41 protein-coding genes and 1 pseudogene are annotated in these 54,578 nt (G+C 63.6%); 18 read left to right on the forward strand and 24 right to left on the reverse strand.

Annotated elements, in window-relative coordinates; genetic code table 11:
- Positions 1 to 1,350, reverse strand: a 1,350-nt coding sequence (locus B4L76_RS00005) for a condensation domain-containing protein (RefSeq protein ID WP_296229661.1), incomplete at its 3' end; no start/stop codon positions are given.
- Entirely contained in the window at positions 1,347 to 2,333 is a 987-nt protein-coding gene (locus B4L76_RS00010) for a TauD/TfdA family dioxygenase (RefSeq protein ID WP_296229662.1), read from the reverse strand. The genes B4L76_RS00005 and B4L76_RS00010, both read right to left, overlap by 4 nt.
- A 198-nt stretch (positions 2,334 to 2,531) precedes the next feature.
- Here B4L76_RS00010 and B4L76_RS00015 point away from each other — a divergent pair, with 198 nt between their 5' ends.
- Positions 2,532 to 2,747 carry an MbtH family protein gene (locus B4L76_RS00015; RefSeq protein ID WP_296229663.1) on the forward strand — a complete coding sequence of 72 codons (216 nt, stop codon included), beginning with the start codon at positions 2,532 to 2,534 and terminating at the stop codon, positions 2,745 to 2,747.
- 25 nt (positions 2,748 to 2,772) lie between these two features.
- Positions 2,773 to 4,230, forward strand: a complete 1,458-nt coding sequence (locus B4L76_RS00020) for a diaminobutyrate--2-oxoglutarate transaminase (protein WP_296229664.1) — start codon at positions 2,773 to 2,775, stop codon at positions 4,228 to 4,230.
- Between the two features lie 19 nt (positions 4,231 to 4,249).
- On the opposite strand, the gene B4L76_RS00025 is transcribed toward B4L76_RS00020, so the two are convergent.
- The 4 genes from B4L76_RS00025 to B4L76_RS00040 all read right to left on the reverse strand — a co-directional run bounded on the left by B4L76_RS00025 (position 4,250) and on the right by B4L76_RS00040 (position 8,236).
- Complete coding sequence (locus B4L76_RS00025; RefSeq protein ID WP_296229665.1) at positions 4,250 to 5,248, reverse strand: transketolase family protein; 999 nt, start codon at positions 5,246 to 5,248, stop codon at positions 4,250 to 4,252.
- On the reverse strand, positions 5,245 to 6,093 hold the full coding sequence (locus B4L76_RS00030; RefSeq protein WP_289133286.1) for a transketolase: 849 nt from the start codon (positions 6,091 to 6,093) through the stop codon (positions 5,245 to 5,247). The genes B4L76_RS00025 and B4L76_RS00030 overlap by 4 nt, the downstream gene beginning before the upstream one ends.
- Before the next feature lie 18 nt (positions 6,094 to 6,111).
- A complete protein-coding gene (locus B4L76_RS00035; protein ID WP_296229670.1) occupies positions 6,112 to 7,410 on the reverse strand; it encodes an MFS transporter in 1,299 nt (432 codons plus the stop codon).
- 76 nt (positions 7,411 to 7,486) lie between these two features.
- Positions 7,487 to 8,236, reverse strand: coding sequence for an SDR family NAD(P)-dependent oxidoreductase (locus B4L76_RS00040; protein ID WP_296229671.1), 750 nt, complete (start codon positions 8,234 to 8,236; stop codon positions 7,487 to 7,489).
- A 197-nt stretch (positions 8,237 to 8,433) separates the two neighbouring features.
- Here B4L76_RS00040 and B4L76_RS00045 point away from each other — a divergent pair, with 197 nt between their 5' ends.
- Positions 8,434 to 9,354: a LysR substrate-binding domain-containing protein gene (locus B4L76_RS00045; RefSeq protein WP_296229672.1), complete on the forward strand. Its 921-nt coding sequence runs from the start codon at positions 8,434 to 8,436 to the stop codon at positions 9,352 to 9,354.
- 245 nt (positions 9,355 to 9,599) lie between these two features.
- A complete protein-coding gene (locus B4L76_RS00050) occupies positions 9,600 to 10,790 on the forward strand; it encodes a Bcr/CflA family efflux MFS transporter (protein ID WP_296229673.1) in 1,191 nt (396 codons plus the stop codon).
- Here B4L76_RS00050 and B4L76_RS00055 read toward each other — a convergent pair whose 3' ends face one another.
- Both B4L76_RS00055 and B4L76_RS00060 read right to left on the reverse strand, forming a co-directional pair.
- Entirely contained in the window at positions 10,791 to 11,306 is a 516-nt protein-coding gene (locus B4L76_RS00055) for a DUF4880 domain-containing protein (protein WP_296229674.1), read from the reverse strand.
- A 432-nt stretch (positions 11,307 to 11,738) separates the two neighbouring features.
- Complete coding sequence (locus B4L76_RS00060; protein ID WP_296229675.1) at positions 11,739 to 12,050, reverse strand: DUF6124 family protein; 312 nt, start codon at positions 12,048 to 12,050, stop codon at positions 11,739 to 11,741.
- A 130-nt stretch (positions 12,051 to 12,180) separates the two neighbouring features.
- Between B4L76_RS00060 and B4L76_RS00065 the strand changes: the two genes are divergently transcribed.
- On the forward strand, positions 12,181 to 12,834 hold the full coding sequence (locus tag B4L76_RS00065) for a LexA family protein (RefSeq protein WP_296229677.1): 654 nt from the start codon (positions 12,181 to 12,183) through the stop codon (positions 12,832 to 12,834).
- Positions 12,835 to 12,982: 148 nt separating this feature from the next.
- Here B4L76_RS00065 and B4L76_RS00070 read toward each other — a convergent pair whose 3' ends face one another.
- The 4 genes from B4L76_RS00070 to B4L76_RS00085 are packed head-to-tail and all read right to left on the reverse strand — an operon-like array spanning position 12,983 to position 18,541.
- A complete protein-coding gene (locus B4L76_RS00070) occupies positions 12,983 to 14,935 on the reverse strand; it encodes an acetyl/propionyl/methylcrotonyl-CoA carboxylase subunit alpha (RefSeq protein ID WP_296229678.1) in 1,953 nt (650 codons plus the stop codon).
- Positions 14,932 to 15,747, reverse strand: a complete 816-nt coding sequence (locus tag B4L76_RS00075) for a gamma-carboxygeranoyl-CoA hydratase (protein WP_296229679.1) — start codon at positions 15,745 to 15,747, stop codon at positions 14,932 to 14,934. Before B4L76_RS00075 ends, B4L76_RS00070 begins: the two co-directional genes overlap by 4 nt.
- A gap of 3 nt (positions 15,748 to 15,750) precedes the next feature.
- Entirely contained in the window at positions 15,751 to 17,358 is a 1,608-nt protein-coding gene (locus B4L76_RS00080; protein WP_296229680.1) for a carboxyl transferase domain-containing protein, read from the reverse strand.
- A gap of 19 nt (positions 17,359 to 17,377) precedes the next feature.
- The gene (locus B4L76_RS00085; RefSeq protein WP_296229681.1) at positions 17,378 to 18,541 is read right to left on the reverse strand and encodes an isovaleryl-CoA dehydrogenase; all 1,164 of its coding nucleotides are present in this window, start codon (positions 18,539 to 18,541) and stop codon (positions 17,378 to 17,380) included.
- 223 nt (positions 18,542 to 18,764) lie between these two features.
- On the opposite strand from B4L76_RS00085, the gene B4L76_RS00090 reads away from it, so the two are divergent.
- Positions 18,765 to 20,447: an AMP-binding protein gene (locus B4L76_RS00090; RefSeq protein ID WP_296229682.1), complete on the forward strand. Its 1,683-nt coding sequence runs from the start codon at positions 18,765 to 18,767 to the stop codon at positions 20,445 to 20,447.
- Between the two features lie 15 nt (positions 20,448 to 20,462).
- Here the strand turns inward: B4L76_RS00090 and B4L76_RS00095 are convergent, their stop codons facing one another.
- A complete protein-coding gene (locus tag B4L76_RS00095; RefSeq protein WP_296229683.1) occupies positions 20,463 to 20,624 on the reverse strand; it encodes a hypothetical protein in 162 nt (53 codons plus the stop codon).
- Positions 20,625 to 20,765: 141 nt separating this feature from the next.
- Between B4L76_RS00095 and B4L76_RS00100 the strand changes: the two genes are divergently transcribed.
- The 3 genes from B4L76_RS00100 to glgB all read left to right on the forward strand — a co-directional run bounded on the left by B4L76_RS00100 (position 20,766) and on the right by glgB (position 28,387).
- Positions 20,766 to 22,784, forward strand: a complete 2,019-nt coding sequence (locus B4L76_RS00100) for an alpha-1,4-glucan--maltose-1-phosphate maltosyltransferase (protein ID WP_296229684.1) — start codon at positions 20,766 to 20,768, stop codon at positions 22,782 to 22,784.
- A gap of 75 nt (positions 22,785 to 22,859) precedes the next feature.
- Positions 22,860 to 26,180 (forward strand): maltose alpha-D-glucosyltransferase, encoded by a 3,321-nt coding sequence (treS, locus tag B4L76_RS00105; RefSeq protein ID WP_296229685.1) that lies wholly within the window; start codon positions 22,860 to 22,862, stop codon positions 26,178 to 26,180.
- Positions 26,177 to 28,387, forward strand: coding sequence for a 1,4-alpha-glucan branching protein GlgB (gene glgB / locus B4L76_RS00110; RefSeq protein ID WP_296229686.1), 2,211 nt, complete (start codon positions 26,177 to 26,179; stop codon positions 28,385 to 28,387). Before treS ends, glgB begins: the two co-directional genes overlap by 4 nt.
- Positions 28,388 to 28,442: 55 nt before the next feature.
- On the opposite strand, the gene B4L76_RS00115 is transcribed toward glgB, so the two are convergent.
- The 8 genes from B4L76_RS00115 to glgA all read right to left on the reverse strand — a co-directional run bounded on the left by B4L76_RS00115 (position 28,443) and on the right by glgA (position 41,572).
- Positions 28,443 to 29,516 carry an autotransporter outer membrane beta-barrel domain-containing protein gene (locus B4L76_RS00115; RefSeq protein WP_296229687.1) on the reverse strand — a complete coding sequence of 358 codons (1,074 nt, stop codon included), beginning with the start codon at positions 29,514 to 29,516 and terminating at the stop codon, positions 28,443 to 28,445.
- Positions 29,517 to 29,830: 314 nt separating this feature from the next.
- The gene (locus tag B4L76_RS00120; protein WP_296229688.1) at positions 29,831 to 30,625 is read right to left on the reverse strand and encodes an endonuclease/exonuclease/phosphatase family protein; all 795 of its coding nucleotides are present in this window, start codon (positions 30,623 to 30,625) and stop codon (positions 29,831 to 29,833) included.
- Between the two features lie 174 nt (positions 30,626 to 30,799).
- Complete coding sequence (gene glgX / locus B4L76_RS00125; protein WP_296229689.1) at positions 30,800 to 32,953, reverse strand: glycogen debranching protein GlgX; 2,154 nt, start codon at positions 32,951 to 32,953, stop codon at positions 30,800 to 30,802.
- Between the two features lie 151 nt (positions 32,954 to 33,104).
- A complete protein-coding gene (locus B4L76_RS00130) occupies positions 33,105 to 33,401 on the reverse strand; it encodes a DUF2934 domain-containing protein (RefSeq protein ID WP_296229690.1) in 297 nt (98 codons plus the stop codon).
- 14 nt (positions 33,402 to 33,415) lie between these two features.
- Complete coding sequence (locus B4L76_RS00135; protein WP_296229691.1) at positions 33,416 to 36,190, reverse strand: malto-oligosyltrehalose synthase; 2,775 nt, start codon at positions 36,188 to 36,190, stop codon at positions 33,416 to 33,418.
- Positions 36,187 to 38,256, reverse strand: coding sequence for a 4-alpha-glucanotransferase (malQ, locus tag B4L76_RS00140; protein WP_296229692.1), 2,070 nt, complete (start codon positions 38,254 to 38,256; stop codon positions 36,187 to 36,189). The genes B4L76_RS00135 and malQ overlap by 4 nt, the downstream gene beginning before the upstream one ends.
- Positions 38,253 to 39,995 carry a malto-oligosyltrehalose trehalohydrolase gene (treZ, locus tag B4L76_RS00145; RefSeq protein WP_296229693.1) on the reverse strand — a complete coding sequence of 581 codons (1,743 nt, stop codon included), beginning with the start codon at positions 39,993 to 39,995 and terminating at the stop codon, positions 38,253 to 38,255. The genes malQ and treZ overlap by 4 nt, the downstream gene beginning before the upstream one ends.
- Positions 39,996 to 40,009: 14 nt before the next feature.
- Positions 40,010 to 41,572, reverse strand: a complete 1,563-nt coding sequence (glgA, locus tag B4L76_RS00150; protein WP_296229694.1) for a glycogen synthase GlgA — start codon at positions 41,570 to 41,572, stop codon at positions 40,010 to 40,012.
- Positions 41,573 to 42,427: 855 nt separating this feature from the next.
- Here glgA and vgrG point away from each other — a divergent pair.
- The 5 genes and pseudogenes from vgrG to B4L76_RS00175 all read left to right on the forward strand — a co-directional run.
- Positions 42,428 to 43,335 (forward strand): annotated as a pseudogene (vgrG, locus tag B4L76_RS00155) (type VI secretion system tip protein VgrG); the annotation flags it as partial.
- Between the two features lie 114 nt (positions 43,336 to 43,449).
- Entirely contained in the window at positions 43,450 to 44,406 is a 957-nt protein-coding gene (locus B4L76_RS00160; protein ID WP_296229695.1) for a PoNi-like cognate immunity protein, read from the forward strand.
- 68 nt (positions 44,407 to 44,474) lie between these two features.
- Positions 44,475 to 45,248: a PoNi-like cognate immunity protein gene (locus tag B4L76_RS00165; RefSeq protein ID WP_296229696.1), complete on the forward strand. Its 774-nt coding sequence runs from the start codon at positions 44,475 to 44,477 to the stop codon at positions 45,246 to 45,248.
- Between the two features lie 15 nt (positions 45,249 to 45,263).
- Positions 45,264 to 46,226 carry a PoNi-like cognate immunity protein gene (locus tag B4L76_RS00170; protein WP_296229697.1) on the forward strand — a complete coding sequence of 321 codons (963 nt, stop codon included), beginning with the start codon at positions 45,264 to 45,266 and terminating at the stop codon, positions 46,224 to 46,226.
- Between the two features lie 18 nt (positions 46,227 to 46,244).
- Complete coding sequence (locus B4L76_RS00175) at positions 46,245 to 46,538, forward strand: PAAR domain-containing protein (protein ID WP_296229703.1); 294 nt, start codon at positions 46,245 to 46,247, stop codon at positions 46,536 to 46,538.
- Positions 46,539 to 46,580: 42 nt separating this feature from the next.
- On the opposite strand, the gene B4L76_RS00180 is transcribed toward B4L76_RS00175, so the two are convergent.
- Positions 46,581 to 46,748 (reverse strand): DUF6026 family protein, encoded by a 168-nt coding sequence (locus tag B4L76_RS00180; RefSeq protein WP_186674681.1) that lies wholly within the window; start codon positions 46,746 to 46,748, stop codon positions 46,581 to 46,583.
- A 203-nt stretch (positions 46,749 to 46,951) separates the two neighbouring features.
- Between B4L76_RS00180 and gnd the strand changes: the two genes are divergently transcribed.
- The 3 genes from gnd (at position 46,952) to B4L76_RS00195 (ending at position 51,378) form a co-directional block, all read left to right on the forward strand.
- Complete coding sequence (gnd, locus tag B4L76_RS00185; protein WP_296229698.1) at positions 46,952 to 47,935, forward strand: phosphogluconate dehydrogenase (NAD(+)-dependent, decarboxylating); 984 nt, start codon at positions 46,952 to 46,954, stop codon at positions 47,933 to 47,935.
- A complete protein-coding gene (gene zwf / locus B4L76_RS00190; protein ID WP_296229699.1) occupies positions 47,932 to 49,437 on the forward strand; it encodes a glucose-6-phosphate dehydrogenase in 1,506 nt (501 codons plus the stop codon). The genes gnd and zwf overlap by 4 nt, the downstream gene beginning before the upstream one ends.
- Positions 49,438 to 49,581: 144 nt before the next feature.
- Complete coding sequence (locus B4L76_RS00195; RefSeq protein ID WP_296229700.1) at positions 49,582 to 51,378, forward strand: glycoside hydrolase family 15 protein; 1,797 nt, start codon at positions 49,582 to 49,584, stop codon at positions 51,376 to 51,378.
- Positions 51,379 to 51,413: 35 nt separating this feature from the next.
- On the opposite strand, the gene B4L76_RS00200 is transcribed toward B4L76_RS00195, so the two are convergent.
- Both B4L76_RS00200 and B4L76_RS00205 read right to left on the reverse strand, forming a co-directional pair.
- Positions 51,414 to 52,256 carry a hypothetical protein gene (locus B4L76_RS00200; protein ID WP_296229701.1) on the reverse strand — a complete coding sequence of 281 codons (843 nt, stop codon included), beginning with the start codon at positions 52,254 to 52,256 and terminating at the stop codon, positions 51,414 to 51,416.
- Positions 52,253 to 53,581, reverse strand: coding sequence for an AAA family ATPase (locus B4L76_RS00205; protein ID WP_296229702.1), 1,329 nt, complete (start codon positions 53,579 to 53,581; stop codon positions 52,253 to 52,255). The genes B4L76_RS00200 and B4L76_RS00205 overlap by 4 nt, the downstream gene beginning before the upstream one ends.
- 309 nt (positions 53,582 to 53,890) lie before the next feature.
- Between B4L76_RS00205 and B4L76_RS00210 the strand changes: the two genes are divergently transcribed.
- Positions 53,891 to 54,511, forward strand: coding sequence for a TetR/AcrR family transcriptional regulator (locus B4L76_RS00210; RefSeq protein WP_170030615.1), 621 nt, complete (start codon positions 53,891 to 53,893; stop codon positions 54,509 to 54,511).
- Positions 54,512 to 54,578 lie beyond the last annotated feature (67 nt).

The following is a 54,578-nucleotide window of genomic DNA, read 5'->3' on the forward strand; positions in this document are numbered from 1 at the left end:
CAGGGCCGTGGCGAAGGCGGGCGGCTGGTTGGCCCCGGCGCGGCGCGCGCAGTTGCTCGGTGGCGTGGCCGGCAGCTGGTGGACAGGCGTGTCGACCTGCGTCACGGCGATGCCGGCGAACCAGGCGAAATCCTCGGCCAGGCGGGCGATACGTGCGGCGTCGAACAGGTCGCTGCGATAACGCCACTGCGCCAGCAGTTGCACGCCGTCGTCCTGCCAGCGCAGGTTGAGTTCGTTGGCGGCGCCGCGCTGGGTGAACAGGTGCTCGCGCACGCTGTAATCAGCGAAGGCGTCGTCACGCTGGCTGGGCATGTAGGTCATCATGCACTGGAACAGCGGGCCGCCGACCTCCTGCTGCAGGCGCGCTGCCGGGTAGCGGCGATGGCGCAGGCCCTCGCGCATCTGCTGGGCGGTGTCGCGCAGGCATTCGGCCAGGCTCGGGGCGTGCGCGAAGCGGGCGCGCAGCGGCAGGCTGTTGAGGGTGAAACCGATCAATTGCTTGTAGCGCGCCCTGTGCCGGTCCATGGTCGGCGTGCCGACAAGGAAATCATCCTGGCCGGTGTAACGGTGCATGAACATCTGGAACAACGTGGCCAGCACGACGTACAGGCTGACGCCCTGGGCCTCGGCGAGCTGGCGCAGCTGGCTGCTGAGGGCCGGGTCGAGCAGGTACTCGATTTCTTCACCGGCGAAGCCGGGCGTGCGCGGGCGTGGTCGGTCGGCGGGCAGCACCAGTGCCGTCGGGCCGCCACTGAGCTGGTTGCGCCAGTAGCTGGCTGCCGCCTCGAGCTTGTCTTCGGCCAGCAGTGTGCGCTGTTCGTCCAGCCAGTCGAAATACAGGCCGGCCGGTGGCAGAACCAGAGGCTCGCCGCTGAGCGTTGCATGATAGGCGGCGAAGGTCAGCTTGAGCATCCATTCGACGCTGAGGAAATCCCCGCTGATATGGTGGGCCGCCATGCACAGGTACAGGCGGCCCTGGCTTTGCAACAGGTCAAGCCGGCAGATGTTCGCCGCAGCCAGGTCGAACGGTTGGTCGGCGTGTTGCGCGATCCAGGCGGCGACGCCGGCGCTGTCCAGGTCGTCGATACGCTCGATGTGGGTGTTTACCTGGATGTGCTCCGGGCGGTACATCCACAACTTGCCGTCCTGCTCACGGTAGCCGCAGTGCAGGGTCTCGCAGTGCCTGACCACCTGGGCGAAGGCCTGGCACAGGGTGGCCGGGTCGAGGTCGGCGCGCAGCTCGCGTGCGGCGACCATGTTGTAGGCCGGGCTGGCCGGGTTGAGCTGATGGTGCTGCCACAGCGCCTGCTGGCCGGCGCTGGCCTCACGCAACGGCTGGGAAGTGGTCATTGGCGGCGCTCCTGGGCGGGTTCGGCCATGGCCACGATCACTTGCCGCGGCCCTTTGAAACTGGCGCGGCCATGGGCCACCAGCATGTTGTCGAGCATCAGCACGTCGCCCTGTTGCCAGGGGAAGCGCACGGTGCATTGATCGAGCACGCCGCGGATCTCCGCCAGCGCGCTTTCTTCCAGTTCACTGCCGTCGCCGTAATAGACGTTGCGCGGCAGGTCGAGCGGGTCGTCGACCACGGCCAGCAGGCTTTCCCGCACGGCAGATGGCAGATTGGAAACGTGGAACAGATGCGCCTGGTTGAACCAGACCCAGTCCTGCGTGACCGGGTGGCGAGCGCTGGCCTGGCAGACCTGGCGGGTGCGCAGTTCGCCGTCGTCCTTCCATTCGAAGGCAATCTGGTTGGCCCGGCAGTAAGCCTCGGCCACGGCGCGGTCCGCCGTGTTGAAGGCCTGTTCCCAGGGCAGGTCGAGACCGTTGCCGTAGTTGCGTACGTACATCAGCCGTTTGGCTTCGAAGCGTTGGCGCAAGGCAGGGTCGAGTTGCTGGAAGATGCGTCGGCTGTCGGCGATCGGGGTTTCGCCACCTTCAGCGCTGGGCTGTACGCAGTGGAACCAGATCTTCATCGGCCACTGCAGGGTGTAGGACTGCTCGTTGTGCAACGGGATGATCTGGTGCGCGGGGTATTCGGTGGAGGTGTACACCCCCTGTTCGATCGCCTTGCGCGGGGTGGAACCGAATTCGTAATTGAGCAGCGGGTAACCGAAGCTGCGCACCAAGGCCTGGAACGCCTGTTCGCCTAGCACTTCGAACCCTCGAAACAGCAGGGCGCCGCTTTCGTGCAGGCAGTCGTTGGCCAGCGCATGCAGCGCCGCGAAGTTCCCCGCACCGGGTTGTGCCGGCTCGACCAGCAGCGGCAGGCCGCTGTCCGGCAAAAGTGCTTGCACCGACAGGCCATTGCCCGGCCCGACACCTCGTCCCATGAGTTGCTCCTTTTTTATCGTGTAAGTCACAGCAAAAGGCCATCGTCGATCCGCCGCTGGGCCCGGGGGAATATATACGAAAGAGATGGTAAGTGTTAATGCAATTTATTAGCATTCACACTGTTTGTGAGCGCCTCGACTGCAGCCTTGTTACGGGCAGCCGGGATTCTGTGAAAACGTTTGTCCAAGGAGTCGACAATGAGTTGGGAAAAGGCCGAGTGCGGGTTCGTGGTGGTGGTCAATCATGAGGAGCAGTATTCCATCTGGCCGGATTACAAGGCCCTGCCCGATGGCTGGCGCGCGGTTGGCCAGCAGGGTGACAAGGCGCAGTGCCTGGCCTGGATCGAACAGCACTGGACGGACATGCGCCCGCTGAGCCTGCGCCACGCCCTTGAAACCGCCGAGCAACGCTGAGCGCCAGCCGCAGAAGGATCGACCCATGGAAGAGATTCAGCTTGCCCCGTACAACCTGGCGAATTTTCGCCGCCAACCGCCGCGCCAGTTCGAGGCTGACCCGCTGCTGCAGCGCCAGGCTGCGCGTGAGTCGAACGCGCGCTCCTACCCTCGGCGTATCCCACTTGCGCTGAAGGCAGCGCAGGGTCTCTACGTACAGGACACCCGTGAGCAGCTGTTCATGGACTGCCTGGCGGGCGCAGGGACATTGGCGCTTGGCCACAACCATCCGTGCACCCTGGCGGCAATGCGCGCGACCCTGGACAGCGGCGTGCCCTTGCATACCCTCGACCTGACCACGCCGGTCAAGGACCTGTTCGTCGAGACCTTGTTCGAGGCCTTGCCGCCAGCCTTCGCTGCCCGGGCGCGTATCCAGTTCTGCGGGCCGACCGGGGCCGACGGGATCGAGGCGGCGATCAAGCTGGCGAAGATCGCCACGGGGCGCAAAGGCGTGTTCTGCTTCTCCGGCGGCTACCACGGCATGACCCACGGCGCGCTCAGCCTCATGGGCAACCTGGGGCCCAAGCAGCTGCCGGGTTCGCTCATGCCCGATGTGCAGGTGCTGCCGTACCCCTATGACTACCGTTGCCCGTTTGCCCTGGGCGGCGAGGCCGGTATCGACGCAGGGCTGAGCTACATCGGCCAGTTGCTGAGCGACCCAGAGTCCGGGGTGCCGCTGCCGGCGGCGGTGGTGGTCGAGGTGGTGCAGGGCGAGGGCGGTGTCATTCCGGCGCCGGTGCGCTGGCTGCAGGGCCTGCGCAAGCTGACCCGCGACCACGGTGTGGTGCTGATCATCGACGAGGTACAAAGCGGCATCGGCCGCACCGGGCGCATGTTCGCCTTCGAGCACGCCGCTATCGAGCCGGACGTACTGGTGTTGTCCAAGGCCATCGGCGGCGGCCTGCCGCTGGCAGTGGTGGTCTACCGGGAGGCGCTCGATGTATGGGCCCCGGGTGCGCATGCGGGCACGTTCCGCGGCAATCAGCTGGCCATGGCGGCTGGCACCGCGACCCTGCGGTATATCCGCGACGAGGGCGTGGTGGCCAACGCCGAGCGCATGGGCGATTACCTGATTAGCCGGCTGCGCCAGTTGCAGCGCGATTACCCGTGCATCGGCGATGTGCGTGGGCGTGGATTGATGGTCGGGGTGGAGATCGTTTCCACCGACGCAGGTCCAGGCCGGGTACCGGCAGGGGACGGCGTGCTGGCCAGGGCCGTGCAGCAGGGTTGCCTGCGTGAAGGGGTGATTCTCGAACTGGGCGGGCGGCATGGCGCGGTGCTGCGCTTCCTGCCGCCGCTGACCATCGGCCGTGAGGAGATCGACACACTGGTCGAGAAGCTGGAGATCGCCTTGGCTGCGCAGGTTGTACGCAAGCGCTGCGTACAACCTGCGCCAGCGGGTACAGCGGCGAATACTGGCGAAGCCGGTGCCATCCCAGCCTGACCCGCAACGACTGGCTGCGCTACAACCAGGCCTTGATCTGTCTCGACACCGCATCGGTGGAAATCCCGTAGCGGTCATGCAGTGTCGGTAGCGCACCCGCATCGAGAAACGCATCCGGCAGTGCGATCTGGCGGAAGGTGGGCGTGACCCCGTTGCGCAGCAACACGCCCGCCACCGCCTCGCCAAGGCCACCGATGATCGAGTGGTTTTCCGCCGTGACCACCAGGCGCCCAGGCTTGCGCGCCTCGGCGAGGAGGGTCTGTTCATCCAGCGGCTTGATGGTCGGCACATGCAGTACCGACACATCCACGCCATCCTTGTACAACTGCTCTGCAGCTTCCAGGGCGCGCATGGTCATCAGGCCGCTGGCGATCAGCAACACGTCGCGGCCACCGCGCAGCACCTGGGCCTTGCCCAGCTGGAAGCGGTAGTCGTAGCGATCCAGTACCAACGGTACGTTGCCGCGCAGCAGGCGCATGTACACCGGCCCCTGGTGGGCGGCGATCGCCGGCACGGCCTGTTCGATTTCCAACGCATCACAGGGGTCGACGATCATCAGGTTGGGCATCGCCCGGAAGATCGCCAGGTCATCCGTGGCCTGGTGGCTCGGGCCGTAACCGGTAGTCAGGCCAGGCAAACCGCAGACGATCTTGACATTGAGGTTTTCTTCGGCAATCGCCATGCAGATGAAGTCATAAGCCCGACGCGATGCGAATACCGCATAGGTGGTGGCGAACGGGGTCATGCCTTCGCGGGCCATGCCAGCGGCAGCGCTCATCAATAACTGCTCGGCCATGCCCATCTGGTAGAACCGCTCGGGGTGGGCTTTGGCGAAGATGTGCAAGTCGGTGTACCTGGACAGGTCGGCGCTGAGCCCGACGATATCCTGGCGTTGCTCGGCCAGGCTGGCCAGGGCGTGGCCGAACGGGGCAGGGCGGGTTGGCTGACCCTCGGCGGCAATCGAGGCGATCATGGCCGAGGTGGTCAGGCGTTTCTTCGGTGCATTCACGGTGCTCATGCTTGGCTCCCGGCGTCCAGCGCCTCCAGGGCGAGATCCCATTCGTTTTCATCGACGCGAATGAAGTGCGTCTTGTCGCGGTTTTCCAGGAACGGCACACCTTTGCCCATGCGCGTGTCACAGATGATCACCCGCGGTTGTGCCGCCGGGTGGGCGCGGGCCTGGTCGAAGGCGCTGACCAGCGCATCCAGGTCGTTGCCATCCACGCGTTGCACGAACCAGCCAAACGCTTGCCAACGCTCGACAATCGGCTCGAAGGCCAGCACTTCGCTGGAGTGGCCATCGGCTTGTTGATTGTTCACATCGATGATCGCGATCAGGTTGTCCAGGCGCCAATGGCTGGCCGACATCGCCGCCTCCCAGGTCGAACCCTCGTTCAGCTCGCCATCGGACAGCAGGTTGTACACCCAGCTGTCCGAACCTTTGCGCTTGAGCCCGAGGCAGGCGCCGACCGCGATGCCCAGCCCGTGGCCCAGCGAACCGCCGGTGATTTCCATGCCGGGGGTATAGGCCGCCATGCCCGACATGGGCAGGCGGCTATCGTCACTGCCGTAGGTTTCCAGCTCCTCCTCGGGAATCACGCCGGCCTCGATCAGTGCGGCGTAGAGGGCGATCGCGTAATGCCCGATGGACAGGTAGAAGCGGTCGCGCCGCTCCCACTCAGGGTTGCCGGGGTCGATACGCAGCGCGTGGAAGTACGCGACGGCCAGCAGGTCGGCAGCACCCAGGGCCTGGCCGACATAGCCCTGGCCCTGGACCTGGCCCATGCGCAAGGCATGGCGGCGGATGTTGCGGGCGCGCACAGCCAGTGGCAGCGCCTCGTTGGTGGAAGGCACAGCAGTCATGGGGGACTCCTTTTCGAATCAGCGATTAACCAGATGAGCCGGTACCCGCGACACCAGGAAGGCGCCAAGGATGAGCACGGCGGTGATGAGATACATACCGATGGCGTTGCTGCCCAAGGTGGTGGTAACCCAGCCGATCAGGTACGGCGAGCAGAACCCGGCAAGGTTGGCAAAACTGTTCACTGCGGCGATGCCGGCTGCTGCCGAAACCCCGCCGAGCAGCGTGGTAGGCAACATCCAGAACAGCGAGGAAGCGGACAGCACCCCGGCCGCAGCCAGGCACAGGCTGAGGATCGACAGGGTCAGGCTGCTACCCAGCGCGGCGGCGAGGCTCAAGCCCAGGGCGCCGATCAGCATGGGGATCGCCAGGTGCCAGCGGCGCTCACGGTGGCGGTCGCCACTGCGTCCGGCCAGCAGCATCGCGACGATGGCGCACAGGTACGGCAGGCTGGTCAGCAGGCCGATGTGCAAGGGCTCGCTGACACCGGCATTGCGCACCAGCGTAGGCAGCCAGAAGGTGATCGCGTACTGGCCCATCACCACACAGAAGTAGATGCCGGCCAGCAACCACAGGCGACGGTCGCGGATGAAATCGGACACCGAACCATGCGTGACCTTGTGTTGCTCGTCTTCGGCCAGTTCCTTGCGCACCAGGGCCTTTTCTTCGTCGCTCAGCCAGTGTGCCTGGTCGACTCCATCCTTCAGGTAGCTCAGCACCAGGATCCCCACCAGCACCGTGGGTATGGCTTCGAGCAGGAACATCCACTGCCAGCCCGCCCAGCCGTGCACCCCGGCGAAACGATCCATGATCCAGCCTGACAGCGGGCCGCCGATCATCCCCGAGAGCGGAATGGCGATGAACCACAGCGCAGTCATCTTCGCCCGGCGATAGGAGGGGAACCAGTAGGTCAGGTACAGCAGCAGCCCAGGTGCCAGTCCCGCCTCGGCGATACCCAGCAGGAAGCGCAGGGCATAGAACTGCCAGGCTGTCTCCACCAGGGCGAACATTGCCGAGATGATGCCCCAGGTGATCATGATGCGGGCGATCCAGCGCCGGGCGCCGACCTTGTGCAGGATGATGTTGCTGGGCACCTCGCAGAGGAAGTAGCCGATGAAGAACATGCCCGCACCCAGGCCATAGACCGCTTCGGACAGGGCCAGGTCGTCCATCATCTGCAGCTTGGCGAAGCCGACATTGACCCGGTCGAGGTAGGCACACAAATAGCAGAGCATGAGGAAGGGCATCAGTCGCCAGGCCGTCTTGCGGTAGGCACTGCTGCGTGCGGCGGATACCGCATCGAGCGCTAGTGTGGTCATTTCGTTCTGATCTCTTGTTGTTATCGAACGCGTGACCTGCGCCGGGCTCGGGCGCCGGTCACGATGCGGCGGATGCTCAGTGGATCAGCATGCCGCCGTTGACATCCAGGGTGATACCCGTGAGGTAGCTGGACAGGTCACTGGCAAGGAACAATGCCGCATTGGCAACATCGCGGGCCTCGCCCAGGCGCCCCAGCGGGATGCCTTCGATGATGGCGTGACGGCGCTCGTCGTGCATCAGGCCGCCCGTGATGTCGGTGTGAATCAGGCCAGGGGTGATCGAATTGACGCGGATGTTATCCGGCCCCAGCTCCCGGGCCATGGCCTTGCCTAGGCCGAGTACGCCAGCCTTCGCGGCGCTGTAATGGGGGCCGCCGAAGATGCCGCCACCGCGTTGTGCAGACACCGACGACAGGCAGATGATGCTGCCGGCCTGCTGCGCACGCATGGTCGGGATGACCGCCTGGGACATCAGCAGCGTGCCACGCAGGTTCACGTTCAGAATGCGGTCATAGTCCGCGCCAGTGATGTCGAGGGTCTTCACTGGCTGGGTGATACCGGCGTTGTTGACCAGTACGTCGATCCGTCCGAACTGCGCCAGGACCTGGGCGATGGCATCGCGTACTTGCGCTTCATCGGCAACATTGGCGGCCAGGCCGATGTGGCCTTCGCCGAGGGAGGCTGCGGCTTCGGCGGCGGCCGTTGGATCAAGGTCGAGAATCGCGACCCTGGCGCCCTGTTCGGCGAACGCCTGGGCAGTGGCGCGGCCGATTCCGCGGGGCGAGGCGGCGCCAGTGATGACGGCAAATTTTCCTGTTAACAGCATCGGGAGTGCTCCGGGTGATTATTGTTGTGAGCGGCGGTTCAGGCAGAACCGAGTAGGCACAGCTTCGTCTCGCTGGGCGGGCCGAGCAACGCTGCCGCTTTCACCCGATGCTGAAAAAAATTCAGCCCTTGGCTTGTACCTGGGTTCGATGGACGGGTAAAACCCTAGGTACCGCCGCGAACCATGCAGGAATGCCCATGAGCCTGGACCTTCTCAGAAAGTCTCCGCAGATCCCTTCGCTGAAAGCAATTCAGGCCTTTGAACAAGTCGCCCGCTTCGCTAACGTTGCGCGCGCCGCCGAGCAGTTGAACCTCACGCCCTCTGCGGTCAGCCATCAGATCGCCAACCTGGAGGCCTTGATTGGTCGACCATTGTTCATTCGCGAGGCGCGTGGGGTGGCGCTGACCCCGGCGGGTGAGCAGTACCTGCGCGAGATATCGGGCATCCTGCAGAGCCTGGCCATGGCCACCGAGCGCGCCGGTAACGCCGTGGGCTTCGATTGCCTGCGGCTGCATTCTGCACCAAGCTTCGGGCTGCTCTGGTTGCTGCCGCGCCTGGACCACTTCCGCAACAGCCACCCGCAAATCCAGATCAATCTGTCCTGCTCGTACGAGTCACTGCACTTCGGCCGTCACCAGATCGACCTGGATATCCGCCATGGCTATCCCAACTGGCCCAGCCTGGAAGTGCGCACCATCCGCCATGAACGCGCCACCGTGCTGGCTTCGCCGCGGCTGCTCGAACGCACACCGGTCAAGCAGCCCAGCGACCTGCTGGGGCAGAACCTGATCCTGTCGGAAGCCGCATTGGTGCAATGGCCGCAATGGTTCGCCCAGCAAGGCTTGGCGTTGCCGCAATCCCCGTATGCGCTGAGTTTCGATCGCTCGTACATGAGCCTGGAAGCCGCCAGCCACGGGTACGGGCTGGCGTTGGAGAGTTCCTTGCTGGCGCAGGACTATATAGCCCGTGGCGAGCTGGTAGCGGTATTCGCGCAGGACTTGGCGACCCCGGTCAGCGCCCACCATCTGGTGTTTCCGCGGGGCCATGCCGAAACCCACAGGGTGCGGCAGTTTCTCGAATGGATGCAGGGCCAGCTGGGCCATGATTTCAGTTATTGAGCGGGGCGGGTTGTTCCGCTGTGTCGAAGGCTCAGCGCTACTCGCGAAAAGCCCGGCTAGGGGCAGCGCCGAGGCATGTTGTATTGCCTCAGATGGGAGCAAAATCCTACATCTTTATCGGAAGTATCGCTGACCGCTTCACCTTGTACATCTTTGAGCCGTCGCTATCATCGGGCAACAAACTGGCGGACTTCCGGAGACTCAGGTGATGCTCTTTTGCAACGTGAAGCGGCAAGGTTAACAGCGTGCCTCGGCCCTGCGAACCGGTCAGCAATCCTCTGTACTCGGCCCTGTTGATCCTGCTGTGTCTGCTAGGCGTGTTCCCCCTCGATGTGATCCTCCCGTCATTCCCTGCGCTTGCAGATGAATTTCATGTCGGGCCCCAGCAAATAGCCTACTCGGTGAGTTTCTTCGCTTTTGGTGTGGCCCTGGCGCAACTGGTGATCGGGCCATTGTCCGATGCCATGGGACGCAAGCGGCTGTTGCTCGCTGGGCTGGGCCTATCCATTACCGGGGCAGTGGGTTGCGCATTCTCGACCCGCTACGAGATGTTCATGGCGTTCCGTTTGCTGCAGGCCTTGGGTTGCGGGAGTTTCGTCCTGGGCCAGGCGTTGGTCCAGGACCTGTATAGCGGCAAACAGCGCAATGCCATGCGTATCCTGCTGACCAGCGCGAGTGGGCTGTTCATCTCGTTGTCACCGGTCGCAGGCGCTTTTCTCCAACAATCCTTTGGCTGGAAGGGCAGCTTTACGGTATTCGCTTTCATAGCCGTGATCGTTTCATCCCTGTCATATGCATTGCTGCAGGACACGCCTGCATTGAGAGGCCGTAGATCGGGCATGCGCAGCTACTGGGTCATGCTGCGTGATACGACCTATCTTGCGCACTCCCTGCTGTCCAGTCTCGCTTTTGCCTGCCATTTTTCTTTCATCGTTGTCGCGCCATTGGCGTTGATGGACAGCCTGGGGCTGACGCCATATCAATTCTCGGTGGTATTTATCGCCTATGGGCTTGCATATATCGCTGGCGGAGCAGCCGCGACCTATTTGAACAATCGAGTAACTCCGCAGGTTCAGATCAAGACGGGATTCCTGCTCATAGCTGCCGGGGGCATCACACTTGCGGTTTGGGAGCAGCTAGCGGGACTGACGGTGACAGGCCTAGTTCTACCGATGATCATCTGCACGACGGGGACAACGCTGGTACGTCCTGCTGCGACGACCCAAGCCTTGGCGCGTTACCCACACCAGGCCGGTGCGGCAGCGTCGCTCAATACGACATTGCTGTTCGCAGGTGGTGGTTTGGCTGGCAGTCTTGTGGCCGGTGTCGAAAGCGCGCTGCCGATGAGCCTGGGGCTTTTTTTCCTGGGCGCCAGTCTGTGCGGGTGGCTACTGCTTGCATGCATGGCGGAAACTGACCGCATAGCTGAGGGTTGATCAGGCGCAAATACCGAGCAGCAGCAGCGCCGCCACGCTCAGGCCTAGCGCGACCGAGCAGCCGCCCAGCGACAGCGCGGCTCGTCCTTGCCGGTACCAGCCGTCATGTCCCAGTTGCCGTGCCGGTGCCAGCAGGCTGCGCCAGTGCAGTTCGGTGTCATGAAACGCTTGCAGGTTCGCCGGGTCTGCGTCCAGCCAGCGACGGAAGTCGATGCGCTCGCAGGCGGTCACCTCAGGGCTCTGCAAGCGTACGTACCATTGCCCGGCGACGCTCGCCAGCTCATCGCGGCGTGAGTGGCCGGCTCGCAAAGCCTGGCCCATGTGCCGTTCGATGCTCGCCAGGGGCAGGTCGAGGCGGGCGGCGATGGCGGCAAAGCTCAGCTGGTCCAGGCGGCTGAGCAGGAACACCTGCTGTACGCGGCGTGGCAGATGCTTCAACGCGTGCAGCAGAGACGCTTCGGTATCGTCCCCCGCAGCCGGGGTTGTATGTTCGAGCGGCAGTAGCAGGCGGCTCATGGTCAGCTCCTTGCTGGATGGGAGAGGGGGCATCTTCCGTGACGCAATGTCAGCGTAAGCCAAACGATATTGATTCTCAAGTGCTGTTTTTGGCAATGTTCTGCAATGAACGTTCACGCTGAGAAACACTTTTGCTACCATGCGCGCCATCACGATCTTCATTAGCCTGAAGAGCCAAAAAAAAGACCCGGCGAAAAGCCGGGTCCAAAACCGTGATTAGCCTGATGAGGAGATAATCCGAGAGCGACCTAAGCTCCGGGTTATCCAGCTGATCTCGCGATCAGTTGAGTGCAATAATAATCGTTATCATTTGCCAGTCAAATGATTTTTTCGCTTATCCGGTAAAAAAGTTTTACCGGTGCGCTTCCTGGTCCCGGCAATCGGGGCCTTTGCCGTTACCCGGCCATCACGTTCTCTCCCTACTTTGCTCGCCTATGTATCCGGTTCCACAGCGCGTTTGTGCTCCAGCAGTGCGCGGGCCATGTCCATCATGTGCATCAGGGCGAAGGTCAGTTCGCGCTGGCTGCCGTGCTGGTGGCTGGCGGTTTCCTGAGCGGTAGCGGCAGCGCAACGCAGCAGGGCGATGGCGTGGTCCTGGGCCTGATCACCGGTGACACCCTCGTGCAGCGTCCAGATCCTGTTGTCGAGGGTGGGGCGCGGCGGGTTGGGGTTGAGGTAGTAGTCGAGGGCGCGGCGGGCGGCTTCGCTGTCGAGATCTGTTTCGTCGTTTTTCGGTGGTTTCATCGCGATACCTTCTGATTTCCCTTCAAGCACACTGGAATTACAGGATAGGTCAATCTGTACTATCAATCTCCAAATAAATAATTCAGATTGTGTATTGCTGCGGGTAATACAGTCCGTATTGTTGCCGCTCATGGAAAACTGGAACGCATTTCTGAAGCGCTACAAGCGCGAACACAATCTCAGCCAGCTCAAGCTGGCCGAACGCTTGGGCATGACTCAGGGCGGCGTAGGTCATTGGCTGCGTGGCACGCGGCAGCCGACACTGGAGACCATCAATGAAAAGCTCGAAAAACTCGGGCTGGTGTTTCTGGAGGCCCAAGTCATGGTGGTGGAGCGCGATATGGTGCGCGAATCACCTGGTCGCTATGCGGCCGCCCAACCGGATTCAGGCAAAGCGCTGCTCTATGCAAGCTTTCGCTTCCCAGTCCTGAGCTGGGCGGACTTGCAGGGGCCCTTGCCAGAGACGGGCAAAAGCCACGAGCAGAGCGACTACATGCCTGCGGGTAATGCGTTCTGGCTGGTGGTAGAGAACGATTCGATGAATGCCGCCAGTGGCAAGAGCGTGCCTGAGGGTATGCGGGTGCTGGTGGATACCGGCCTGCCGGCAGAGCCAGGTAGGCTGGTCATTGCCCGGCAGCCGGGGCGGTCGGCGGTGTTGCGGCAGTTGATCGAGGAGGGCGGAGACAAGATGCTCAAGCCGCTGAATACGCGCTATCCCACTGTTCTCTGTGAAGAGGGTTGCGAGTTTCTGGGTGTGGTCGTGCGGGGGCACGAGGCCTTTTAGGGTTTGAGGTTTTGTTGAGGCTGCCAGCTGCCTGGCGTGGTTGTTACGGGGCGTTGGCGATCGAGCGCCGCCCGCGCGGCGCATCGCGAGCTGCGCGGGCGGCGCTCGATCTCCCAGGCTCCACAAAACTCAAGCCAAACGGCCTCGGTCACTCCGCCAATTCGACCAGCACCGTCCCTTCGCTGACCATGTCGCCTTCCTGGCAGAACAACGCCTGCACCGTGCCGCCATGTGGCGCACGAATGCTGTGCTCCATCTTCATCGCCTCCAGCACCACCAGCGCCGTTCCCGCTTCCACCAGCTGTCCCGGCGCTACCAGCACCCGCACGATGCTGCCATTCATTGGCGCGCCCAAACCGCCCTGATGGCTGTGGCTGGCCTCGGCCTCGGCGATTGGGTCGAAAGCTTCCACCGCATGCATCTCGCCGTCCCATTGCAGGTACAACGTGCCACCACGGCGGATCGCCAGATGCTGGCGGCGTACCCCTGCGTGGTCATGCACCAGGTGCTCGCTCAGCAGCTGCCAGGAGGTCGCGGCGCTGCGTTCCAGGGCAACCGCCTGATCCTGCCCGTTACTGGCCAGATGCAGGCTGCTGCGTGCCGGCAGGCCCAGGCGCAGGCCACTGCGCTCGCCCCACGGCGAGCTGCGGTCGTCATCCCGTTGCTGCCCGGCCAGGCCTTGCAGCCAGGCCTCGGCTGCGGCTTCCCAGAAACTGGCCGGCAACGGCTGTGGCGCGGGCAGCAGAATGTCCTGGTGACGCGGAATGAAGCCAGTGTCCAGCTCGGCTGCGGCAAACGCCGGGTGTGCAAGAATGCGCCGCAGGAAGGCAATGTTGGTCTTCAGCCCGCCAATGGCGAATTCATCGAGCATGGCCAGCAAGCGCAGGCGTGCCTGCTCGCGGTCGTCACCCCAGGCAATCAGCTTGCCCAGCATCGGGTCGTAGAATGGCGATACCGCATCGCCCTCGCTGACGCCGCTGTCCACCCGCCGGCCTGCACCAGGCGCTGACTCACGGTACAGCGCCAGCGTGCCGGTGGCGGGCAGGAATTCGTTGGCCGGGTCCTCGGCATACAGGCGCACTTCGATGGCATGGCCGATCAGCGGCACCTGTTCCTGGGTAATCGGCAGGGGCTCGCCGCAGGCCACGCGGATCTGCCAGGCCACCAGGTCGAGCCCGGTGATGGCCTCGGTAACCGGGTGCTCCACCTGCAGGCGGGTGTTCATCTCCATGAAGAAGAACTCGCCACGGGCGTCGAGCAGGAACTCGACCGTGCCTGCGCCGACGTAGCCGATGGCCTGCGCCGCGCGGACCGCCGCCTCGCCCATGGCCCGGCGCAGTTCAGGCGACAGGCCAGGCGCAGGGGCTTCTTCAACCACCTTCTGGTGACGGCGCTGGATCGAACAGTCACGTTCATTGAGGTACAGGCAGTTGCCGTGCTGGTCGGCGAATACCTGGATTTCCACGTGGCGCGGCTTGAGCACGTACTTTTCCACCAGCATGCGCGCGTCGCCGAACGCCGATTGCGCTTCGCGCTGGGCCGAGGCCAGGGCGTCGGCCAGCTGGCTTTCCTCTTCGACCACTTTCATGCCCTTGCCACCACCGCCGGCACTGGCCTTGAGCAGCACCGGGTAACCGATGCGTTCGGCGGCGGCGCGGAAGGTGTCGAGGTCCTGGGCTTCGCCATGGTAACCCGGCACCAGCGGCACGCCAGCGGCTTCCATCAGCGCCTTGGCTGCCGACTTGCTGCCCATCGCATCGATGGCGCTGGCCGGTGGGCCGAGGAAGATCAGCCCGGCCTGTTCGATGGCACGGGCAAAGCCTGCGTTCTCCGACAGGAAGCCATAGCCGGGGTGAATGGCCTGGGCGCCGCTGGCCTTGGCGGCGGCGAGAATCTTGTCGACCACCAGGTAGCTGTCGGCCGCCTTGCTGCCGCCGAGGTCGACGCGGATATCGGCTTCGCGGCTGTGCCGGGCGTCACGGTCGGTGGCGCTGTGCACGGCGACGGTGGTCAGGCCCATGGCCTTGGCGGTGCGCATCACCCGGCAGGCGATTTCGCCACGGTTGGCGACCAACAGGGTGGTCAAAGCGGGGCGGCTCATGGGCGCGACTCCTTCTTGTCGTCGGTTTGCCAGGCGGGACGGCGCTTTTCCAGGAAGGCGCGCAGGCCCTCCTGGCCTTCGGCGCTGACGCGGATGCGGGCAATGGTGTTTTCGCAGTAACGACGCAGGGCCGGGCTGAGTTCGCCGGCGTCCACTTCGCGCAGCAGGTCCTTGGTGGCACGCAGCGCTTGCGGGCCGTTCTGCAGCAGGTTGGCGACCCAGGCTTCGACCTGGGCGTCCAGCTCGTTGGCCGGGTAAACCTCGGCCAGCAGGCCCAGTTCGCGGGCTCGCACGCCACTGAAGCGTTCGGCGGTGAGGGCATAGCGGCGTGCGGCGCGCTCACCGATGGCCTTGACCACGAACGGGCTGATCACCGCCGGGGCCAGGCCGATGCGCACTTCCGAAAGGCAAAGCTGGGCGTCTTCGGCACCGATGGCCATGTCGCAGCAGCTGATCAGGCCCAGTGCGCCACCAAAGGCGGCGCCTTGGACCACCGCCAGGGTCGGCGCCTTGAAGCGGTGCAGGGCGTACATCAGCTCGCCCAGCTCGCGGGCGTCGTCCAGGTTGGTGTTGAAGTCCAGTTGCGCCGACTGTTGCATCCAGGCCAGGTCGGCGCCGGCGCTGAAGTGCCGGCCACGGCCGCGCAGCAGCACAAAGCGCAGGCTGGCGTCCTCGGCCAACTGGTCGAGGGCGACGATCAGCTCGCGGATCATCAAGGCGTTGAAGGCGTTGTTCTTGTCCTCGCGGCTCAACCACAGGGTGGCGAAACCGCGCGGGTCACGGATCACTTCGAGGGTGCTGAAATCGCTCATGGGTCACATCCGGAAAATGCCGAAGCGGCTCGGTTCGATCGCTGCGTTGAGCGCGGCCGACAAGGCCAGGCCGAGCACGTCGCGGGTCTGGGCCGGGTCGATGACGCCGTCGTCCCACAGGCGGGCGCTGGAGTAATACGGGTGGCCCTGGTGCTCGTACTGGTCGAGAATCGGTTGCTTGAGCCTGGCTTCGTCTTCGGCGCTGAACGGCTGGCCACTGCGCTCGCTCTGCTCGCGCTTGACCTGCACCAGCACGCCGGCGGCCTGCTCGGCGCCCATCACGCCAATCCGCGCATTGGGCCACATCCACAGGAACCGTGGGTCGTAGGCGCGGCCGCACATGCCGTAGTTGCCGGCACCGAAGCTGCCGCCAATGATTACCGTGAACTTCGGTACCTGGGCGCAGGCCACGGCTGTGACCAGCTTGGCGCCGTGCTTGGCGATACCGCCTTCCTCGTACTTCTTGCCGACCATGAAACCAGTGATGTTCTGCAGGAACAGCAGCGGAATACCGCGCTGGCAGGCCAGTTCGATGAAGTGCGCGCCTTTCTGCGCGGCCTCGGCGAAGAGGATGCCGTTGTTGGCCAGGATCGCCACCGGGTAGCCGTGCAGGTGGGCGAAACCGCACACCAGGGTGGTGCCGAACAATGCCTTGAATTCATCGAACAGCGAACCGTCGACCAGCCGTGCGATCACCTCACGCACGTCGAACGGCTGTTTGGCATCGGCCGGTACCACGCCATACAGCTCCTCGGCGGCATACAGCGGTGCCACCGGCGCCTGGCGCTGCAACTGGCCCAGCTTGCGCCAGTTGAGGTTGGCCACGCTGCGCCGGGCCAGGGCCAGGGCGTGCTCGTCGTTGTCGGCATAGTGGTCGGCCACGCCGCTGGTGCGGCAGTGCACATCGGCGCCGCCGAGGTCTTCGGCGCTCACCACTTCACCGGTGGCGGCCTTCACCAGGGGCGGGCCGGCAAGGAAGATAGTGGCCTGCTGGCGCACCATGATCGCTTCGTCGGCCATGGCTGGCACGTAGGCACCGCCAGCCGTGCACGAGCCCATGACCACGGCGATCTGCGGGATCCCCAGCGCACTCATGTTGGCCTGGTTGAAGAAGATCCGCCCGAAATGCTCACGGTCGGGGAACACTTCGTCCTGGCGCGGCAGGTTGGCGCCGCCGGAATCCACCAGGTAGATGCAGGGCAGGCGGTTCTGCAGGGCAATGGTCTGCGCGCGCAAGTGTTTCTTTACCGTCAGTGGGTAGTAGGAACCGCCTTTGACCGTGGCGTCGTTGGCCACGATCATGCATTCCACGCCCTCGACGCGGCCGATGCCGGCGATCACGCCGGCAGCCGGTACGTCTTCGCCATACACCTCATGGGCGGCCAGCTGGCCGATCTCGAGGAACGGCGAGCCGGGGTCCAGCAGGCGGTCGATGCGCTCGCGCGGCAGCAGCTTGCCGCGAGAAGTGTGGCGTTCCTGGGCCTTGGGCCCGCCGCCCTGGGCCACCTGGGCGAGCAGGCCGCGCAGGGCCTGGACCTGTTCGAGCATGGCCGCGCTGTTGCCGGCGAACTCCGCCGAACGCGGGTTGATCTGGGTGTGCAAGGTAGCCATGTGCGCCCGTCCCTTGTGCTCAGCGGGTTTCGTTGAACAGTTCGCGGCCGATCAGCATCCGGCGGATTTCGCTGGTGCCGGCACCGATCTCGTACAGTTTGGCGTCGCGCAGCAGGCGACCTGCCGGGAATTCATTGATGTAGCCGTTGCCGCCAAGAATCTGGATCGCCTCCAGGGCCATCTGCGTGGCGCGTTCGGCGGTGTACAGGATGACCCCGGCAGCATCCTTGCGGGTGGTCTCGCCACGGTCGCAGGCCTGGGCCACGGCGTACAGATAGGCGCGGCTGGCGTTGAGCTGGGTATACATGTCGGCAATCTTGCCCTGGATCAGCTGGAACTCGCCGATGCTCTGGCCGAACTGCTTGCGATCGTGGATGTACGGCACTACCAGGTCCATGCAGCTTTGCATGATGCCGGTCGGCCCGCCCGACAGTACCACGCGCTCATAGTCCAGGCCGCTCATCAGCACGCGCACGCCGCCGTTGAGCTGGCCGAGGATGTTTTCTTCGGGCACTTCGACGCCGTCGAAGAACAGCTCGCAGGTGTTGGAACCGCGCATGCCGAGCTTGTCGAACTTGTTGCTGCGGCTGAAGCCTTTCCAGTCACGCTCGACGATGAATGCGGTGATGCCGTGTGGGCCCTTGTCCAGGTCGGTCTTGGCGTAGATCACGTAGGTGTTGGCGTCGGGGCCGTTGGTGATCCAGGTCTTGCTGCCGTTGAGCACATAGTGGTCGCCACGCTTTTCCGCGCGCAGCTTCATCGACACCACGTCGGAGCCGGCGTTGGGCTCGCTCATGGCCAGGGCACCAATGTGCTCGCCGCTGATCAGCTTGGGCAGGTACTTGAGCTTCTGTTCGTGGCTGCCATTGCGGTTGATCTGGTTGACGCAGAGGTTGGAGTGGGCGCCGTATGACAGCGCCACCGAAGCCGAGCCACGGCTGATTTCTTCCATCGACACCACGTGGGCCAGGTAGCCCAGGCCGGCACCGCCGTATTCTTCCGGCACGGTGATGCCCAACAGGCCCATGTCACCGAACTTGCGCCACATGTCGGCGGGGAACAGGTTGTCGTGGTCGATTTGCGCGGCGCGTGGCGCCAGTTCGGCGGCGACGAAGGTGCGGACCTGGTCGCGGAGCATGTCGATGGTTTCGCCCAGGGCGAAGTTCAGGGTGGGGTAATGCATGCTGGGGCACCTTGTTGTTCTTGAAATAGGGGCTCGAGGACCTGGCCGGACCCTGTGGGTGCGGGCTTGCCTGCGGCCTGTGTGTTCATCACCTTTACGTTAACGTAAACCTGTGCCGGGTGACTGTCAATCGACTCGTCACCTTTACGTAAACGTAAATCTGCGCCAGAGTATTCCCTGCTTGTTTCAGCCGTGCCCAGAACAACCACAAGAAGGGACACCCATGAGTCAACCAAGCTATACCCGAGGTCGCCAGGACCAACCGCTGCTGACCCAGACCATCGGCCAGGCGTTCGATGCCACCGTGGCCCGCTGTGGCGATGGCGAAGCCTTGGTATCGCGCCACCAGGGCCTGCGCTACAGCTGGCGGCAGCTGGCCGAACAGGTCGACGTGCATGCCCGGGCACTGATGGCGCTGGGGGTGAATACCGGCGACCGCGTCGGCATCTGGTCACCCAACTGTGCCCAGTGGTGCATCCTGCAACTGGCCAGTGCCAAGGTCGGCGCCATCCTGGTCAACATCAACCCGGCCTACCGCGTTGGCGAGCTTGAATATGTACTGCGCCAGTCCGGCTGCCGCTGGCTGGTGTGTGCCGATGCCTTCAAGACTTCCGATTACCACGCCATGGTCCAGCAGCTGGTACCCGAGCTGGCCGCTGCCATACCGGGTGAACTGGCCAGTGAGCGGCTGCCCGACCTGCGTGGCGTGATCAGCCTGGCAGCCACACCCCCTTCAGGCTTCCTGCCCTGGCAAGCACTTGCCGGGCGGGCAGGGCAAACCTCCTGCGAAGCGTACAATGCGCGCCAGCAGAGCCTGCAGTTCGACCAGCCGGTGAATATCCAGTACACCTCCGGCACCACCGGCGCACCCAAGGGTGCCACGCTCAGCCACTACAATATCCTCAACAACGGTTTCATGGTCGGCGCGAGCCTGGGCCTGAGCGAACGCGACCGCATGGTGATCCCGGTGCCGCTGTACCACTGCTTCGGCATGGTCATGGCCAACCTCGGCTGCATCACTCACGGCAGCACCATGGTCTACCCCAACGACGCCTTCGACGCCGAGCTCACCCTGCGCGCCGTGGCCGAGGAACGTGCCAGCATCCTCTATGGCGTGCCGACCATGTTCATTGCCATGCTCGACCACCCGTTGCGAGCCCAGGTGGACCTGTCCACCCTGCGCAGCGGCATCATGGCCGGTGCTACCTGCCCGATCGAGGTGATGCGCCGGGTCATTGACCAGTTGCACATGGCCGAAGTGCAGATTGCCTATGGCATGACCGAGACCAGCCCGGTGTCGCTGCAAACCGGTCCGGACGACGACCTGGAGCTGCGTGTGACCACCGTTGGCCGTACCCAGCCGCAACTGGAGAACAAGGTCGTGGACGCCGACGGCTGCATCGTCCCGCGCGGGCAGATCGGCGAACTGTGCACCCGTGGCTACAGCGTGATGCTCGGCTACTGGGACAACCCGCAGGCCACGGCGGAGGCCATCGACCCGGCCGGCTGGATGCATTCGGGCGACCTGGCGGTGATGGACGAGCAGGGCTACGTGCGCATCGTCGGGCGCAACAAGGACATGATCATTCGCGGTGGCGAGAACATTTACCCGCGCGAACTGGAGGAGTTCTTCTACACCCACCCCGCGGTGGCCGATGCGCAGGTGATCGGCATTCCGTGCAGCCGTTATGGCGAGGAGATCGTCGCCTGGATCAAGCTGCATCCGGGGCACAGCGCCACGGTCGAGGAATTGCAGGCGTGGTGCAAGGCGCGCATCGCGCATTTCAAGGTGCCCCGGCATATCCGTTTCGTCGACGAGTTCCCGATGACGGTGACCGGCAAGGTGCAGAAGTTCCGCATGCGTGAAATCAGCGTCGCGGAGGTCTCGGCAACATCCGCTGGTTGATGCGCTGGTCTACCCTTAAGCCTTCACCGGTGGCTCCTGGCTCGGTGGGTCACCCACCGTCGGCGGCACGGTCGGCTTGATCGGCAGCTCGTCCGGGTCCTCTTCCGGCACGGGCGGCGGCAGGCTCGGGTCGTCGATGTTGGGGTCGGGTGTCTCCGGTGGAGTGGGAATGTTCATGGCCTGGCCTCGCGTGGGTAATTGAAGAGGTGCTGCAGGCTTCGACCCCTGGCAGCTGCCGTTCGCTCAATTTTTTTGAACCCCCGCGCCTGCCCATGGCTCTGAACCCTTACTGCCACCAGCCCAAGGGAGCAAGGCCTGATGTCTCTGAAACAGCCCTTCGAAAGCGTGCCCATGGCCAATGATCACCCGGACCAGGTCATCAGCCTGTCCCAGGCCTTGCTGGCGCCGCGCATTGTCATCGAGGACACCCAGCCGGTGCTCGAAGGCGGCGCATTCGCAGCCAAGGCCATCAGCAACCAGCCGGTTGCGGTCAGCAGCAAGGTGTTCAGCGACGGCCATGACCGCATGGCGGTGACGCTGAACTGGCGCCAGGCCGGCAGCCGGCGCATTCATTGCGTGCCGATGACCGCAGCGGGCAACGACCTGTGGCTGGCCGAGTTCATGCCCACGGAAATCGGCCCGCACCTGTTCAGTATCGAGGCCTGGATCGACCCCTTTGCCACCTATTGCCACGACCTGGAGAAAAAGTACCAGGCCGGCGTCGACATCAAGCTTGAACTCGAAGAGGGCCGCCTGCTGCTCGGCAAGGGCATCGAGCTGAGTGGCGGTGCCTTGCGCGAGCAGTTGCAGGCACTTGCCGAGCAGTTGCCGAGTCTCGATGAAGACCACCAGGTCGCCTTGTTCCTGGGGGCCGAGGCCACGCGGCTGATGGCCGAGGCCGAGCACCGCAGCTACCTGACCCGCAGCATCGAGTACCCGTTGGATGTGGACCGCCCGGCCGCGCAGTTCGCCAGCTGGTACGAGCTGTTCCCGCGCTCTTGCACTGACAACCCCGAGCGTCACGGCACCTTCAACGATGTGCAGCAACGCTTGCCGATGATCCGTGACATGGGCTTCGATGTGCTGTATTTCCCGCCCATCCACCCGATTGGCACCAAGCACCGCAAGGGCCGCAACAATTCCCTGCAGGCCCTGCCCGGCGACCCTGGCAGCCCGTATGCCATCGGCAGCCCGGAGGGCGGCCATGACGCCATTCATCCGCAGCTGGGCAGCCGGGAGGATTTTCGCCGGCTGGTCTCGGCAGCCGCCCAGCACGGTCTGGAAATCGCCCTGGACTTCGCCATCCAGTGCTCCCAGGACCACCCATGGCTGCAGGAACACCCTGGCTGGTTCAGCTGGCGCCCGGATGGCACCATCCGCTACGCCGAGAACCCGCCGAAGAAATACCAGGACATCGTCAACGTCGACTTCTATGCCCCCGATGCGGTGCCAGGCCTGTGGCTGGCCCTGCGTGACGTGATCATCGGTTGGGTCGAGGAGGGCGTGAAGACCTTCCGCGTCGATAACCCGCACACCAAGCCACTGCCGTTCTGGCAATGGCTGATCGCCAATGTGCGCAGCCACTACCCGGACGTGATCTTCCTCGCCGAGGCGTTCACCAAGCCGGCGATGATGGCGCGCCTGGGCAAGGTCGGATACGCGCAGAGCTATACCTATTTCACCTGGCGCAATACCAAACAGGAGCTGCGCGAGTACTTCGAACAGCTCAACCAGCCGCCCTGGAGCCACTGCTACCGGCCCAACTTCTTCGTCAACACGCCGGACATCAACCCGTTCTTCCTGCAGCATTCCGGGCGCGCCGGCTTTCTCATCCGGGCTGCCCTGGCGACCATGGGTTCGGGCTTGTGGGGCATGTATTCGGGCTTCGAACTGTGCGAGGCGGCGGCTTTGCCGGGCAAGGAGGAGTACCTGGACTCGGAGAAGTACGAGATCCGCCCGCGCGATTACACCCAGCCGGGCAACATCATCGCCGAGATCGCCCAGCTCAACCGCATTCGCCGGCAGAACCCGGCACTGCAGACCCACCTGGGCGTGGCGTTCTTCAACTGCTGGAACGACAACATCCTGTATTTCGCCAAGCGCACGCCCGAGCGCGACAACTACATCCTGGTCGCCATCAGCCTCGATCCGCACAACGCCCAGGAGGCCCACTTCGAGCTGCCATTGTGGGAGCTGGGGCTGGATGACAACGCCGAGACCCATGGCGAGGACCTGATGAACGGCCACCGCTGGTCCTGGTATGGCAAGACCCAGTTCATGCGTATCGAACCCTGGCACCTGCCATTCGGTATCTGGCGTATCGAAAAGGCCCGCTGAGGGCCGAATGCTTCGCGGCTGCAAAGCAGCCCGGAAACCAGGCAACACGGCCCGCAGAAATGAAAGGAGTCGCACATGGCCAAGCGTTCCCGCCCGGCAGCCTTCATCGACGACCCGCTGTGGTACAAGGACGCCGTCATCTACCAGCTGCACGTCAAGTCGTTCTTCGATTCGAACAACGACGGCATCGGTGATTTCGCCGGCCTGATCAGCAAGCTCGACTACATCGCCGAGCTGGGCGTCAACACCTTGTGGCTGCTGCCGTTCTACCCCTCGCCACGTCGTGACGACGGTTACGACATCGCCGAATACAAGGCCGTGCATGCTGATTACGGCAACCTTGCCGACGCCCGCCGTTTCATCGCCGAAGCGCACAAGCGCGGCCTGCGGGTGATCACCGAGCTGGTGATCAACCACACCAGCGACCAGCACCCCTGGTTCCAGCGCGCCCGCCACGCCAAGCGCGGCAGCAAGGCGCGGGACTTCTACGTATGGTCGGACGACGACCAGAAGTACGACGGCACGCGCATCATCTTCCTCGACACCGAGAAATCCAACTGGACCTGGGACCCGGTGGCTGGCCAGTACTTCTGGCACCGCTTCTATTCGCACCAGCCGGACCTCAACTTCGACAACCCGCAGGTGCTCAAGGCGGTGATCGGCGTCATGCGCTTCTGGCTCGACCTGGGTGTCGATGGCCTGCGCCTGGACGCCATCCCCTACCTGATCGAGCGCGACGGCACCAACAACGAGAACCTCGCCGAAACCCACACGGTGCTCAAGGCGATCCGCGCCGAGATCGACGCCAACTACCCGGACCGCATGCTGCTGGCCGAGGCCAACCAGTGGCCGGAAGACACCCGCCCGTACTTCGGTGAAGGCGAGGGCGACGAGTGCCACATGGCCTTCCACTTCCCATTGATGCCGCGCATGTACATGGCACTGGCCATGGAAGACCGCTTCCCGATCACCGACATCCTGCGCCAGACCCCGGAGATCCCGAGCAATTGCCAGTGGGCGATCTTCCTGCGCAATCACGATGAACTGACCTTGGAAATGGTCACCGACCGCGAGCGCGACTACCTGTGGAACTATTACGCCGAAGACCGCCGTGCACGCATCAACCTGGGCATCCGCCGGCGCCTGGCGCCGCTGTTGCAGCGTGACCGCCGGCGTATCGAACTGCTTACCAGCCTGCTGCTGTCGATGCCCGGCACGCCAACGTTGTACTACGGCGACGAGCTGGGCATGGGCGACAACATCTACCTCGGCGACCGGGATGGCGTGCGCACCCCCATGCAATGGTCGCCGGACCGCAATGGTGGCTTCTCCCGCGCCGACCCGCAGCGCCTGGTGCTGCCGCCGATCATGGATCCGCTGTACGGCTACCAGACAGTCAACGTCGAGGCCCAGGCCAACGACCCACACTCGCTGCTCAACTGGACCCGGCGCATGTTGGCGGTGCGCAAGCAGCAGAAGGCCTTTGGCCGTGGCAGCCTGCGTACCCTGACGCCGAACAACCGGCGCATCCTCGCCTACATCCGCGAATACACCGACGCCGACGGCAACTGCGAAGTGATCCTGTGTGTGGCCAACGTCTCGCGGGCCGCCCAGGCCGCCGAACTGGAGTTGTCACAATACGCCGGCAAGGTGCCGGTGGAGATGCTGGGCGGCAGCGCCTTCCCGCCGATCGGCCAACTGCCGTTCCTGCTGACCTTGCCACCCTATGCCTTCTACTGGTTCCTGCTGGCCGAACACGATCGCATGCCCAGCTGGCACATCCAGCCTACCGAGGGGTTACCTGAATTGACTACGTTGGTATTGCGCAAGCGCATGGAAGAACTGCTCGAAGCACCTTCCAGCGACACCTTGCAAGGCGCCATCCTGCCGCATTATCTACCCAAGCGCCGTTGGTTCGCCGGCAAGGAAGGCCCGATCGACCAGGTGCGCCTGTGCTACGGCGTGCGCTTCGGCACCGCCACCACGCCGGTGCTGCTCAGCGAGATCGAAGTGCTCAGTGGCGCGGTGGCCACGCGCTACCAGCTGCCGTTCGGCCTGCTGCCGGAAGAGCAGATCAGCACTGCGTTGCCGCAGCAGCTGGCCTTGTCGCGGGTGCGCCGGGCCCACCAGGTTGGCCTGATCACCGACGCCTTTGTCCTCGAACCGTTCATCCGCGCCGTGCTGCGTGCCTGTCACGATGGCCTGCGCCTGCCGTGCGGCCGCGGCGAGGGCGAACTGCGTTTTGCCAGCACCGACCAGCTGGCCGGCCTTGAACTCAACGATGACAGCAGCGTGCGCTACTTGAGCGCCGAGCAATCCAACAGCTCGGTGGTGATCGGCGACAAGGTAGTGCTCAAGTTGATCCGCAGGGTCAACCCGGGTGTGCACCCGGAGCTGGAAATGAGTGCCTACCTGACCGCTGCCGGCTTTGCCAATATCTCGCCGTTGCTGGCCTGGGTCAGCCGGGTGGACGAGCAGGGCGCGCCACACCTGCTGATGATCGCCCAAGGCTACCTGAGCAACCAGGGCGACGCCTGGGCCTGGACCCAGAACACCCTGGAACGGGCCATCCGCGACCAGATGGAGCCTGCCAGCCTGGACACCGAGGTGAACACCGACGCATTGGCCGAACTGACCGGCTTTGCCGCCTTGCTCGGCCAGCGCCTGGGCGAGATGCACCTGCTGCTGGCCGCGCCGAGCGACGACGAAGCATTCCAGCCGCGGCCGAGCGATGCTGCCGACAGCGAGCGCTGGAGTGCGCAGATCAGTGCCGAACTCACCCACGCCCTCGACCTGCTGGCGCAGCACCGTGAGCACCTCGACAGCGACAGCCAGGCGTTGGTCGATGACCTGCAGCAACAGCGCGACGGCCTGGCCCAGCACATTGCCGAGCTGACCCGCCAGGCCCAGGGCGGCCTGCTGATGCGCGTGCACGGCGACCTGCATCTGGGCCAGGTGCTGGTGGTACAGGGCGATGCCTACCTGATCGATTTCGAAGGTGAGCCGGCCCGGCCACTGCAAGAACGGCGGGCCAAGCACAGCCCGTACAAGGATGTCAGCGGCGTGCTGCGATCGTTCGACTATGCTGCTGCCATGATCCTGCGCAGCGCATCTGCAGTGGACCTTTCCGAGCCGGCGCGGCAGGCCCGGCAGCGGGTTGCCAGGCAGTACCTGCACCAGTCGCGGCATGCCTTTGTCGAAGCCTATGGCCTGGCCACGGCGGCCATGCCGCATGCCTGGCAGCAGGCCGAAGGCGAACGTGCTGCCCTGGAACTGTTCTGCCTGGAGAAGGCCGCCTACGAAATCACATACGAAGCCGAAAACCGTCCAAGTTGGCTGGCCGTGCCTTTGCATGGCCTGCATGGACTGATCAGTACCTGGGGAGAGTCAGCATGAACGTAACAACGCGTGAAAACGGCGGCCTTCGGCAACGGGACCTCGACGCCCTGGCCCGCGCCGAGCACGCCGATCCATTTGCAGTACTCGGCCCCCATGGCGACGGCGCGGGTGGGCAGGTGATCCGCGCCTTCCTGCCGAATGCCCTGAAAGTGTGCATCCTGGCCCGGCATGACGGGCGCATCCTGGCCGAAATGGAACAGGGCAGCCTGCCCGGGTTGTTCACCGCGCACCTCGACGAGGCGCACCCGTACCTGCTGCAGATCGCCTGGGCCGGCGGCGAGCAGATCACCGAAGACCCTTACAGCTTCGGCCCGCAACTGGGCGACATGGACCTGTACCTGTTCGCCGAGGGCAACCACCGCGACCTGTCCGGGCGTTTCGGTGCCCAGCCGACGCAGGTCGATGGCGTCAACGGTGTGTGCTTCTCGGTGTGGGCGCCCAACGCGCGGCGGGTCTCCGTGGTGGGCGACTTCAACAACTGGGACGGCCGTCGCCACCCGATGCGCCTGCGCCACAGCGCCGGGGTGTGGGAACTGTTCGTGCCGCGCCTGGGCGTGGGCGAAACCTACAAGTACGAGGTGTTGGGCAAGGACGGCATCCTGCCGCTGAAGGCCGACCCGCTGGCGCGGGCCACCGAGCTGCCGCCGAGTACCGCGTCCAAGGTGGCGGGGCCGCTCGGTCACGCCTGGCAGGATCATGACTGGATGGCGCAACGTGCACAGCGCCATGCCTACAGTGCGCCGCTGTCGATCTACGAACTGCACCCAGGGTCGTGGCGCTGCGAACTGGACGAGGCGGGCGACATCGGGCGCTTCTACAACTGGCGCGAACTGGCCGAGCGCCTGGTGCCCTACGTGCAGGAACTGGGCTTCACCCACATCGAGTTGCTGCCGATCATGGAGCACCCGTTCGGTGGATCCTGGGGATACCAGCCGCTGTCGCTGTTCGCCCCCACCTCGCGCTACGGCACGGCCGAGGACTTCGCCGCCTTCGTCGATGCCTGCCACCAGGGCGGCATCGGTGTCTTGCTCGACTGGGTGCCGGCACATTTCCCCACCGACGAACACGGCCTGGCACGTTTCGACGGCACCGCGCTATACGAGTACGACAACCCGCTGGAAGGCTACCACCAGGACTGGAACACGCTGATCTACAACCTTGGCCGCAACGAAGTGCGCGGGTTCATGATGGCCTCGGCGCTGCACTGGCTGAAGCACTTCCATATCGACGGCCTGCGGGTCGATGCGGTGGCTTCGATGCTGTACCGCGACTATTCGCGCAAGGCCGGCGAGTGGGTTCCCAACCGCCATGGCGGGCGCGAGAACCTGGAGGCCATCGACTTCATCCGCCACCTCAACGGCGTGGCCGCCCATGAGGCGCCTGGGGCGTTGATCATCGCCGAGGAGTCCACCGCCTGGCCGGGTGTCAGCCAGCCAACCCAGCAGGGTGGCCTGGGCTTTGCCTACAAGTGGAACATGGGCTGGATGCACGACACGCTGCATTACATCCAGAACGACCCGGTGCACCGTACCTACCACCACAACGAGATGAGCTTCGGGCTGATCTATGCCTATTCCGAACACTTCATCCTGCCCATCTCCCACGACGAGGTGGTACACGGCAAGCACTCGCTGATCGACAAGATGCCTGGCGACCGCTGGCAGAAGTTCGCCAACCTGCGTGCCTACCTCACCTTCATGTGGGCGCACCCGGGCAAGAAGCTGCTGTTCATGGGCTGCGAGTTCGGCCAATGGCGCGAGTGGGACCACGACAGCGAGCTGGACTGGTACCTGTTGCAATACCCTGAGCACCAGGGCGTGCAGCGCCTGGTCAGTGACCTCAACCGGTTGTACCGGGATGTACCTGCGCTGCATGAGCTGGATTGTCAGCCGCAGGGCTTCCAGTGGCTGATCGGTGACGATGCGCAGAACAGCGTATACGCCTGGCTGCGCTGGAGCAGCAGTGGCGAGCCGGTGCTGGTGGTGGCCAACTTCACCCCGGTGCCGCGCGAGGGCTACCGCATCGGCGTGCCGTTTGGCGAACGCTGGCAAGAGCTGCTGAACAGTGATGCCGAGCTGTATGCCGGGTCGAATGTCGGCAACCTGGGGGCGGTAGCAAGCGAGGCGCTGCCGAGCCATGGGCAACCGCTGTCGCTGGCGCTCAACCTGCCGCCGCTCGGGGTATTGGTGATGAAGCCGGCCTGATTGATCGCCTGAACCGGCCTCTTCGCGGGTCGACCCGCGAAGAGGCCGGCCCTGTCTACCAGCGCATCCTTACCCCAAGGCTACCTATCAATCCGTTCAGGTCATTGTCATCCACGTCACTGCTGTAGTCGGCACTGACAAACACCGCCACTGCCGGCGTCACCCGCGCCACCAGCCCCAGGCCCAGTTCCACCGTGGTCGAATAGCGCGAGCTGGATATCTTGTCGACCTGGTCCAGCTTCACCTCATCGGCATTGCTGAAGTCATACCACACGTTGGTACGCACATAGGGCTCGATCGGCATGCCGCGCACATCGTAGCGCCCGGACAACCTGGCACCGACCCGCCCGCTCCAGCTTGGCTGGCTGTCCAAGGCTTGCAGGGTCTGTTCCTGAGCCTGGCTGCCGGGGAAGAACTGCTGGTTGATCAATTGCGCCTGCGGCTCGATCACCCAGCCCCCGCCCAGGCCGATGGGAATGCCACCTTCCAGCGAGAAGGTCATGGCGTGGCCGCTGTCGTCCAGGCGCTGGCCGTTCTGGTCACGGCCATCGACGTCGATGCGCGAACCCATCGCCACAGCATCCAGGTGCCAGCCCTGTTCATGGGTCATGCTCCAGTAAACGCCCAGGCTTTCGCCGTTCAGCTTCACCGCGTTGCGCTGTTTATCTCCCAGCCGTTGGCGCATGCCATTGAAGTTGGTTTGCAGACTGTTCTGCCCGATGAAGATACCTGCACGGTGCACATTGCCTGCTGCCGTTTCCCGCACGAACAGGTCCGGGCCGACCAGCAGTTGCTGGCCAGGCGCCAGTTGCGCCGAAGGTTGCGCGTCGCTGCGGGCCGGGGTGGGAAAGAACTGCGCCCACTGGCTGGCACCCGGGGCTGCGGCGGCAAGCCCATGGCGCTCGCTGATCTTCTGCGAAAAGGCAGTCAAGGTACCGAGACTCAAGCCACTGGCGCTGACGGGGTCGAGCGACAGTTGTGGCGGCGCGGTGTGCTGCAGGAAGCCAGGCGAAGTCGGATCATCCTGCAGTTCGTACGCGAGCGTTTCCACCGGGGTTGCCAGAAGCAGCGACGTGGAAACCGCATAGAAAATGCTGTCGAAGCGCAACGGGTTCGAGGTGCTTTTCATGGCGGATCTCCTTGGTTTGTGGGTACAGCCCTGAGACCTGGCCTGAAGTCACGAGCTGTACGGCAAAAACAGGGGGCGACCCAAACCAGCACGCCAGCTTTCGCGGGCGCGCACGAAGGCGCGAGCTAGAGGCCCGGCGCGAGATATTTACTGTCAGACAGGATCAGCTAAGGAGAGACCGCCGCTTGCGTCAAGAAAGCGTGAATAAAGCGCCGGTAGCGCGTGGCAATGCCAAATGTCTTGATTTTAATGGGAAAAATTCGCTTCATAGCCAGCTTTGCTATTTGCCGTCCCGGCGCTATGAAAAAACATTGCTAGAGCCGCACCTCCACTGCGAGGGGCAGATGGTCTGACAAGTGCGACCAAGGTTTGTGCCCCAGAATACGTGGCCCATGGCTTTGCGCATTGCGCAGGTAGATCCGGTCCAGGCGCAGCAGTGGCAAGCGGGCAGGGTAGGTGCGGGCGAGGTGGCCATGATGGCGCTCGAAGGCTTCGTGCAGGTCGCGCTGCAGGCCCAGGGTGCGGTTGCCGTGGGATTTCCAGTCGTTGAAGTCACCGGCAATGATCACCGGGGCGTCGTCAGGTAATGACTCAAGTAGCTTGCGCAGCAGTTGCAACTGTTTCTGGCGGTGGCTTTCCAGCAACGACAAGTGCACGCAGATGGCGTGCACGTTGTGCTTCCCGGGAACGTCGAGAATGCAATGCAACAGGCCGCGGCGCTCCGGGCCGGTGATCGACACGTCAAGGTTGCGGTGTTCGATTATCGGGTATTTGGAGAGCAGGGCATTGCCATGGTGGCCCTCGGGGTAGACTGCGTTGCGACCGTAGGCAAAGTCGCTCCACATGCTGTCGGCAAGGAATTCGTACTGGGACGTTTGCGGCCAGCCGGGGTAGCGTGCAGCGTGGCGATCGTGGCTGCCGAGCACTTCCTGGAGGAAGACGATATCGGCCTGGGTACTGCGCACCGCCTCGCGCAGCTCCGGCAGAATGAAGCGCCGGTTGAAGGCGGTGAAGCCCTTGTGGGTATTCACCGTCAGTACCCGTAGCCGCTTCACGGCCGGGGCCTGGTTGACGCTGGCGAAACCTTTACTGCCGGCTTCGGGGTTCACGGTGGCTCCTCAGGTAACGGTTTACACGCTTCATTGCAGGGGCGGCCTTGGGCCGCGCAAGGGGCTTTCGACAGCCCCGTTTCCAGCACCAGGCAAGCATGGCTTGGGCCGCTGTGCGGCCCTGTCGCCACACAAGGCGCTCTAAATAAAAGGACCCATGCCAACCGTTCAGGTTCACTCCTCGTCGCGCTGCAACACCATCAGCAACAACGACCGGCCTTTGACCTCGAAGGTGCTGTCGAACTGCAGGTGCTGGCCTTTGCGCAGTTCCGGCCGGTCGGTATCGACCAGGCAGCTCCAGTAATCGCCTTCAGGCACGCTCGGCAGTTTGAACGGCACGATGTCATGGTGAGCGTTGACGATCAGCAGGACGGTGGCCTCGGCGCCTGGCCGGGCGATGCCGCTGACCTGGGCCCGGCCATCGATCAGCATGCCCAGGCAGCGTCCGTGCGGATCTTCCCACTGCTCCACGCTCATCTCGTTGCCGTCCGGTGCCAGCCAGGTCACGTCCTTGACCCCGATTGCTTCATTGTAGTCACCCACCAGGAAGCGCGAACGCCGCAGGACCGGGTAGGCCAGGCGCAGTCGGGTGAGGCGCTTGACGAACCTCAGCAACTCCTGGCCTTCTTCATCCAGTTCCCAGTTCACCCAGCCGATCTCGCTGTCCTGGCAGTAGGCATTGTTGTTGCCGTGCTGGGTACGGCTGAACTCGTCGCCGGCGACCATCATCGGCGTGCCTTGGGCGAACAGCAAGGTGGCGAAGTAATTGCGCATCTGCCGCATGCGCAGGGCAGTGATGGCCGGGTCCTGCGTAGGCCCCTCGACGCCACAGTTCCACGACAGGTTGTTGTCGGTGCCGTCCTGGTTGTTCTCGTCGTTGTCCTCGTTGTGTTTCTCGTTGTACGACACCAGGTCACGCAAGGTGAAGCCGTCGTGGGCGGTGATGAAGTTTACCGACGCGTATGGCCGTCGGCCGCGGTTGTTGAACATGTCGCCCGAGGCGGTCATGCGCGCGGCAAAGTCGGCCAGCTGGCCCTCGTCACCTTTCCAGAACGCCCGCACAGTGTCGCGGAAGCGGTCGTTCCACTCTGCCCAGCCCGGGGCGAAATTGCCCACCTGGTAGCCGCCGGGGCCGCAGTCCCAAGGTTCGGCGATCAGCTTGACCTGGCGCAACAGCGGGTCCTGGCGGCAGGCGACCAGGAAGCTGTGGCGCTCGCTGTAGCCTTCGTGGTAGCGGCCGAGGATAGTCGCCAGGTCGAAGCGGAAGCCATCCACATGCATCTCGCCGGCCCAGTAGCGCAGCGAATCGGTGACCAGCTGCAACACGCACGGGTGGCTGAGGTCCAGCGTGTTGCCGGTGCCTGAGTCGTTGATGTAATAGCGCTTCTGCTCAGGCATCAGGCGGTAGTACGAGGCGTTGTCGATACCGCGCATCGACAGCGTGGGCCCCAGCTCGTTGCCCTCGGCGGTGTGGTTGTAGACAACGTCGAGAATCACCTCCAGCCCGGCGTCGTGCAGGTGCGCGACCATTTCCTTGAACTCGGCGATCTTGCCACTGGCCAGGTAGGCCGGGTGGGGGGCGAAGAAGGCGATGGTGTTGTAGCCCCAATAGTTGTTCAGGCCTTTCTGCAGCAGGTGCTGGTCGTTGACGAAGGCATGGATCGGCAGCAGCTCGATGCTGGATACCCCCAGCTCCTTGATGTGCCCGAGCAGCTCGTCGTTGGCCAGGCCGCCGAAGGTGCCGCGCAGGTGTTCCGGCACGGCGGGGTGGCGCATGCTGATGCCCTTGGTGTGGGCTTCATAGATGATGGTGCGCTCCCAGGGGATTTGCACCCGTTCATCGCGACCCCAGGTGAACGCCGGGTCGATGACCTTGCACTTGGGCACGAACGGCGCACTGTCGCGCTCGTCGAACGACAGGTCACCGTCGGGGTGGCCGATGGTATAGCCGAACAGCGCTTCGGACCATTTCAGTGCGCCGACCAGTTGTTTGGCGTAAGGGTCGATCAGCAGTTTGTTGGGGTTGAAGCGGTGGCCGTTCTCCGGCTCGTACGGCCCATGCACGCGGTAGCCGTAGATCAGGCCAGGGTGCGCGTCGGGCAGGTAACCGTGGTAGATCTCGTCGGTGTATTCCGGTAGTTCGATGCGTTCGACTTCCTTTTCCCCCGTCGGGTCGAACAGGCACAGCTCGACCTTGGTGGCGTTGGCCGAGAACAGGGCGAAGTTGACGCCCAACCCGTCCCAGGTGGCGCCGAGGGGAAAGGGCAGGCCTTCGCGAATGCGCGAGGGGGCAACGGAGCGGGTTTTCTTGGGCGTGCGCGGGCTCATGACGGTCCTCGAATGGCCGGGTGCTGGAAACGGAACGATGGATGTCTGGGTCGGCCTTTCGCGGGCACGCCCGGTGCCACAGGGAATTCCCCAACCGCTAGCCAGTACAGGTCCATGGCAGCGGGCTTGGCGCGAAAGGGCCGATAGCGGCTCAGCCAGCTGAGGGTTTCTTTACCGCACGGGTTTTTTTCGCCACAGCCGGCTTGACGCCCGGCAACGCCGCTACCTTGGGCTCGGCTGGCGCCTTGGGCGCTGCCGCTGCTTTCGGCTTGGTCGCTACCTTGGCTTTGCCAGCCGCCTTGGGTTTGGCTTCGGGCGCCAGTGCCTCGGCTTCGGCAAGCTTGCGCGCCATCTCCCAATGGCGGCTTTCCTGCCCTTCCGGTTTGCCCTCCGATTCCCAGATCTGGTAGGCGAATTCGCGTACTCGTTTTTCATCGACACTCATCACGACGCTCCTGAATGCTAGGCATGTTCGATCAACAGGTTGACTGGGAACTCCGACAGCACGGCGCTCAACATCAACTCTCTAACAGGGCTGACAACGGCACCGCCAAAAAGTCCAGTCGAATTGGCAGGCGAAAAGGCAAACGGCAAACTTACCCGGGTGTCGTCCCAGTTCTGCGCCGGGATCAGGGGTATGGCGGCTGCGCCCAGCAGGGTACTGGCCAGGCGTGGCGCGATGATGACGGCGCGCTGGCCTTCGCCCAGGCGGGCGAAGGCCAGTACCTTGTCGGCGTGGCGGCCGTGCACGGTCAGGGGCAGGTAGGCGCCTCGGCTGAACAGCTCGGCATTGGCCTGGCGGCAGTCGAGCACGCGGGCAATCAAAGCCTGCTTGATACGGCCGTCCTGCCAGTGCGCCAGCAACTCGGCCAGCGGCGTGGCGTCGTCCAGGCTGTTGCGCCGGGCGGCATAATCCACGGCCCGGCGGTTGTCTGGGTCGACCAGGCTGAAGTCCCAGTATTCATTGCCCTGGTACAGGTCGGGCACACCGGGCGTGGTCATGCGCAGCAGGGCCTGCACCAGGCCGTTGAGTGCCCCGGGGCAGGCCAGCAACTGCGCGGCTTCGGCCAGCGACTTGCGCAACTGCTGGTTCTCGCCGTCCAGCAGCAGGCCGTCGACATAACGCGCACAGGCAGCTTCATACGCCTCGTTGGGCGCGCTCCAGCTGCTGCGCAGCTTGGCTTCACGCACGGCCTTCTGCTGCCATTGGCGAATGCGCTCGGCGTACTGGCGCAGGCCATTGTCATCATGCGGGTCCAGCTCCAGCGGCCAGCTGCCGAGCAAGGTCTGCAACAACATCAGTTCGTCGCCAGGGCTGGGCGCCGGGCCGTCGTCCAGCGGCACGCGCAACGGGCTGGCCAGCTCGCGCCAGTGCTCCACCCGGCTGGCCAGCCACGGGCCGCGCTCGCTCAGCACGGCCAGACGCGCACGGGTGTCTTCACCGCGTTTGTGGTCATGCGTGGCGGTGGCCAGCAGGTTGTCGGGGAAGTCGCGCAAGCGCCGCTGTGCCTCGTTGTGGAAGTGCTCGGGCCGGGCGCTGAAACGCTCGGCCTCGAAGCCGACGTCGTTGCGCGACAGCAGCCGGGCGCTGCGATAGAAGGCGGTATCTTCCACGGCCTTGGCGGCGCTGGGCGCGGTCAGTTGCTGGAAGCGCACGCAGGCGTGGCGCAACTGCTTGCGCGCATGGCCCGCTGGCAGCTTGCGCCAGGCGTGCCCGCCCAGCCATTGCTCGAGCTGCTCGAGCAGGGGCCAGTCGGCCTCGCTGAGGTCTTGCCGGGCGTTGGCCAGCGCCTGCTGGAAGAACGCTTCGTCTTGCGCCGGGCGACCACAGGCATTGAAGTAGGTGCGGTACACCGGGTAATGCGCCACCAGCGCCTGCAAGGCACGGCGGATCGCGCCCAAGGTCAGGTCGCGGGTCATCAGGTCATTGCGCGCCACCTGCAACAGCGCCTGGGCCACCGACTCGCAATCCCCGGCCAGGCTGGCATTGAGTACCAGGTGACGCGCCTGGCGCACTTCTTCGCTGAAGGCAGGGCGCTCGGTCACGTTGGCCCACAGCTCGGTCAGCGTGGCCTCGCCTGCGGGGTCATGCTGCAGCAGCGATACCTGATTCATGAACTCGTAGCCGGTGGTGCCATCGGTCAGCCAGTCGCGGTGCAGGTGCTCGTCGGCGCCGAGGATCTTTTCCACGTAGATCGGGAAGTGCTCCAGCGCCGCGTGCACCGGGCGTCGCGCCAGCAAGCCATCGACCCGCCGGCGCAGTTTGCGGCAGTAGCCACGTGGGTCGGCCAGGCCGTCGATATGGTCGATGCGCAGGCCATCCACCAGGCCGCGCTCGATCAGCTCGAAGAGCTTGGCATGGGTGGCCTCGAATACCACTGCGCGTTCGACCCGCAGGCCACCCAGCTCGTTGATGTCGAAAAAGCGCCGCCAGTTGATGTCGTCGGCAGCGGTGCGCCAGCTGGCCAGGCGGTAGGTCTGGCGTTCCAGCAGCAGGTGCAGGCGCCTGAAGCCGGCCTCGCTGCGGCTGTCGAAGGCCTCCAGGGCCGATTGCAGGTCGGCGCCTTCGTCCACCAGGCGGGCCAGTTCGGCGTGCAGGGGCGGGGCGTCGGCCAGCGGGTCGGACGATGCGTTCAGGGCGGTGAAGTGCTCGGCCAGGGCCTTCAGCGCCGGCTCCGGGCTCAGGGCCAGAATCCAGCCGTAATCGGCCGGGCAGATCGGGAACCGGTGCTGGTAATGGGCGATTTGCAGCACGCCGTGCTGGGCGTCGAATTGCAGTGGTATCTCACCCTGTTTCAAGGCCACGCCGTAGTCGCTGCCGAGGAACGGCAGCAGCAATTGCCCGGCCAGCAACGGGTCGCTGGAATGCCACTGGATGTCGAAGAACTGTGCATAGGGGCTGCGCCGGCCCCAGGCCAGCAGGCTTTGCCACCACGGGTTGTCGGCACCGCCGACGGCCATGTGGTTGGACACCGTGTCGAGGATCAGCCCCATGCCGTGCTGGCGCAGGGCTGCGACCAGCCGCACCAGGGCTGCCTCGCCGCCCAGCTCCGGGTTGACCTGGGTCGGGTCGACCACGTCGTAACCGTGGCGCGAACCGGCGCGGGCCTTGAGGATTGGTGAGGCATACAGGTGGCTGATGCCCAACTGGGCAAAGTACGGCACCAGTGGCACGGCGTGGTCGAGGGTGAAGTCACTGTGAAACTGCAGACGCAGGGTGGCGCTCAGGGCTTTCATCGGTCACGCTCCCAGGCTTGCTCACGGGCCTGGGCCAGCAGCTCGATACGCCGGGCGGCATCGTCATCGTCGAGCAGCTCACGCACTGGCCGGGCAAAGCGTCGGCGCCAGTTGGGGTGGCCTTCGGTGGTACCGGGCAGGTTGGGTTGCTCGTCGCAGCCCAGCAGGTCTTCGAGGGGGACCAGCACCAGCGGGGCGCGGGTGTGGCCAACATAGCGAATGGCGGCGTCGATCACGGCGTCGTTGTCCTCAAGCAGGCCATAGTTGGATTCCAGCGTGCGCCGCAGGCCGGCGTGTTCTTTCTGGCGTTCATGGCGCCAATGCAGTTCGGTAGCGGCATCGATCAGTTGCAGGCGGTGGCTCCAGTCGATATCGCGGTTTTCCAGCCAGCCGGCCAGGGGCGCCAGGTCGTGGGTGCCGGTGGTGGCCAGGGCATTGTCCGGCCAGTCCAGAATCGGCGTGAAGTTGCCGGGCGAGGCCTGCTCGAACGGCAGCACACGCATGCCCAGTACGTTCCGCCTGGCCAAGGCTTCGCGCAGCCCTGCGGGTACGGTGCCCAGGTCTTCGCCGAGGATGACCGCGCCGTGGCGCATCGACTCCAGCGCCAGCAGGCGCAGCAGGTCGTCCAGCGGGTATTCGAGATAGGCACCTTCGCTGGGCTTGGACCCACGCGGAATCACCCACAACCGGCGCAGGCCCATCACGTGGTCGATCCGCAGCCCGCCGGCGTGCGCCAGGTTGGCCCGCAGCATTTCGATGAAGGCGCGGTAGCCGTTGCGTTTCAGACCTTCCGGGGAGAAGCCGCAGATGCCCCAGTCCTGGCCCGCTCGGTTGAGGATGTCTGGTGGTGCACCTACGGTGAGGTTGGCCAGCAACTCGTCCTGGCGGCTCCAGGCCTGGCTGCCGGCGCCGTCGGCACCCACTGCCAGGTCGGCGATCAGGCCAACTGCCATGCCATTGCCGCGCGCGGCTTCCTGGGCGCGTTGCAGGCTGCGTTCGGTCAGCCATTGGCAGAAGGCATGGAACTCGATGCGCGCCGGGTAGCTGGCGGCAAAGCTCTGCACTTCGGCATGGTAGGGGTCGCGCCAGGCCTCTGGCCAGTTGCGCCAGTCGGCGCCGAGGCCTTGGTCGACTGCCTCGGCCTGCAGCACTTCGAAGCGGCAATGGTGTTCCAGTGCTTCGCCGGCGGCCTCGCGGAAACTGTCGAAGTCGCTTCGCTGCGGGTGGTCGCCTTGGCTGAAGTCCTTGTACAGCGCCTGCAGCAGCCGGCGACGGGTTTCGGCTGCACGCGGCCAATCCACCAGCGGCTCCTGCTCCAGCGCTTCCAGCGCCTGTTCCAGGCCGCATGCTTCCACCGCCTGGCGCACGGCGCGTTCGCCGAGGATTGCCGCGGGGCTGGCGTACAGGCTGTTGAGCAGCAGCCGGCTGGAGGGGGAGTAGGGGCTGTAATGGTGCTGGTCGAATGCCGAAAGCGCATGGATCGGGCTGATGGCCAGGGCATCGGCACCGCGTTCGGCGGCGCTGCGAGCCAGTTGTTCAAGGGCCAGGCAGTCGCCATAGCCACCATCGCCAGGACGACGCAGGCTATATAGCTGCACCGAAATGCCCCAGCAGCGTGCTGGCGGTTGACTGACCCGGTCATGCAGTGCCACGCAGCCGGCCGGTGCCACGGCCAGGGTGAATGCATGGCCTTCGATGTGTAATTGATGGTAACCCGGTGGCAACTGGCCGGGCAGCCGGCCCTGGGCATCCAGCTGCAATTGCAGCTGCGCCCCGTCCTCCAGGTTGCAGCGCACCGGGCTGCCGCCGGCAAAGTAGCGGTCGAGCGCAAGCGTTTGGCCAACATCCGCGGTCAGCAGTGGTGGCACATGCTCGGCATCATCGCTGCGCACGAGGCTGGCCAGGCTGTCACGAACCTGGGCATCGTCTGCGCAGCTGTGGCCAAGGGCTTCCAGCACCCGGCGCAGCACATCGTCACTGACTTGCTGAGGGCGGTTGTTGGCATCGACCCAGTCGCGGGCCAGCCCGGCCTGCCGTGCCAGCTGGTGTAGCAAAGGTTCGCTCATGGCGTCTCCGCGCTGTGCGGCAGCAGGCTGGCCACACAACTGTAAGGGGAAAGGGTGGCGTCCGTGTGGGCATTGGCGCTGCTGTCGAACAGCCGTAGCCCGGCCGGTGGCAGCGCGACGGGCTGCGGCTGGTCCGCCAGGTTCAGGTCGATGCGCAAGGTACTGCCGTCGCCCAGGCGCCAGCTGGCACTCAGCGCCTTGTCGCCGAGCACCTTGGCGCCCAGGGCGCGCGTGCCGGGCAGGCGCGGCAGCAATTGCTGGCGGCGTAGCGTCAGCAACTGCTGATAGAGCCCATGCCAGCCGGCGAGCACCTCGTGCCTGTCCGGCCGCGAGCGCTCGAAGGTCGACAAGGCGTTCGGGTCGGGAATGCGGGCGCGCTGTTCGGGGTCGGCAAAGGCCGGGAAATGGGCGAATTCGCCGCGCCGGCCTTCACGTACGGCGTCGGCCAGTTCGTCGTGGAAATCGGTGAAGAACAGGAAGGGGGCGCGGCTGCCATCATCGTCACCCATGAACAGCAGCGGGATCATCGGGCTCAGCAACAGCAAGGCGGTCGCCGCGCGCAACGCCGCAGGCGGGCACAGCACGCTCAGGCGCTCGCCCAGCGCGCGGTTGCCGATCTGGTCATGGTTCTGCAAGAACAACACGAAAGCGCTGGGTGGAAGGTGGCCACTCGGCTCGCCCCTGGGCTGGCCATGGCGATTGGCTTCGCCCTGGAACACGAAGCCTTCGCCCAGGCAACGGGCCAGCTTGTCGATCGGCCGCTGCTTGTAGTCTTCGTAGTAGCCTTCGGTTTCGCCGGTCAGCAGCACGTGCAATGCGTTGTGGCCGTCGTCGTTCCACTGCGCATCGAAACCTTGCTCCAGCAGGAAGGCCTGGTTGTGTTCGTTTTCCAGTACCAGCCACACGTGGCGACCGGGTTCCACCGCAGCTCGCACCCGTTGCGCCAGTTCGACGAGGAAATCCGGCTGGTCGATGGCATGCACCGCATCCAGGCGCAGGCCGTCGAAACGGTACTCGCAGAGCCACATCAAGGCGTTCTGGATGAAGTACTCGCGCACCTGCGGGCGGCGGAAGTCGATGGCCGCACCCCACGGCGTCTGGCGGTCTTCGCGAAAGAACGGGCTGGCGTACTGGTGCAGGTAATTGCCGTCCGGGCCGAAGTGGTTGTACACCACGTCGAGCAGCACCATCAGGCCATGGCCATGTGCCTGGTCGATCAGCTGGCACAGTTGCTGCGGGGTGCCGTAGGAATGCTGGGCGGCGAAAGGCAACACACCGTCATAGCCCCAGTTGCGTGCCCCAGGGAACTGGCCTATTGGCATCAGTTCGATGGCGGTGATGCCGGTGGCGGCCAGGCGCGGCAGCACGCTGGCCACGCCGTCGTAGCCACCCAGCACACCCACGTGCAGTTCCTGGATCACAGCTTCGTGCCAGGGCCGGCCTTGCCAGCGGTGCTGCCAGGGGTAGGCGGCGATATCCACCACCTGGCTCGGGCCATGGACACCATCGGGCTGGTAACGGGACGCGGGGTCGGCCACTTGCAGCTGCCCGTCGATCCGGTAGTGGTAGTTGTCGCCTGCCCGGGCCGGGGCGACCCCGGTGTACCAGCCATCTTCCTCGGGCAGCAGCTCTATCGGCGGCTGCCGCTCCAGTTCCACGCTCACGCTGCGCGCATCGGGTGCCCAGAGGGCGAAGCGCGCCGACGTGGCGTCCAGCAAGTGTGCGCCATGCCTGTGCATCTTCGATCCCTCTCTCAGTAGTAGGCCAGGCGGGCCTGCCGCACCAGATCCTCGTAAAGGCGGGCATAGGGTTCCACAGCCTGGCACCAGTTGAACGGCTGGGTCATCGACAGGCAGCGCATGGCGTTGAGCAGGTCTTTCTTCTGGTATACATAGAAGGCGCGGGCAAGCGCTTCGCGGTAGCTTTCCACGGTGGATTCATCGAACAGGAAGCCGGTGACACCGTTCTCGATGGTGTCGGCCAGCCCGCCGGTGTTGCGCGCCACCGGCAGCGAGCCGAAGCGCTGCGCGTACATCTGGCTGAGGCCGCAGGGCTCGTAGCGCGATGGCATCAGCAGGAAGTCGCTGCCGGCGAACATGCGGCGGGCATCGGTTTCGTTGAAGCCAATGCGCACACCGATGCGCCCAGGATGGCGCAGCGCCAGTTCGCGCATGGCCTGTTCTTCTTCCGGCTCGCCACGGCCGATGATCGCAATCTGGCCACCTTGTTCGACGATGTAGTCGGCCACGCCCAGGGTCAGGTCCAGGCCTTTCTGGTAGACCAGCCGCGACACCACGGCGAACAACGGCCCTTCGGAGGGCTCCAGCTGGAACAGCTGGCGCACCTCGCGGGTATTGCGCGCCTTGCCTTCCCAGTCATTGATGCTGAAGTTGTGCTGCAGGTGCTTGTCGGTGGCCGAGTCCCAGCTTTCGTCGATACCGTTGGGGATGCCGCCCAGCAGGCCTTGCTGGGCCTTGCTGGCGAGGAAGCCATCCAGGCCGCAGCCGAATTCCGGGGTGGTGATTTCCTGGGCGTAGGTGGCGCTGACCGTGGTGATGTGGCTGGAGTAGGCCAGGCCGGCCTTGAGGAACGACAGCTTGCCGTAGAACTCCATGCCTTCCTGCTGCATGGCATGGTCGGGGATCGCCAGTTCCGGGCTGCAGCCGCGGCTGTAGACACCTTGGTAGGCCAGGTTGTGGATGGTGAACAGGGTCGGGGTGTTCAGGCCGCGCCAGTGCATGTAGGCAGGCGCGAGCCCAGCAGGCCAGTCATGGGCGTGCACCAGTTCGGGCTTCCAGTGGATCATGCCTTCGCCTGCTGCGATCTCGGCGGCAGCCAGGCCCAGGCGGGCGAAGCGGATGTGGTTGTCGGGCCAGTCGCGACCGTTGTCGGCAGCATAGGGGGTGCCAGCGCGCTGGTACAGCTCGGGGCAGATCAGCACATAGATGACCAGCCCGTCGGGCAGGTCCATGCGGCCGATCTTGCACGGCGGCAAGGCAGCATGGCCGCTCAGTTCGCCGACGATATGAATGGGGTTGTCGCTCTCCACCACTTGCGGGTAGCCCGGGATCAGCACCCGTACGTCATGCAGATGCCCCAGCGCCCGCGGCAGGGCGGCAGAAACGTCGCCCAGGCCGCCGGTTTTCACCAGGTCGGCGATCTCCGAGGTGACGAACAGGATCTTGCGCTTGTTGGGGTTGTGCTGGCGGCGCTGGGCGCCGGGTGCCTTGCCTGTCGTGGCGAAATCCGGGGTGACCGATTCGCGATTGTCCGAGGTAAAGGTGTCTACGTGAGGCTCGACAGCGGCACTGATCATACTTCTCTCCGTCCCTATGCTTTGGTCGGGTGCTGGCACCCGTGGCGGTATCTCGTGTTGGTTCTCTCTGATGCTGAATTCTGCGTAGTGCATTCCATGCCCCTGAGTCGTGCGCGCAGGCACAGCGCGATCGGCATTCCCGCCAAAAGCGATTGGACTGGTTGGGATGGGTGGGCCGACCCAGGGAATGCCCCTGGCGTTTGGCCTACTTAGTTCCTGACCTGCCGGCTTTCCTGAAAGTTCGACTTTTTTTCATCACTCTTCCGATGAGCAAATGGCGGGCCGAAACCCGAGTGTAGGAGAGAAAAAGGGGGAAAGGTGACCCGCTGGTCACTAATGTGACGCCGCACGTTAGACGCAAACGTTGGCGTATGCGAGCGGATGTGTATGCATGACCGGCGAGCCTGGCGAGCGGCGCAAGGCATGCCCCAATCAAGCAATGCCTGCACCGATGTGGTGCGTTTTAACGCTTCGCCCTGGGCTTGCTCCTGCCGACGATTGTGCACCTTCCTGTAGCGGGGCGATGCCCTGCACCATGACGAGTCGCCAGACACTTCTGAAAAGTTTGCGAGTTATATGTTCCGGCAAATACGCCTGCTGAAAAAAGTTTGTCAGTAAATGCTTTGGGAAATTGCCTACGGCACGCCCTAGGGCATTAAACCCATCGTTCCTGTTATATCGGGTCCGAACCGTTTAAGTTGTTCTTCAGTCACTGCCTCATCCTCCATGTCGTCATGGGTTGAAACCCGCAATGCCACGATTTATCTGGCGTGCAGCCTGGCGTCTGGCCAATTTGGTTCGACATTCTCATCTTGAAGAAGGCCAGGGTGTGGTTGTTTTTCGCCGATAAAAAGCATGGCGGGTAGAGCAACTTATGAAACAGTCTGCTTACGCTTCGGTTTTCAGGCGCTCGCCGCGCGCACGGAATTCGAAGTGGTTTCATTCAAGCTGGAGGAGACCCTCAGCCAGCCATTTGTGCTGAACCTGGAACTTGTCAGCTACGAAAACGATATCGACTTCGGCCACCTGCTCGACAAGCCGGCGCTGTTCACCCTTTATTCCGTCGACCGGCCGGTGCGACACGTACATGGCCTGGTCAGCGCCTTCAGCCAAGGCGAAACCAGCTTTTCTCGCACGCGCTACCACGCTGTGGTCGAACCGCAGCTGGCACGTGCCCGGTTGCGTTCGAACTGGCGCATCTTCCAGCAGAAAACCGTGCCGCAGATTCTTGAACTGATGTTCAAGCGCCAAGGTATCAACCGCTTCGAACTGAACAGCTGCGCCGAGCACCAGGTACGGGAGTTCTGCGTCCAGGCGGGGGAGACCGACCTGGACTTCATCCGCGCATCGATGGCCCGCACATGGCCACGGTGGTCGGCCCGCCGGGCGAGGAGATCTACTGCGACGAATGGGGCCGGGTCAAGGTCAGCTTCCCCTGGGACCGGGAGAGCGAAGGCAACGAGTTCAGCTCCTGCTGGGTGCGGGTGTCGCAAGGCTGGGCCGGTGGCAGCTGGGGTTCGATGGCCATCCCGCGTATTGGCCAGGATGTGATTGTCCAGTACGTCAATGGCGACCCCGACCAGCCGATCGTCACCATTATTACCGAGACCAAGTATCGAACGGGGGGCGTGTTTTCGCCGGGGAGTTTGCCGGTTACGAAGGGGAGTGAGGGATATCCGAGTGCCAGGCAGATGAGTGATGCGTGGATACACCCAAGGCTTGCGGATGAAGTTGGGGAAAGAAGAGCGGCAGTAATGTATCAGGAAGGCTATGAACGTTGGTTAATGATAGTTGATGAGCGTGGTGCGGTAACTCAAATATCTAAACTTGATAAAAATGCGCGAGTGGTCGGCGAAGTGGCAATTTAGGGGGCGGCAATGAAAAAATTTGATGAAATTAAGCGTGAGCCTTTACTTCAAGAGGCAGCTTTTAAGGATAGTCTATCCTTTTGGAAGGAATTTTATTTTGAGCGGCAGGCAGAATCTTTTCTTTCTATTGAAAGGCCGGATTATGTTAACGTTGAGGGGTTGAGTTGGAGTTGGTGCTTCGGTTCCTTGCAGTTGTTGGTGGGCCTCTATTCGGGAGGAGAAACCATTGATTCGCTACGCCCCTATGCTGAGCATATGTTTTCCCAGTTTCAGCGTCATAAGCAGGCCTATCCGAATTTCTCGCTGAAGCTATGGGAGCCAGATGCCTACCAGTTTGCTCTTTGGCTTTTGTCTTTGGCGGTGCTGTTGAATATGCCGGGGCGGATAGAGCAGGTCGCAGGTTATCTAAGTGATAATGCCGAGGACGGCCAGGATTTGCTTTTGAGGCAACTTTTTGCCAGGGTTGGCATTGCTTTGGCTGGGAATGATCTGATAAACAAACGGCCCTATGCAGAGTTGCTTAATGCCATAAATGCTCAAGGTGATGAGCAGCAACAAGCTTTACGCAGCTATCTAAAACAATGGTATCGCGGCATGCGTAACTGCTATTGGCATGACCGTCATAGACGACGGAGCGATGCCGGCTTCTTTGGCTACTGGGCATTCGAGGCTGGGATGGTTACGGTGTTGTGGGACGTCGACGACGCGCCCTACAGAAACTTACCTTATTACCCTAAAGATTTGGTTGACTATGCGCGTGAGCGTCAGGTCATTCAAACCTTTCCCCGGAGTCTTCAAGCTGCGACTTATTCGGATGCGATTGCCAAATCAGGAGAGCTTTGTCCTCGGACTGGGGTGTGGGTCTGCGACGATTGGGTCGTGGGGCCTCAAACATTTATGCAAGGCGTTGAAATGCCCGCTGACGAGGGACGTATCTTGACCTGGCGCTTGGTAAAGGGCCTATAAGGGCTGATCTGACCAAGTCGCCTTTTTTGCAGGTGAGCGTGGCCGCCTGAGTCCAGTGGGTGTGAAAGATGTGTCGATTCGATCAGTGTAAGCGTGAACCATTGCTGCAAGAAGCAGCTTATCTAGATAGTGTTTCTTTTTGGAAGGAAAAATATGTCGAACGACAGGCTGATCCTTTTCTTAAAATTAAGCGTCCCGAATATGTAAACGTTAAGATGTTGAGCTGGAGGTGGTGCTGGCAAACTGTGCATTTGCTTGTGGCTCTTTATTCAGGTGGTGAGCCCGTCAAGTCGCTTGAATTCTACGCGGAGCACATGTTCAACCAGTTCCAGCGTCACAAACGCTCTTATCCCGTTTTCTCTTTGAAGCTATGGGAGCCCGACGCCTACCAGTTCGTACTTTGGCTGCTGTCCCTCGCAGTGCTGTTGGATATGCCTGAACGCATCGAGCAGATCGCCGGTTACATCAGTGACGACCCGGATCATGGTCAAGACTTGCTGACTCACCAACTGTTTACCCGAGTCGGCATCAACCTGCCCGGTCAGGCACTGATCCACCCAAGCCCCTACGCAGACTTGCTGCAAGCCTTGAACGGCGAACAGGCCGAACAGCAGCAGGCCATGCGCAGCTATCTGAAGAAATGGTACCGAGGCATGCGCAATTGCTATTGGCATGATCGCCACAAAGCCCGAAGCGATGCCGGCTTTTTCGGCTACTGGGCCTTCGAGGCCGGTTTGGTCACGTTGTTATGGGATATCGACGATACGCCTTACCGCGATTTGCCGTATTACCCAAGAGACTTGGTCGATCACGCCCGGCAGCGTTCGGCTCGCCTGAATTAGCGTGGAGGAGGGCCAATGGGCCACTTTGACAGCATCAAGCGCGACCCGTGGATGGTCGAGCAGCACTATCGGGCCTCGACCCATGAAAAGGAACAGGAATTCGCCGACCCGGACACCCAGGCCTTGCTGGCCGGCCCCGCCGAGCACAGGCACCACTACCGGGGGCTTAGCCGCTACTGGGCGCACATGGCTTTGGAGCTGGCCATCCAGCGCTACTCCGGTGGCGAGCCGATGGAACTGGTGGAGGCCTATGTCGATTACGCGTTCGCCCAGTTCGCCCGGCATTTTTCCGCGTACCCGGCAGCCAGCGAGCAATTGCGCCCGTGGGTGGCGGACGACTACCGGCTTGCCCTGTGGCTGCTGTCGCTGGCGGTGCTGTGCGGTTACCCCGAGCGGGTCGGCCAACTGCTGGACTGGCTGAACCAGGCCGACGAGCGCAGCCCCGACCTGCTGCTGCATCGGCTGTTCCAGCGCCTGGGCAAGGCATATCCAGGCTCCTCGTTACTTCACCCCGAGCCCTACGCCACGTTGCTGGACAGCCTCGATCTACGTGGCCCCGCGCAGCAGGACGCGCTCATGCGCTACCTCGGCCAGTGGTACGCCGAGGCGCACGGCTGTTACTGGCACGAGCGCCACGCGCGGGCACGCGGTGACCACCTGGGCTATTGGGCATTCGAAGCGGCGCTGGTGGCGTTTTTATGGTCGGTGCAAGGCGATGCCCTGCAAAGCGCGCCGCAGTTCTACCCGAAGGCACTTGTCGACCGGGCCCATTACCGGCGGCTGGGCAAGCAGTTCCGCGACCCGGAAACCGCCAGGCGCGAGGATGCCCCCGGCTGGCCATCCGGTACCCCTTGCCCGTGGCCCGGCCACTATACCTGCGTCGAACGTGCGCTGGGTGAGCAGGTGTTCATGCACCAGGCACCTTTCCCCGAAATCGATGGCCAGGTCGTGCACTGGCGGCTGTCGAGAACGTTCTGATTGAGGCCGCCGGCACCGGTGCCCGGCGCGTCATATAAGCAAGGAGTCGCAACAATGCCTGCCATCGTTCTGCTAGGCCACGCTCACCACTGCCCGCTGTGCGGCCCGACCAGCGTCAGCAGCGGTTCCAGCCTGTTCTTCGTCAACGGCAGGGCCGCAGCAAGGGTTGGCGACCGGCTCGGGTGTGGGGCGCTGATCACCAGCGGCTCGGCACTGATGATGGATGACGGGCAGCCGTTTGCCAGGGTCGGCGATACCACCAGCCATGGCGGCGTACTGGAAAATGGCGATAACAGCTGGCTGCTTGATTAAGCACTGTGGGAGCGGTTCAGCTCCCACCGGGAAGGGACATTATCAGAGGCTGACGGCGTCGCCGTCAGTGCGTGCCTGTGCCAGCAGCAGGTTCAGTTGGGCGACCTGCTGACGCAGCTGGTCACGTTCTTCCTTCAGTTTACGCAGCTCATCACGGCGCACGGAGACATAGAGGGTCTGGGTTGGAGTAGCAGGCATCAAGGTACCCATGAGCACACCTCGCGGTTTTGGCTGGTGACAAGTTAAAGCGTAGACGCTTCACGCGGGGCGCATTCTGAATTCTTTTGCAGGTCTTGGGAACTTTTTTGTTTATCGTGGTCGCGCCGTTCGTCGCTGAACCCACGAGCGGTTCGCTGGACTAACCTGAAGGCTGCACTGTGTTGTCATTCAATTCGCAAGGGGAGCATCGGCTCATGCAACTGGGAATCATCGGGCTGGGCCGCATGGGCGGCAATATCGCAAGGCGCCTGATGCGCGCCGGCCACCGTACCGTGGTGCACGACCGCAGCCGTGAAGCCATCAGCACCTTGGAGGGCGAGGGTGCCCAAGGGGCGCACGACCTCGGGGCGCTGGTGCAGAAGCTCAAGGCACCGCGTGCAGTGTGGGTGATGCTGCCGGCCGGCGAGCCCACCGAGCAGACCATCGCGCAGCTGGCCGAGCTGCTGGAGCCGGGCGATGCGATCATCGACGGCGGCAATACCTTCTACAAGGACGATATGCGCCGGGCGGGCGAGCTGGCCAAGCGCGGGCTGCACTACCTGGACGTGGGCACCTCCGGCGGTGTGTGGGGCCTGGAGCGTGGCTACTGCATGATGATCGGTGGCGAAAAGGACGTGTTCGAGCGCCTGGAGCCGCTGTTCAAGGCACTGGCCCCGGGCGTGGGCGACATCCCGCGTACCCATGGCCGCAGCGGCGAGTACCAGCGCGCCGAGCACGGCTACATCCATGCCGGCCCAGCCGGCGCCGGGCACTACGTGAAAATGGTGCACAACGGTATCGAGTACGGCTTGATGCAAGCCTATGCCGAAGGCTTCGACCTGCTGCGCAGCAAGGGTGGCAACGAACTGCCCGAGGACCAGCGCTTTGACCTGGACGTGGCCGAAATCGCCGAAGTGTGGCGGCGTGGCAGCGTAGTCACCTCGTGGTTGCTCGACCTGACCGCCGATGCCCTGGTGGCCGACCCTCAACTGGCGCAGTTCAGTGGCTCGGTGTCGGACAGCGGTGAAGGCCGCTGGACTATCGATGCCGCGGTCGAGCAGGCAGTGCCGGTACCAGTGTTGTCCAGCGCCCTGTTCGCCCGCTTCCGCTCGCGCCAGCAGCAGGGCACCTACGGTGACAAGATCCTCTCGGCCATGCGCCTGGGCTTCGGCGGCCACATCGAGAAGAAAGGCGAATGACCAGACAGCACATTCCTGCCGCTCCACCCTGTACCCTGTTCCTGTTCGGCGCCAATGGCGACCTGGTCAAGCGCCTGCTGATGCCGGCGCTGTACAACCTCAGCCGCGACGGCCTGCTGGACCGCAACCTGCGCATCGTCGGCGTCGACCACAACCCGGCCACTGCCGAGGAGTTCGCCGAGCGCCTGCATGCGTTCATGGTCGAGCGCAATAAAGGCGGTGAGGGCAGCAGCAAAAGCCTGGACGAGAAACTCTGGGCGCGTTTGGCCAGGCGCCTGGACTACCAGACCGGTGACTTCCTCGACCCGGCCACCTACCAGGCCCTCGCCAGGCGCATCGACAAGACCAGCCATGGCAACGCCATCTTCTACCTGGCGACTTCGCCGCGGTTCTTCCCGGAGGTCGCCCTGCGCCTGGGGCAGGCCGGCTTGCTCGACGAATCCGCCGGTGGCTTTCGCCGCGTGGTGGTGGAGAAGCCCTTCGGCACCGACCTGGCCAGCGCCGAGGCGCTCAATGCCTGCCTGTTGAAAGTGATGGGCGAGCGGCAGATCTACCGCATCGACCATTACCTGGGCAAGGAGACGGTGCAGAACATCCTGGTCAGCCGTTTCTCCAACGGCCTGTTCGAGTCGTTCTGGAACAACCATTACATCGACCACGTGCAGATCACCGCCGCGGAAACCGTCGGTGTCGAGACCCGCGGGGCTTTTTATGACAGTACCGGGGCGCTGCGCGACATGGTGCCCAACCACCTGTTCCAGTTGCTGGCGATGGTGGCCATGGAGCCCCCGGCGGCGTTCGCCGCCGATGCCGTGCGCAGCGAGAAGGCCAAGGTGATCGGCGCCATTCGCCCGTGGTCGACGAAGATGGCCCTGAAGCACTCAGTGCGCGGCCAGTACCGCGCCGGCAAGCACGGGCGCAAGCAGTTGCCCGGTTACCGCCAGGAGGCCAACGTCGCCCCCGACAGCCAGACCGAGACCTACGTGGCACTGAAGGTGATGATCGACAACTGGCGTTGGGCTGGGGTGCCGTTCTACCTGCGCACCGGCAAGCGCATGAGCGTGCGCGACACCGAAATCGCCATCTGCTTCAAGCCCGCTCCGTATGCCCAGTTCCGCGAGTCGGAACTGGAGCGGCCCAAGCCCAATTACCTGAAAATCCAGATCCAGCCCAACGAAGGCATGTGGTTCGACCTGCAAGCCAAGCGCCCCGGGCCGGAGCTGGTGATGGAGAACGTGGAACTGGGCTTTGCCTACAAGGACTTCTTCAAGATGACCCCGGCGACCGGCTACGAGACGTTGATCTATGACTGCCTCACCGGTGACCAGACGCTGTTCCAGCGCGCCGACAACATCGAGAACGGCTGGCGGGCGGTGCAGCCATTCCTCGACGCCTGGGCCCAGGGCGGCGAGGTGCATGAGTACCCGGCCGGTGAAGACGGGCCCGAGGCCGGCAATGAATTGCTGGCGCGGGACAAGCGCGAGTGGCACCGGCTGGGGTGAAATATTGCTCAAGCGTGTGCCGGCCCTTTCGCGGGTAAACACGCTCCCACAGGTGCACCGATGGGCTTCAGGGCTGCGGTGTTCCTGTGGGAGCGGGTTTACCCGCGAAAGGGCCGGCACAGGCGAACAGACAAAGGAACAACAATGCCTGCCCACATCGAAGACTACGCCCTGCTGGGCAACTGCCGCAGCGCCGCCCTGGTCAGCCGCGATGGTTCGCTCGACTGGCTGTGCCTGCCACGCTTCGACGCCCCGGCAGTCTTCGCCGCCCTGCTGGGCAACGAAGAAAACGGCCGTTGGCGCCTGGCCCCCAGCGACCCGGTGCAGCACAGCAACCGTCGCTACCTGGATGACACCCTGGTGCTGGAGACCACCTGGGTGACGGCCACCGGCCGGGCTCGGGTGCTCGACTTCATGCCATTGGGCGAGGTCAACTCGGTGGTGCGCATCGTCGAGGGCCTGGCGGGTGAAACCAACTTCGAGATGGACCTGGTCATGCGCTTCGATTATGGCCGCAGCGTACCCTGGGTCGAGCGTGTGGCACCGCTCACGCTCAGCGCCGTGGCCGGGCCTGATCGCCTGGTCCTGGCGGCGACAGTGGCACCGCACGCGCGTGACCACCACACGGTGGCCCGCTTCCGGGTCGGTGCGGGCCAGCGGCAGGTGTTCAGCCTGCGTCACCAGCCATCGCACCTACCGGTGGAGCCGGACTGCGACATCGACGATGCCCTGAAAGGCACCATCGACCAGTGGCAGGCTTTCGCGGCCCGCTGTCCCGAGGTCGGCCCCTACAGTGCCCTGGTGCGCCGTTCGCTGCTGACCCTCAAGGCCATGACATACGCCCCCACCGGCGGCATCGTCGCTGCGGTCACCACATCGCTGCCCGAGCGCATCGGCCACGAACGCAACTGGGACTATCGGTTCTGCTGGCTGCGCGATGCCACCATGACCCTGTTGGCGTTCATGAACCTGGGTTACTTCGACGAAGCCCAGGCCTGGCGTGAATGGCTGCTGCGCTCGGTGGCGGGCAACCCCGAACAGATGCAGATCATGTATGGCCTGGCCGGTGAGCGCGACCTGCAGGAATACACCCTGCCGTGGCTGGCCGGCTACGAGCATTCGCAGCCCGTGCGCGTGGGCAATGCGGCCTCGACGCAGACCCAGCTCGATATCTACGGTGAACTCGCCGATGCCATGGCCCAGGCCATCAACGGCGGCTTGCCGCGCCACCCGCGCAGCGCCGCCATCGCCCGGCTGATCCTGCCTTACCTCGAGCGCATCTGGCGCGAGCCGGACGAAGGCATCTGGGAAGTGCGCGGTGGCCGGCAGCAGTTCGTGCATTCCAAGGTCATGGCCTGGGTGGCCTTCGACCGCGCCGCGGGGCTGGCCGACACTACCGAGGAAGGCCGCGAGCGTGGCCAGCATTATCGCCAGGTGGCCGAACAGATTCGTCGCGAAGTATGTGAACAGGGCCTGGATGCCAGTGGCCAGTATTTCGTCCAGGCCTATGGCTCGAGCGAAATGGACGCCAGCTTGTTGCAGATTGCCCTGACCGGCTTCCTGCCGGTGGATGATCCGCGCTTTTTGCGCACCCTGGAGCAGATCGAACAGCGCCTGCTGAAGCATGGCCTGCTGCTGCGCTACGACAGTGACAGCTGCAGTGACGGCCTGACGCCGGGCGAGGGCACCTTCCTGGTGTGCTCGTTCTGGCTGGCCGATGTGTATGTGCTGCTGGGCCGCCAGGCCCAGGCCCAGGCCCTGTACCAACGCCTGACCGGCCTGTGCAACGACCTCGGCCTGCTGGCCGAGCAGTACGACCCGGTCGGCCAGCGCATGCTCGGCAACTTCCCGCAGGCGTTCAGCCATATCGGTATCATCAACACCGCGCTGAACCTGCACCGGGCCCAGTGCCCGGTACGGGACCGGGCGACCCGGCGTTAACGACATGCGATGGCTGGCATGCCTTTGCCGGGCGGCTAGAGCAAACCCCAACGTTTCAGAAAGAACCGTGTCATACCGGCAAAAGGGCGGTCTGCACCGGCCTGGGTTCGTATGCGCAGCAAGAAATCACGCTGGCGCTCGGCAGTAAAGCCACCTTCCTGAAAAAGTAATACCAGCGTCTCCAGCGTTTCGTAGGCATTCCACCGCAGGCGCAGCAATTCCTGGCGGTTCAACCCGAGCACGTCCTCTGCAGCTTTCACCGCTCTGCCGGATTGACTGGATCCGGTTACGGCGACCAACCAGACTTCGCGTGTTTCCGGGATGGCTTTCCAGGCAAAGAGCTGTTCAGGGTCGGCGACGTACGGGTTGATGAGTTCAGCGTCTTCCTGAGCGTAGAGTCGTGCCACTGCAGCATCTGTGGTGGTGACTGGATCGGGGCAGATAGTCTGCAAGAGGGATTTCAGCTCCGCGCCGTCGGTGGGCAGGGTCAACGGCACTGTAGGCGGCGCGAGCCTTGGGCCCTGCACCGGAAACGTATCGCCTTTATAGGTCTGGTTGCAGATTTGGCAGCTGAACGTGTAGTTGTCGTAGCAATACGCCAGCCACCAGTACTGGCTTTTGGGTCGGAAGTGTTCGACGTCGCCATGCGCTACCACCGCAGTGTCCGCTTCACAGTAGATGCACTTGTTGTAGGACTCGGCCTTGAGTTGCGGCTTGGCGCGGCCCCAGACCTGACGGTTCTTGGGCCTGAAATTGACCGTTCCCGTATGGCCATCGTCCTGGTAGTACTGCACCAGGTTGTTGAGTTTGGTTTCCAGTTGAGTTCCGGTGAAGCCCTTTAATTTTGCGGCGGAGCGAGTGCGCGAAACCTTGATCATGGCTCGCTCTCTAGGTTTTTTGTGATGGCTGTGAGCTTGCTTGGCGATATCCTGGTTTTGCGCTTGTTCTTGAGCAATGAAGTTTTGAGGCTGCGGATCAACTCGGCTTGCTCTTTTGCATAGTGCGGCATGACGTCCCATTCGGGGGCGTCGTTCAAGATGCTCTGCAGCGCTTTCAACTGCGCGGCTTCCTGCTTGTTGAGCGAGTCTTTGAGGCTGAGTTCTCTGACTGCGTTGCGAGTCTTTTCGATTTCGACTGATTCCAGCGAGTCCAGACCGAACATGGGGCTCATCAGCAGTTGATGAAGCATCATCTTGCGCGGTTCGCCGACGAACGGGACCAGGGTAGGTGTTGCCGCTGAACCTTCTCTTCGGATGACATAGAGTTCACCTTCACCGCTTTGCTGTGCCGTGAGTGCCGAGTGCGTGGTGGCGATGAACTGGAAGTTCGGCAGGGTGCTGGAGAGAAACTCGACCAGATGACGCCGCCATACCGGATGCAGGTGCAGATCGATTTCGTCGATCAGCAGCACCCCGCGCGTGCCGAGCGGGTTCTTGCGGTCGGGAAAGGTTTCGGTAATCCGGTACAGTAGATCGCCACACCAGGCGGCCATGTTCTGGTAACCGTCGGAAAGCTGGTTGAGTGGTATTTCGCCATCTGCCGTGTTGAAAATGATCTGCCGCGTGGCCCGGTCAATGCGCGAGAACTGCATGCCGGGTAGAAGCTTGTCGAGCGCCTCATTGAGCGCACCCATCATCGACGACAGGCCTTTGCGGTAATCGAGGTCCATTACCCACTGTTCAAGTGACACCAAGCTGGCGTCTGGCGAAAACATGGTCGCCATGCCTTGCGCCCGTGGTACCCGTGAGCGTTCATCGGGGAACGTGGAGCGCATGTTGGTCACCGGTGGCCGACGGGAAACACCGTAAGCCAGGACAAAGTAGTTGCGATCAGCTTTGGCAATCGCGGCATCCAGCGCTTCCAGCGAGGCATGGTTGTTGGCGAAAATCTTGCGGATTCCGTCGCCACGGTTGATTTCCAGCGCTATCTCTCGGGTTTCGCCCTTGGCGGTAACAAGCGTTCCTTCAATACGGCATTTGTTCGCGCCATTTCTGATCCATGAATCAGGGGTGCCGAGCAGTTCAGGAAGGGCATCGCTGCCTGCCAGCAGCAATGCAATCGCTCGCAGCACCGAACTTTTGCCGCAGCCGTTTTCGCCAAGTAGCAAAGTCCAGCGACGCGTTCCGCCGACACTGGCATGGAAGTCCAGGTCCAGGGACTTGATCGAACGGACATCGCGCAACGCGATTCGCACCAGATACATCGTGAGGTCCTTCCAGTTCTGTAGGCGTATCAGTCATCTTGAAAGGCGACTGTCTGTTGGCGAGGGGGCTTGGGCAATGATCAACGTCATGCCTGTCAGCAATCAAGGTGGCGCTCATTTTAGCAGTTGCGAGAAGCTACCCGAACCGAGTATCAAGGCTTTTCACACAGAGCCTTGCGCAAACACCATTCGGCACGGAGCACCCATGGGTATTCGCGGTACAGACCGGCAGATCGGCAACATCGAGTTCAATGTCAGCGTCATCGACCCGGACGGCTATGAACTGGCGGTGTGGACGGCCCAAGCCTGATGGCCAACCACAAGATCGAAATCCGCCGACGCAACATCGGCAAGATCCTGCAGGCGGCGGAAAAGGTATTTGCCGAAAAGGGCTACGGCGCCACCTCGATGGGCGATATTGCCGAGCAGGCCGAGTTGCCGCGTTCCAACCTGCATTATTACTTCAGCACCAAGGACGACCTGTTCCGTGCGGTGTTGCAGGATCTGCTGGAAGTGTGGAAACAGGACGCGCTGTGCTTCGAGAACTTCGACGACCCGCGCGTGGTACTGACCAGTTATATCCGCGCCAAGATGGGCCATTCACGCTCACGCCCGCTGGGTTCGAAGATCTGGGCCGAGGAGATGCTGCACGGGGCGCCGGTGCTGGGGGCGGACCTGGCGGAAAGCCTGGTGCCCTGGGCCAAACTGAAGGAGGCCAAGATCCGTCGTTGGGTAGAAGAGGGGCGCATCCTGGCGGTGGAGCCTTCGGCGCTGCTGTACATGATCTGGGCCTCGACCCAGCACTATGCCGACTTTGGTTACCAGGTCGAGCTGCTCAATGGTGGCGAGGCGTTGTCGGACATGGCGTTCGAGAATGCGGTGCAGACGGTGACTTGCGTGATTCTGCGGGGGATCGGGCTGGAGCCTTGATGGGCAAAGCCTGGTTTGCGCCGGCAGTGTAGGAGCGGCCTTGCGTCGCGAAAGGGCCGCAGAGCGG

The sequence above is a fragment of the Pseudomonas sp. UBA4617 genome, assembly GCF_002386445.1.
Taxonomy (GTDB): domain Bacteria; phylum Pseudomonadota; class Gammaproteobacteria; order Pseudomonadales; family Pseudomonadaceae; genus Aquipseudomonas.

Bases quoted from the DNA above. Each gene is read 5' to 3' on its own strand.
- B4L76_RS00010 (WP_296229662.1), bottom strand. From the start codon at position 2,333: ATGGGACGAGGTGTCGGGCCGGGCAATGGCCTGTCGGTGCAAGCACTT.
- B4L76_RS00015 (WP_296229663.1), top strand. From the start codon at position 2,532: ATGAGTTGGGAAAAGGCCGAGTGCGGGTTCGTGGTGGTGGTCAATCAT.
- B4L76_RS00020 (WP_296229664.1), top strand. From the start codon at position 2,773: ATGGAAGAGATTCAGCTTGCCCCGTACAACCTGGCGAATTTTCGCCGC.
- B4L76_RS00025 (WP_296229665.1), bottom strand. From the start codon at position 5,248: ATGAGCACCGTGAATGCACCGAAGAAACGCCTGACCACCTCGGCCATG.
- B4L76_RS00030 (WP_289133286.1), bottom strand. From the start codon at position 6,093: ATGACTGCTGTGCCTTCCACCAACGAGGCGCTGCCACTGGCTGTGCGC.
- B4L76_RS00035 (WP_296229670.1), bottom strand. From the start codon at position 7,410: ATGACCACACTAGCGCTCGATGCGGTATCCGCCGCACGCAGCAGTGCC.
- B4L76_RS00040 (WP_296229671.1), bottom strand. From the start codon at position 8,236: ATGCTGTTAACAGGAAAATTTGCCGTCATCACTGGCGCCGCCTCGCCC.
- B4L76_RS00045 (WP_296229672.1), top strand. From the start codon at position 8,434: ATGAGCCTGGACCTTCTCAGAAAGTCTCCGCAGATCCCTTCGCTGAAA.
- B4L76_RS00055 (WP_296229674.1), bottom strand. From the start codon at position 11,306: ATGAGCCGCCTGCTACTGCCGCTCGAACATACAACCCCGGCTGCGGGG.
- B4L76_RS00060 (WP_296229675.1), bottom strand. From the start codon at position 12,050: ATGAAACCACCGAAAAACGACGAAACAGATCTCGACAGCGAAGCCGCC.
- B4L76_RS00065 (WP_296229677.1), top strand. From the start codon at position 12,181: ATGGAAAACTGGAACGCATTTCTGAAGCGCTACAAGCGCGAACACAAT.
- B4L76_RS00070 (WP_296229678.1), bottom strand. From the start codon at position 14,935: ATGAGCCGCCCCGCTTTGACCACCCTGTTGGTCGCCAACCGTGGCGAA.
- B4L76_RS00075 (WP_296229679.1), bottom strand. From the start codon at position 15,747: ATGAGCGATTTCAGCACCCTCGAAGTGATCCGTGACCCGCGCGGTTTC.
- B4L76_RS00080 (WP_296229680.1), bottom strand. From the start codon at position 17,358: ATGGCTACCTTGCACACCCAGATCAACCCGCGTTCGGCGGAGTTCGCC.
- B4L76_RS00085 (WP_296229681.1), bottom strand. From the start codon at position 18,541: ATGCATTACCCCACCCTGAACTTCGCCCTGGGCGAAACCATCGACATG.
- B4L76_RS00090 (WP_296229682.1), top strand. From the start codon at position 18,765: ATGAGTCAACCAAGCTATACCCGAGGTCGCCAGGACCAACCGCTGCTG.
- B4L76_RS00095 (WP_296229683.1), bottom strand. From the start codon at position 20,624: ATGAACATTCCCACTCCACCGGAGACACCCGACCCCAACATCGACGAC.
- B4L76_RS00100 (WP_296229684.1), top strand. From the start codon at position 20,766: ATGTCTCTGAAACAGCCCTTCGAAAGCGTGCCCATGGCCAATGATCAC.
- treS (WP_296229685.1), top strand. From the start codon at position 22,860: ATGGCCAAGCGTTCCCGCCCGGCAGCCTTCATCGACGACCCGCTGTGG.
- glgB (WP_296229686.1), top strand. From the start codon at position 26,177: ATGAACGTAACAACGCGTGAAAACGGCGGCCTTCGGCAACGGGACCTC.
- B4L76_RS00115 (WP_296229687.1), bottom strand. From the start codon at position 29,516: ATGAAAAGCACCTCGAACCCGTTGCGCTTCGACAGCATTTTCTATGCG.
- glgX (WP_296229689.1), bottom strand. From the start codon at position 32,953: ATGAGCCCGCGCACGCCCAAGAAAACCCGCTCCGTTGCCCCCTCGCGC.
- B4L76_RS00135 (WP_296229691.1), bottom strand. From the start codon at position 36,190: ATGAAAGCCCTGAGCGCCACCCTGCGTCTGCAGTTTCACAGTGACTTC.
- malQ (WP_296229692.1), bottom strand. From the start codon at position 38,256: ATGAGCGAACCTTTGCTACACCAGCTGGCACGGCAGGCCGGGCTGGCC.
- treZ (WP_296229693.1), bottom strand. From the start codon at position 39,995: ATGCACAGGCATGGCGCACACTTGCTGGACGCCACGTCGGCGCGCTTC.
- glgA (WP_296229694.1), bottom strand. From the start codon at position 41,572: ATGATCAGTGCCGCTGTCGAGCCTCACGTAGACACCTTTACCTCGGAC.
- B4L76_RS00160 (WP_296229695.1), top strand. From the start codon at position 43,450: ATGAAAAAATTTGATGAAATTAAGCGTGAGCCTTTACTTCAAGAGGCA.
- B4L76_RS00165 (WP_296229696.1), top strand. From the start codon at position 44,475: ATGTGTCGATTCGATCAGTGTAAGCGTGAACCATTGCTGCAAGAAGCA.
- B4L76_RS00170 (WP_296229697.1), top strand. From the start codon at position 45,264: ATGGGCCACTTTGACAGCATCAAGCGCGACCCGTGGATGGTCGAGCAG.
- B4L76_RS00180 (WP_186674681.1), bottom strand. From the start codon at position 46,748: ATGGGTACCTTGATGCCTGCTACTCCAACCCAGACCCTCTATGTCTCC.
- gnd (WP_296229698.1), top strand. From the start codon at position 46,952: ATGCAACTGGGAATCATCGGGCTGGGCCGCATGGGCGGCAATATCGCA.
- zwf (WP_296229699.1), top strand. From the start codon at position 47,932: ATGACCAGACAGCACATTCCTGCCGCTCCACCCTGTACCCTGTTCCTG.
- B4L76_RS00195 (WP_296229700.1), top strand. From the start codon at position 49,582: ATGCCTGCCCACATCGAAGACTACGCCCTGCTGGGCAACTGCCGCAGC.
- B4L76_RS00200 (WP_296229701.1), bottom strand. From the start codon at position 52,256: ATGATCAAGGTTTCGCGCACTCGCTCCGCCGCAAAATTAAAGGGCTTC.
- B4L76_RS00205 (WP_296229702.1), bottom strand. From the start codon at position 53,581: ATGTATCTGGTGCGAATCGCGTTGCGCGATGTCCGTTCGATCAAGTCC.
- B4L76_RS00210 (WP_170030615.1), top strand. From the start codon at position 53,891: ATGGCCAACCACAAGATCGAAATCCGCCGACGCAACATCGGCAAGATC.